Source organism: Aeromonas sp. HMWF016 (assembly GCF_963878195.1).
Taxonomy (GTDB): domain Bacteria; phylum Pseudomonadota; class Gammaproteobacteria; order Enterobacterales; family Aeromonadaceae; genus Aeromonas; species Aeromonas lacus.
The window spans coordinates 17800-75244 of record NZ_CAWNWX010000100.1 but is presented as its reverse complement, the minus strand read 5'-3'; the positions used below and the strand labels follow the sequence as shown (position 1 = coordinate 75244).

At 61.2% G+C, this 57445-nt stretch carries 50 protein-coding genes and 1 tRNA gene (1 of these 51 cut by a window edge); 30 read left to right on the top strand and 21 right to left on the bottom strand.

Features of this window, described 5'->3' with window-relative positions:
- The 3 genes in view from mglA to AACS24_RS16585 are tightly spaced (at most 51 nt apart) and all read left to right on the top strand, a layout consistent with a single transcriptional unit that may run on beyond the window.
- Positions 1–1126 carry the 3' portion of a galactose/methyl galactoside ABC transporter ATP-binding protein MglA gene (mglA, locus tag AACS24_RS16595; RefSeq protein ID WP_108571385.1) on the top strand. Its footprint begins 395 nt before the window's first position, so only the last 1126 of its 1521 coding nucleotides appear in the window; its start codon lies off the left edge, out of view; it ends in the stop codon at positions 1124–1126.
- 16 nt (positions 1127–1142) lie between these two features.
- Positions 1143–2153 carry a galactose/methyl galactoside ABC transporter permease MglC gene (gene mglC, locus AACS24_RS16590; RefSeq protein ID WP_108571369.1) on the top strand — a complete coding sequence of 337 codons (1011 nt, stop codon included), beginning with the start codon at positions 1143–1145 and terminating at the stop codon, positions 2151–2153.
- Between the two features lie 51 nt (positions 2154–2204).
- On the top strand, positions 2205–3938 hold the full coding sequence (locus AACS24_RS16585) for a methyl-accepting chemotaxis protein (protein ID WP_108571368.1): 1734 nt from the start codon (positions 2205–2207) through the stop codon (positions 3936–3938).
- A 59-nt stretch (positions 3939–3997) separates the two neighbouring features.
- Here the strand turns inward: AACS24_RS16585 and trmA are convergent, their stop codons facing one another.
- Positions 3998–5131 carry a tRNA (uridine(54)-C5)-methyltransferase TrmA gene (gene trmA / locus AACS24_RS16580; protein WP_108571367.1) on the bottom strand — a complete coding sequence of 378 codons (1134 nt, stop codon included), beginning with the start codon at positions 5129–5131 and terminating at the stop codon, positions 3998–4000.
- Positions 5132–5301: 170 nt separating this feature from the next.
- Here trmA and AACS24_RS16575 point away from each other — a divergent pair, with 170 nt between their 5' ends.
- Both AACS24_RS16575 and AACS24_RS16570 read left to right on the top strand, forming a co-directional pair.
- Complete coding sequence (locus AACS24_RS16575; RefSeq protein ID WP_108571366.1) at positions 5302–6444, top strand: DUF5610 domain-containing protein; 1143 nt, start codon at positions 5302–5304, stop codon at positions 6442–6444.
- A gap of 90 nt (positions 6445–6534) precedes the next feature.
- The gene (locus tag AACS24_RS16570) at positions 6535–7068 is read left to right on the top strand and encodes an ATP--cob(I)alamin adenosyltransferase (protein WP_108571365.1); all 534 of its coding nucleotides are present in this window, start codon (positions 6535–6537) and stop codon (positions 7066–7068) included.
- 111 nt (positions 7069–7179) lie between these two features.
- Here the strand turns inward: AACS24_RS16570 and malZ are convergent, their stop codons facing one another.
- From malZ to AACS24_RS16525, 9 genes are all read right to left on the bottom strand, one after another.
- Complete coding sequence (malZ, locus tag AACS24_RS16565) at positions 7180–9009, bottom strand: maltodextrin glucosidase (RefSeq protein WP_108571364.1); 1830 nt, start codon at positions 9007–9009, stop codon at positions 7180–7182.
- Positions 9010–9014: 5 nt separating this feature from the next.
- Positions 9015–9863 (bottom strand): HDOD domain-containing protein, encoded by an 849-nt coding sequence (locus AACS24_RS16560; protein ID WP_040069699.1) that lies wholly within the window; start codon positions 9861–9863, stop codon positions 9015–9017.
- A 70-nt stretch (positions 9864–9933) separates the two neighbouring features.
- Entirely contained in the window at positions 9934–10350 is a 417-nt protein-coding gene (locus tag AACS24_RS16555) for an META domain-containing protein (protein WP_108571384.1), read from the bottom strand.
- A gap of 146 nt (positions 10351–10496) precedes the next feature.
- Positions 10497–11864, bottom strand: a complete 1368-nt coding sequence (gene yegD, locus AACS24_RS16550; protein ID WP_108571363.1) for a molecular chaperone — start codon at positions 11862–11864, stop codon at positions 10497–10499.
- A gap of 104 nt (positions 11865–11968) precedes the next feature.
- Positions 11969–12958, bottom strand: a complete 990-nt coding sequence (locus tag AACS24_RS16545; RefSeq protein WP_108571362.1) for a 2-hydroxyacid dehydrogenase — start codon at positions 12956–12958, stop codon at positions 11969–11971.
- Positions 12959–13032: 74 nt separating this feature from the next.
- Positions 13033–13527 (bottom strand): CreA family protein, encoded by a 495-nt coding sequence (locus AACS24_RS16540; RefSeq protein ID WP_041209750.1) that lies wholly within the window; start codon positions 13525–13527, stop codon positions 13033–13035.
- Positions 13528–13553: 26 nt separating this feature from the next.
- Positions 13554–14000: an Mpo1 family 2-hydroxy fatty acid dioxygenase gene (locus tag AACS24_RS16535; protein ID WP_108571361.1), complete on the bottom strand. Its 447-nt coding sequence runs from the start codon at positions 13998–14000 to the stop codon at positions 13554–13556.
- A 433-nt stretch (positions 14001–14433) separates the two neighbouring features.
- Positions 14434–15291, bottom strand: coding sequence for a hypothetical protein (locus AACS24_RS16530; RefSeq protein ID WP_108571360.1), 858 nt, complete (start codon positions 15289–15291; stop codon positions 14434–14436).
- A 149-nt stretch (positions 15292–15440) separates the two neighbouring features.
- The gene (locus AACS24_RS16525) at positions 15441–15827 is read right to left on the bottom strand and encodes a TraR/DksA family transcriptional regulator (RefSeq protein ID WP_033115635.1); all 387 of its coding nucleotides are present in this window, start codon (positions 15825–15827) and stop codon (positions 15441–15443) included.
- Positions 15828–16294: 467 nt separating this feature from the next.
- On the opposite strand from AACS24_RS16525, the gene AACS24_RS16520 reads away from it, so the two are divergent.
- The 9 genes from AACS24_RS16520 to AACS24_RS16480 all read left to right on the top strand — a co-directional run bounded on the left by AACS24_RS16520 (position 16295) and on the right by AACS24_RS16480 (position 25607).
- A complete protein-coding gene (locus AACS24_RS16520) occupies positions 16295–17626 on the top strand; it encodes a glutamine synthetase family protein (protein ID WP_033115634.1) in 1332 nt (443 codons plus the stop codon).
- Positions 17627–17928: 302 nt separating this feature from the next.
- Positions 17929–19290 (top strand): aspartate aminotransferase family protein, encoded by a 1362-nt coding sequence (locus tag AACS24_RS16515; RefSeq protein WP_108571359.1) that lies wholly within the window; start codon positions 17929–17931, stop codon positions 19288–19290.
- Between the two features lie 54 nt (positions 19291–19344).
- Positions 19345–20442, top strand: coding sequence for a polyamine ABC transporter substrate-binding protein (locus tag AACS24_RS16510; protein WP_082044092.1), 1098 nt, complete (start codon positions 19345–19347; stop codon positions 20440–20442).
- Between the two features lie 120 nt (positions 20443–20562).
- Entirely contained in the window at positions 20563–21648 is a 1086-nt protein-coding gene (locus AACS24_RS16505; RefSeq protein ID WP_108571358.1) for a polyamine ABC transporter substrate-binding protein, read from the top strand.
- A 78-nt stretch (positions 21649–21726) separates the two neighbouring features.
- Complete coding sequence (gene potA / locus AACS24_RS16500; RefSeq protein ID WP_033115630.1) at positions 21727–22881, top strand: polyamine ABC transporter ATP-binding protein; 1155 nt, start codon at positions 21727–21729, stop codon at positions 22879–22881.
- Positions 22878–23783 carry an ABC transporter permease subunit gene (locus AACS24_RS16495; RefSeq protein WP_033115629.1) on the top strand — a complete coding sequence of 302 codons (906 nt, stop codon included), beginning with the start codon at positions 22878–22880 and terminating at the stop codon, positions 23781–23783. Before potA ends, AACS24_RS16495 begins: the two co-directional genes overlap by 4 nt.
- Positions 23780–24625, top strand: a complete 846-nt coding sequence (locus AACS24_RS16490) for an ABC transporter permease subunit (RefSeq protein ID WP_375124223.1) — start codon at positions 23780–23782, stop codon at positions 24623–24625. Before AACS24_RS16495 ends, AACS24_RS16490 begins: the two co-directional genes overlap by 4 nt.
- A 45-nt stretch (positions 24626–24670) precedes the next feature.
- Positions 24671–25375, top strand: coding sequence for an MOSC domain-containing protein (locus AACS24_RS16485; RefSeq protein WP_108571357.1), 705 nt, complete (start codon positions 24671–24673; stop codon positions 25373–25375).
- A 155-nt stretch (positions 25376–25530) separates the two neighbouring features.
- Positions 25531–25607, top strand: a tRNA-Pro gene (locus AACS24_RS16480).
- 283 nt (positions 25608–25890) lie between these two features.
- On the opposite strand, the gene AACS24_RS16475 is transcribed toward AACS24_RS16480, so the two are convergent.
- Both AACS24_RS16475 and AACS24_RS16470 read right to left on the bottom strand, forming a co-directional pair.
- Positions 25891–26418, bottom strand: a complete 528-nt coding sequence (locus AACS24_RS16475; protein ID WP_033115627.1) for an AbiTii domain-containing protein — start codon at positions 26416–26418, stop codon at positions 25891–25893.
- A gap of 124 nt (positions 26419–26542) precedes the next feature.
- Positions 26543–27007 carry a thioesterase family protein gene (locus AACS24_RS16470; protein ID WP_041209740.1) on the bottom strand — a complete coding sequence of 155 codons (465 nt, stop codon included), beginning with the start codon at positions 27005–27007 and terminating at the stop codon, positions 26543–26545.
- Positions 27008–27140: 133 nt separating this feature from the next.
- Between AACS24_RS16470 and recQ the strand changes: the two genes are divergently transcribed.
- Positions 27141–28976, top strand: coding sequence for an ATP-dependent DNA helicase RecQ (recQ, locus tag AACS24_RS16465; RefSeq protein WP_108571355.1), 1836 nt, complete (start codon positions 27141–27143; stop codon positions 28974–28976).
- A gap of 67 nt (positions 28977–29043) precedes the next feature.
- Here recQ and AACS24_RS16460 read toward each other — a convergent pair whose 3' ends face one another.
- Positions 29044–29346 (bottom strand): c-type cytochrome, encoded by a 303-nt coding sequence (locus tag AACS24_RS16460; protein ID WP_108571354.1) that lies wholly within the window; start codon positions 29344–29346, stop codon positions 29044–29046.
- A gap of 106 nt (positions 29347–29452) precedes the next feature.
- Between AACS24_RS16460 and AACS24_RS16455 the strand changes: the two genes are divergently transcribed.
- The 3 genes from AACS24_RS16455 (at position 29453) to AACS24_RS16445 (ending at position 31947) form a co-directional block, all read left to right on the top strand.
- Positions 29453–30880, top strand: a complete 1428-nt coding sequence (locus tag AACS24_RS16455) for a protein adenylyltransferase SelO (protein WP_108571382.1) — start codon at positions 29453–29455, stop codon at positions 30878–30880.
- 10 nt (positions 30881–30890) lie between these two features.
- Entirely contained in the window at positions 30891–31178 is a 288-nt protein-coding gene (locus tag AACS24_RS16450; protein ID WP_108571353.1) for a DUF3630 family protein, read from the top strand.
- Positions 31179–31272: 94 nt separating this feature from the next.
- Positions 31273–31947: a 7-cyano-7-deazaguanine/7-aminomethyl-7-deazaguanine transporter gene (locus AACS24_RS16445; RefSeq protein WP_108571352.1), complete on the top strand. Its 675-nt coding sequence runs from the start codon at positions 31273–31275 to the stop codon at positions 31945–31947.
- 269 nt (positions 31948–32216) lie between these two features.
- Here the strand turns inward: AACS24_RS16445 and rraA are convergent, their stop codons facing one another.
- Positions 32217–32702: a ribonuclease E activity regulator RraA gene (gene rraA / locus AACS24_RS16440; RefSeq protein ID WP_021138460.1), complete on the bottom strand. Its 486-nt coding sequence runs from the start codon at positions 32700–32702 to the stop codon at positions 32217–32219.
- A 144-nt stretch (positions 32703–32846) separates the two neighbouring features.
- On the opposite strand from rraA, the gene AACS24_RS16435 reads away from it, so the two are divergent.
- Positions 32847–34700: a methyl-accepting chemotaxis protein gene (locus tag AACS24_RS16435; RefSeq protein ID WP_108571381.1), complete on the top strand. Its 1854-nt coding sequence runs from the start codon at positions 32847–32849 to the stop codon at positions 34698–34700.
- A gap of 122 nt (positions 34701–34822) precedes the next feature.
- Positions 34823–35467 carry a chromophore lyase CpcT/CpeT gene (locus tag AACS24_RS16430; RefSeq protein ID WP_108571351.1) on the top strand — a complete coding sequence of 215 codons (645 nt, stop codon included), beginning with the start codon at positions 34823–34825 and terminating at the stop codon, positions 35465–35467.
- A gap of 93 nt (positions 35468–35560) precedes the next feature.
- Here AACS24_RS16430 and rpmE read toward each other — a convergent pair whose 3' ends face one another.
- Positions 35561–35776, bottom strand: coding sequence for a 50S ribosomal protein L31 (gene rpmE / locus AACS24_RS16425; RefSeq protein ID WP_005340673.1), 216 nt, complete (start codon positions 35774–35776; stop codon positions 35561–35563).
- Between the two features lie 148 nt (positions 35777–35924).
- Here rpmE and priA point away from each other — a divergent pair, with 148 nt between their 5' ends.
- On the top strand, positions 35925–38132 hold the full coding sequence (gene priA, locus AACS24_RS16420; protein ID WP_108571350.1) for a primosomal protein N': 2208 nt from the start codon (positions 35925–35927) through the stop codon (positions 38130–38132).
- Positions 38133–38211: 79 nt separating this feature from the next.
- On the opposite strand, the gene AACS24_RS16415 is transcribed toward priA, so the two are convergent.
- On the bottom strand, positions 38212–39303 hold the full coding sequence (locus tag AACS24_RS16415) for a hypothetical protein (protein WP_181364212.1): 1092 nt from the start codon (positions 39301–39303) through the stop codon (positions 38212–38214).
- A gap of 158 nt (positions 39304–39461) precedes the next feature.
- Here AACS24_RS16415 and AACS24_RS16410 point away from each other — a divergent pair, with 158 nt between their 5' ends.
- The 5 genes from AACS24_RS16410 to dtd all read left to right on the top strand — a co-directional run bounded on the left by AACS24_RS16410 (position 39462) and on the right by dtd (position 45331).
- Positions 39462–40895, top strand: a complete 1434-nt coding sequence (locus AACS24_RS16410; RefSeq protein WP_108571349.1) for a DUF2867 domain-containing protein — start codon at positions 39462–39464, stop codon at positions 40893–40895.
- Between the two features lie 147 nt (positions 40896–41042).
- A complete protein-coding gene (locus AACS24_RS16405; protein ID WP_108571348.1) occupies positions 41043–42269 on the top strand; it encodes an aromatic amino acid transporter in 1227 nt (408 codons plus the stop codon).
- A gap of 240 nt (positions 42270–42509) precedes the next feature.
- Positions 42510–43751 carry a malic enzyme-like NAD(P)-binding protein gene (locus AACS24_RS16400; protein WP_108571347.1) on the top strand — a complete coding sequence of 414 codons (1242 nt, stop codon included), beginning with the start codon at positions 42510–42512 and terminating at the stop codon, positions 43749–43751.
- Positions 43752–43928: 177 nt separating this feature from the next.
- The gene (locus AACS24_RS16395) at positions 43929–44801 is read left to right on the top strand and encodes a virulence factor BrkB family protein (RefSeq protein WP_108571346.1); all 873 of its coding nucleotides are present in this window, start codon (positions 43929–43931) and stop codon (positions 44799–44801) included.
- Positions 44802–44893: 92 nt separating this feature from the next.
- Positions 44894–45331, top strand: a complete 438-nt coding sequence (gene dtd / locus AACS24_RS16390) for a D-aminoacyl-tRNA deacylase (RefSeq protein WP_033138812.1) — start codon at positions 44894–44896, stop codon at positions 45329–45331.
- On the opposite strand, the gene AACS24_RS16385 is transcribed toward dtd, so the two are convergent.
- Positions 45320–46000 carry a spermidine synthase gene (locus tag AACS24_RS16385; protein WP_181364213.1) on the bottom strand — a complete coding sequence of 227 codons (681 nt, stop codon included), beginning with the start codon at positions 45998–46000 and terminating at the stop codon, positions 45320–45322. The two genes, dtd and AACS24_RS16385, sit on opposite strands and share 12 nt — an antisense overlap.
- A gap of 170 nt (positions 46001–46170) precedes the next feature.
- Between AACS24_RS16385 and AACS24_RS16380 the strand changes: the two genes are divergently transcribed.
- A complete protein-coding gene (locus tag AACS24_RS16380) occupies positions 46171–47079 on the top strand; it encodes a bifunctional GNAT family N-acetyltransferase/hotdog fold thioesterase (RefSeq protein ID WP_033115611.1) in 909 nt (302 codons plus the stop codon).
- Positions 47080–47135: 56 nt separating this feature from the next.
- Here the strand turns inward: AACS24_RS16380 and AACS24_RS16375 are convergent, their stop codons facing one another.
- From AACS24_RS16375 to gntU, 4 genes are all read right to left on the bottom strand, one after another.
- Entirely contained in the window at positions 47136–49235 is a 2100-nt protein-coding gene (locus tag AACS24_RS16375; RefSeq protein ID WP_108571344.1) for an AsmA family protein, read from the bottom strand.
- Positions 49236–49378: 143 nt separating this feature from the next.
- Positions 49379–51448, bottom strand: coding sequence for an ATP-dependent DNA helicase RecG (gene recG / locus AACS24_RS16370; RefSeq protein ID WP_181364211.1), 2070 nt, complete (start codon positions 51446–51448; stop codon positions 49379–49381).
- A 188-nt stretch (positions 51449–51636) separates the two neighbouring features.
- Complete coding sequence (pssA, locus tag AACS24_RS16365; protein WP_033115608.1) at positions 51637–52986, bottom strand: CDP-diacylglycerol--serine O-phosphatidyltransferase; 1350 nt, start codon at positions 52984–52986, stop codon at positions 51637–51639.
- Positions 52987–53136: 150 nt separating this feature from the next.
- A complete protein-coding gene (gene gntU / locus AACS24_RS16360; RefSeq protein ID WP_108571341.1) occupies positions 53137–54477 on the bottom strand; it encodes a gluconate transporter in 1341 nt (446 codons plus the stop codon).
- A 245-nt stretch (positions 54478–54722) separates the two neighbouring features.
- On the opposite strand from gntU, the gene AACS24_RS16355 reads away from it, so the two are divergent.
- The 3 genes from AACS24_RS16355 to eda form a co-directional block, all read left to right on the top strand.
- Complete coding sequence (locus tag AACS24_RS16355) at positions 54723–55232, top strand: gluconokinase (RefSeq protein ID WP_033115607.1); 510 nt, start codon at positions 54723–54725, stop codon at positions 55230–55232.
- Entirely contained in the window at positions 55229–57025 is a 1797-nt protein-coding gene (edd, locus tag AACS24_RS16350; protein ID WP_108571340.1) for a phosphogluconate dehydratase, read from the top strand. Before AACS24_RS16355 ends, edd begins: the two co-directional genes overlap by 4 nt.
- Before the next feature lie 9 nt (positions 57026–57034).
- A partial coding sequence (gene eda, locus AACS24_RS16345) for a bifunctional 4-hydroxy-2-oxoglutarate aldolase/2-dehydro-3-deoxy-phosphogluconate aldolase (RefSeq protein WP_258222964.1) occupies positions 57035–57445 on the top strand: 411 nt, incomplete at its 3' end.

The following is a 57445-nucleotide window of genomic DNA, read 5'->3' as shown; positions in this document are numbered from 1 at the left end:
CATCTTCGAGGAGCTGGATATCGACATCGACCCGCGGGTCAAGGTGGCGACCCTCTCCGTCTCCCAGATGCAGATGATCGAGATTGCCAAGGCGTTCTCCTACGATGCCAAGATCGTCATCATGGATGAACCCACCTCCTCGCTGACCGAGAAAGAGGTGAGCCACCTCTTCAAGATCATCAACAAGCTGAAGGACAAGGGGTGCGGCATTGTCTACATCTCTCACAAGATGGAGGAGATCTTCCAGCTCTGTGACGAGATCACCATATTGCGGGATGGCCAGTGGGTGGCGACCCAGCCGCTCAAGGGGATGACCATGGATCAGATCATCGGCATGATGGTCGGCCGTGAACTGACCCAGCGCTTCCCGGAAAAAACCAACCAGCCGAAAGAGGTGATCCTCGAGATCGAACATCTGACGGCGAAGAACCAGCCCTCCATTCAGGATGTGACCTTCAACCTGCACAAGGGGGAGATCCTCGGCATCGCCGGACTGGTGGGGGCCAAGCGCACCGATATCGTCGAGACTTTGTTCGGTATTCGCGATCGCAGTCAGGGCAGCATCAAGCTGCACGGCAAAGAGGTGGCCAACCACAACGCCCACGACGCGATCCGCAACGGCTTTGCGCTGGTGACTGAGGAGCGCCGCTCCACCGGTATCTACTCCCGGCTCGATATCGCCTTCAACTCCCTGATCGCCAACATGGACAACTACAAGGGTTCTATGGGGTTGCTCAGCGACAACAAGATGAAGAGCGATACCCAGTGGGTCATCGATTCCATGCGGGTCAAGACGCCGACCCAGCAGACCCAGATCGGCTCCCTCTCCGGGGGCAACCAGCAGAAGGTGATCATCGGCCGCTGGCTGCTGACCCAGCCGGAGATCCTGATGCTCGACGAGCCGACCCGCGGCATCGACGTAGGGGCCAAGTTCGAGATCTATCAGCTCATTCTGGAGCTGGCGAAGAAGGAGAAGGGGATCATCATCATCTCCTCCGAAATGCCCGAACTGCTGGGGATCACCGACCGCATCATGGTGATGAGCAATGGTCGGGTCGCCGGGATCGTCAACACCAAAGAAACTGACCAGAGCGAGATACTGCGCCTGGCATCTCTGTACCTCTAGAGACAGGAAGACATTTATGGAGTCGGCTAAAAATTTCAATCTGATGCAGGCGCTCAAGGAAAACGCCATCTATTTGGTGCTGCTGGTGCTGCTCATGATCATCGTGATCCAGGAGCCATCCTTCCTGAGCCTCACCAACTTCAGCAACATCCTGACCCAGTCCTCGGTGCGGGTCATCATCGCGCTGGGGGTGGCGGGCATCATCATCACCCAGGGGACGGATCTCTCGGCCGGTCGTCAGGTCGGTCTGGCGGCGCTCATCGCGGCGACCATGTTGCAAGCGCTGACCAACGTCAACAAGGTGTTTCCCAGCTTGGGTGAGGTGCCCATTCCTGCGGTGATCCTGCTGGTGTGCGTGGTGGGTGCCCTGATCGGGCTGGTTAACGGTCTCATCGTGGCTTACCTGAACGTCACCCCGTTCATTACCACCCTGGGCACCATGATCATCGTCTACGGCATTAACTCCCTCTACTTCGACTCGGTGGGTGCCTCGCCGGTAGCCGGTTTTGACCCCCGCTTCTCCAGCTTCGCTCAGGGCTTTATCCGGATCGGCGGCTTCAAGCTCTCGTACCTCACCTTCTACGCGGCCATCGCCAGCGTCTTTGTCTGGGTGCTGTGGAACAAGACCCGCTTTGGCAAGAACATCTTTGCCATCGGCGGCAACCCCGAGGCGGCCAAGGTCTCCGGCGTCAACGTGGCGGTCAATCTGGTGATGATCTATGCGCTGGCTGGGGTCTTCTACGCCTTCGGCGGCATGCTGGAAGCGGGCCGTATCGGTAGCGCCACCAACAACCTCGGCTTCATGTACGAGCTGGATGCCATCGCGGCGTGCGTGGTGGGCGGCGTGTCATTTGCCGGCGGGGTGGGAACGGTCGCGGGTGTGATCACCGGCGTACTTATCTTCACCCTGATCAACTATGGTTTGACCTACATCGGCGTCAGCCCTTACTGGCAGTTCATCATCAAGGGCGGCATCATCATTCTGGCGGTGGCACTGGACTCCATGAAGTACGCCAAGAAGAAATAACGATTGGCAGAGAGGGTTGGCAGTGCCAGCCCTCTCTTCTGGAGGGATCCCATGCCATTCAAGGTCAAGATTTACGTCCTGTTGCTGTTGGCCATTTTGGTCACCATCGGTACCGCCTGGTTCAGCGTCAATCACTTCATCAGCGCCTACATCCGCACCCAGGCGACCAAGAACATCAACGAACAGATCACCCTGGTCAAAGAGAAGCTGGCCAGCGACATCAATCAGAAAATCCTGCTGGCCGCCAACCTCAACTTCGGGGTGACCAACGTCAAGAAGACCCTGCAAGAGACCGGTTTTCACAACATCGTCAAGGTGATCGGCGACATGGCGTTCGACGTGAGCGGCGTCATCAACGACAGCGCAAAGGTCGATGCGCTGCGCAAGCTCATCCCTGCCGCCAACAACCAGATTACCGTCAGTCCGCTGCAACAGGTGGATGGCAAGCCGGTCATTACCATACTGGTACCGCGCGGTGCCGATTCTGCCTATCTCTACTACCTCGACATGAGCGAGTTCAAAGGCCTGCTGGAGAAGATGAGCGGCGAGGGGCGCTACTTCTCGCTGGCCGACGGGCAGGGCAATGAGCTCTACAGCAGCAAACCGCAGGGGGAGAGCGAAGCGCGCCCCAACCAACTGGATATTCGCGACAACAGCTGGACCCTGACCGGCTACATCGACCTCGACTACATCCAGGCGATGACCCGGGCACTCAACGGCCAGATCATCATGGCGCTGCTTGGTGTCGCCGTGGTGGTGATGGTGCTCGCCATACTGGCGCTCAACGTGGCTTATCGCCCTATCCTCTCGCTGCGGGATCTGGTGCTGGAGCTCTCTCGCGGCAGTGGCGATCTCACCCGTCGGCTGGCGGTGACCAGTACCGATGATCTGGGCCAGATTTCAGCCGGCATCAACCGCTTTATCGAGCGGCTGCAGGAGATGATGGGCGAGGTGCAGGAGGCGAGCGGCCAGCTCAACAGCGGCATTGCCGGATTGGCCAGCCAGACCGGCGCCGCCCAGTCATTGTTGGCGGATCATATACGGGAAACCGAGCAGGTGGTGACCGCCATCAACGAGATGAGCCGCACCGCGGTCTCCGTCTCCGAGAGTGCGGCCAGCACCGCCCAGCTCACCGGCCAGAGCCAGCAGCTGGCGAGTCAGTCCCGGCAGGTGGTGGATCAGGCGATGGCCAGCGTGATGGCGCTGGTGGACGAGGTGGAGGAGACCGCCCGCTCCATCGAAGCGATGCAGCAGGATGTGCAGCAGATTGGCTCCGTGCTGGGGGTGATCGGCAGCATTGCCGAACAGACCAACCTGCTGGCCCTCAACGCCGCCATCGAGGCGGCCCGTGCCGGTGAACAGGGCCGTGGCTTTGCGGTGGTGGCAGATGAGGTGCGCTCCCTTGCCGCCCGCACCCAGCAGAGCACGGCGGAGATCCAGACCATGCTGGCCAGCCTGCAACGGGGCAGCCGTACCGTGGTGGAGGCGATGGAGAACACCAAGCAGAGTTGTCAGGGGGCGGCCGAGAACACCACCCGGGTCAACGAGTCGCTGGATCTGATGGCGGGGGAGGTGGTGGAGATCAACGATCTCATCAGCCATATCGCTACGGCGGCCGAACAGCAGAGCGCGGTAGCCGAGGAGATCAACCGCAACATGAGCGCTATCGCCGAGGTGATCCGCCAGCTGACTCACAACGGGGAGGAGACGGTTGCCAGCGCCGGTTCGATGCAGCAGACCTACGACCGGCTCAGAGAGATAGTGAGCCACTTCCGGCTGCGGTAATGGCCGGATGCGCCATAAAAAAACAGGGCCAAGCGGCCCTGTTTTTTTATCCCTTAGAATCAACCGGCCTTACGGCGCAGATAGACCCCGGCTTCCATGTGATGGGTCCACGGGAACTGGTCGAACAGGGCGAAACGGGCGATCTCGTGGGTCTCGCCCAGCGCGGCCATGTTGGCCTGCAGGGTCTCCGGGTTGCAGGAGATGTAGAGGATGTTGTCGTACTCCTGCACCAGCTTGACGGTGGCATCGTCGAGACCGGCGCGGGGCGGGTCGACGAAGATGGTGTTGCACTGGTAAGCGCCAAGGTCGACCCCCTTGAGGCGGTTGAACTCCCGTTCGCCACGCATCGCCATGGTGAACTCCTCGGCCGACATGCGCAGGATGATCAGGTTGTCGACACCGTTGGCGGCGATGTTGAACTGGGCGGAGTCGACGCTCGGCTTGGCGATCTCGGTGGCCAGCACCTTGCGGAAGTTCTGCGCCAGCGCGATGGAGAAGTTGCCGTTGCCGCAATAGAGCTCCAGCAGGTCCCCTTCGCTCCCCTTGGTCACATCCAGCGCCCAGGCCAGCATCTGCTCGTTGATGGCGGCGTTGGGCTGGGTGAAGCTGTTCTCCACCTGCTTGTAGGTGAGCTGGCGACCCGCCACGTTGAGCTGCTCGATGACGAAGTCATCCCCCAGACAGATCTTCTGCTTGTGGGCGCGGCCAATCAGCTGCAATTCGAACCCTTTGGCGCGCAGGTCGGCCTGCAGCGCTTCGGCGGCCTGTTGCCACTCGGCTTCCAGCTTGCGGTGATAGAGCAGGCTGACAATGATCTGGCCGGACTGGGTAGAGAGGTAGTCGATCTGGAACAGCTTGCGGCGCAGCACCGGGTGCGGGCGCAACCCCTCCAGCAGCAGCGGCATCAACCGGTTGATGAGGCGGCTGGCGGTAGGGAAGTGGTCTATCTTGATGATCTCTTTGGTCGCCGGGGCATACATGCAGTGGAAGAGGTCGTCCCCTTCGTGCCAGATGCGAAATTCGGCGCGCATCCGGTAGTACTCCGCCGGTGAGCTGTGCACTTCCAGTGCCGGGAGGGTGAATCCGGCAAACAGCTCGGTGAGACGAGCGCTCTTTTCGTCGAGTTGAGCCTGATAATCGGCAGGGGTTCGAGGCGCCGGAGCGTTCGCGGAAGGCTGTTGGGACTGGGTCATAAATACCTCACATGCACACCGGCCGGGCCGGGTCGAAATCGGGGGAAGGCAACAGGCCACCCAAAGGGGCCCGATTTTAAAAGCCAGCCGCAGATTGTCCAGTATTTTGTGGTCAAGAAGTGTTCAGTCAGGCCGATAGCTGATCTACAGGCATGGTGGGAGGACACATTATGCAGATCGAAGGCGTGGGCGCAGCCCAACCCAAGGGAGTGGGTGTTTCTCCCAAATCGCCGCAACAGGCAGAGTCAAAACCGGTGAGCCGCGAGGAGGAGGTCTCCTTGCACAAGCCGCCAAAATGGGCGCAGGTGCTGATCCAGCAGGCGTTGCAGTTCTCGCTGGAGATCAACGGCCAGGGCTATCAGGCCCCGAAGGTGAAGGAGCCCGAGGAGATCACGCCGGAGACTCTGTTCGACTTCCAGTCGGTGGCGGACAACGTGCTGCAGTTCGTCACCGGACGGCTCGGCGCCGCGCGGGCTGATGGCAAATCCGACGACGACCTGACAGGCATGATGGAGCAGGCCCGCAAGGGGGTCGACAAGGGCTTTGGTGATGCCCGCAAGCAACTGGGGGACTGGGCGACCGACAATGAGGATATCAAGACCGGCATCGATCAGAGCTATAAGCTGATCCAGAAGGGGCTCGACGAGTTCGAGAAGGAGTTCTTCGGCAAGGTCTCTCCCACCGACATGGGGGCGGCCGAGATGGCCAGCCGCCAGCAGGGCTATCTGGAGATCCAGACCAAGGATGGCGACAAGGTGGTGCTGCGCTTCAACGACAACTGGCAGACCAAGTCCCAGAAGGATGACAGTGGCAGCCAGTTCAGCCTCAAATCGAGCCAGAGTTTCAGCTTCTCGCTGGAGGGCGACCTTAACAGTGAGGAGATGGACTCCATCGGCAAACTGGTGAAGGGGATCGACGATCTGGCCGGAAATTTCTTCTCTGGCAACTTCGATGATCTGCTGAAAAAGGCGGGCGATCTGAAGCTGGATGATAGCCAACTGGCTTCCTATTCACTCAAGCTCAAGCAGAGCGTCAAGCTGAGTCAAACCTATCAGGGGGCGCACTCCCTGCAGGAACTGCTCAAACCGTTTGCCGACTATCTGCCCAAGCTGGATCAGGTACAGAAACAGGCCGATGCAGTGCTGCCGGATTCCCAGCAGCAGGCGTTGACCCCTGCGGTACTGGCTGCTCGTGGTCAGGGCGATCCGGCGCAGGTGAGCAGCTTTACCAGCTTCAACCAGCGGATGCTGGAGGCGCTGCGGATGATCAACCAGTTCCAGCCGTCTACTGAGCCCGCTGGCAAGAGCGTCTGAGCCGCCAGCACGCAACCCAAGCCATAACCTGCCGTTTGCCAGCCCCTCCCGGGGCTGGCAAACTGGCCTTTTCTCCAATCCGGTTGCCCCATGAACCCCAAGAAGCCAAGAGACAAGCGCGAGCTCTGCTACCCCTTTATCTTCGAAACCTCGCTCAAATGTGATTTTGAGATCGCCACTGACGAGCTCTGCTGTCAGGTCGGGGCCGTGCTGTCACACCTTGCACCGGATGCCGATACCGAGCCCATGCTGGCGGATCTCGCGGCGTTGCAGCGCCTTATCTACAACCTCAACGGCTCGGTGCGCGGCAAGCTGGGGATCTTCGACGCAGACCTTGAGTGGCTCAAGGCCCGTTACGATCACTACAACGAGGCGAGCCGGGGCCGGGTCACCGGTTTTGTACTGCCGCAAGGGCCGCAGCCGATCCCGACCCTTCATCTATGCCGCTGTGGCAGCAAGAAGGTGGTGCGACTGCTGGTGCGCCTCGAGGAGAGTGGTGTCAGCTTCGACCCCATCCTCTACCGCTTCGCCAACCTGCTGGCCAACTTCTTCTTCGTGCTCACCGTCTATCTCAAACAGCTGTGGCAGGTACCGGAAGTGCCCTACGTCAGCATCAACTACTGACGCTCAGCCCGGCTCGCTGGTGGCCTGCACAAGGCTACGGCTGGCCAGCTGTGGCGTATAAAAAAACCGGAGCCCACAGGCTCCGGTTTTTTATTGGCGAGATAACGCCCCTCAACTGGAGAGCAGCACCCGGGCCGAGTTGGCCGGGATGGTCAGCTGCAGCTCCCCCTGCACCACCTCGAACTTCTCGCCGTTGAAGGCGTCAGTGAAGCGGCTGGCAGGGCTGGCGGTTTGCCACAGGGGCAGGCTGATAGTGCGCGGCTCGCTCGGATGGCGGTTGCAGGCCACCACCACCTGATCGCTTTGCAGGGTACGGGCGAACACATAGCTGTGGGGCCCGGCGTAGAGGGTCTGGATATCGCCACGGCGCAGGGAGGGGCGCTGGCGGCGGATCTGGATTAGCCGACGATAGTGGTCGTGCAGCACATGATCCCAGTCTGTGGTATCCCACGGGAAGCAGCGGCGGCAGTCCGGGTCGTTGCCGCCGGAGAGCCCCACTTCATCGCCGTAGTAGATGGAGGGCACGCCGATATAGGTGAGCAGCAGGGTGGCGGCCAGCTGCATCCGCTGTTTGTCCTCTCCCAGCAGATGGAGGAAGCGAGCGGTGTCGTGGCTGTCCAGCAGGTTGAACTGGGCCAGCTGGTTCTTGAACGGGATATGGGCCCGCGCCAGCTTGAGCCAGCGATCCAGCTCTTCGGCGCTGATCTTGATGGGGTGGTAGGCGATATCCTGCCCCGCCAGGAAGGCGCGGACCGGGTGGGCGAAGCCGTAGTAGTTCATGGCGCCATCCTCCTGATCCCCTTGCAGCCACTGGCTCGCCTCGAAGAAGTGTTCGCCGAGCACATAGGCGTCCGGGTTCTCCTGCTTCACCGCGCCGCGAATGGCGCGTACGTGACTGCGATTGCCCTCGGCGGTGCCGCGCTCGCCCAGCATGTGGATGACGTCAAAGCGCCAGCCATCGATCTGGTAGGGGGCGCGCATCCAGTAACGGAGGATGGCGTCGTCGGCCCGATAGACGGCGTCCTGTACCTTCTCGCAGGAGAAGTCGAGCTTGGGCAGGCTGCGAATGCCCTTCCAGCTGACGTAATCCCCTTCTTTATCAAAGGTGTAGAAGTTGCGCCACGGGGAGTCCGGGTTGCTCTGGGCGCCCAGTGGCGGGCAGAACCAGGGGTGCTCGGTAGAGGTGTGGTTGACCACCGCATCGAGGATGATCTTCATGCCGCGCTGGTGCAGGTTGCGGGTCAGCTCGGCGAACTGCTCGTTGCTGCCGAGGTGGGCGTCCACCTTGAAGTAGTCCTGAGTGTCGTACTTGTGGTTGCTCGGTGAATCGAAGATGGGGTTGAGGTAGAGCGCCGTCACCCCGAGAGATTGCAGGTAGTGCAGCTTGGCATCGATGCCTGCCAGATCGCCGCCGTAAAATTCGCAGGCGCCGTGGCCCTCTTCGTGGTGACTGACCGGCTCGCCCCACGCCTTGCTGATCACCGCCTTGCCACGGTACTCGTACTCGTGATGCTTGACGCTGAGCGACGGATCGCCGTTGCAGAAACGGTCGGGGAAGATCTGGTAGAACACCTGATCCTGCACCCAGGCCGGTGGCTGGTGCAGGCTGTTGAAGCGAAAATGTTGCTCCCGTGGCGGCATGGACGCGCTGACGCCCGCCCCGTGCAGCCACCACTGCTCCTCGTCGGTGAGGCACTTGAAGCTGTAGAGGTGGATATCCTGCCCCTTGCCAAGCGGCAGGTTCACCTGCCATACCTGCAGCCTGTCGCGGGTCGAGAGCGCCGTCATCGGGATCAGGTACTCCTCGTTGTCCGGCTCGTGGCGCAGCCACACCTCGCGGATGGGGGCATCCAGCTCGCTGAACAGGGTCAGTTGCAGGGCATCGGCGCTCTCTTTGAGCCAGGGCGCCACCTGGGGATGAAACAGAAACGGATGGGTCATGATGCTTATTGAGTCAGAAGATCGGCGAGGGCATTACCCTGTTCATGCAGTGTTTCGAGCTGGCCGGCTAGCGACTTGGGATCCAGCCCCAGCTGATCGGCGAGCGGTTTGGGGAAGCGGGCGATGATGGCCTGAGCAGGCACCCCGGCGTTCCAGGCGAAGGAGATGAAGACCGCCAGACGGATCAGTACCGCCTCCTTGCTGACCGGATCGTGGGAGAGGGGATCCAGCTGCTGGGAGATGGCGTCGACGAAGCTCTCCGACAGGTTCCAGCGCCGCGCCAGCTCGGCACCGAGCTGGGCATAGTCATAGCCCAGCATTTCACGCTGGGCCTCGACCCGGCTGCTCCCCTTCTGGATCGCCAGATTGATGAGCTCCGCCTCTTCCGGCAAGGTGCTCTGGATCAGCAGTTCGCCGATGTTGTGGATGAGGGCGCAGGTGAAGGCGGTCTCGGGGTCGAGCACCCTGGCCTCCTGCGCCAGCGTCTTGGCGATGGTGGCGACCTGAAAGGTCTCGGTCCAGAACTTGTTCTTGTCGAAGCTGGGGGGCGCCTTGAAGCTGCCGATGATGCCGGAGGCGACCACGATGGAGCGCAACCGGTTGAAGCCGAGGCGGATCACCGCCTGATCGATGGAGGTCACTTCGTTGCCACGGCGCAGGGCGGCCGAGTTGGCCATCCGCAGCACCTTGACGCTGATCACCTGATCCATGGCGATCTTGGCCGCAATCTCGTCGATGCGGGCATTTTCGTCGTTGAAGCTCTGCATCAACTCGTGCAGCAGCTTGGGAATGGTGGGGAGTTGTTTGATCTTGTCAAACAGACGATCCATCGACATGGCTGAGGCAGCCTCCATTGCGAACACTGCCTCATATTGTGCCACAGCCGGGCAACATGTTCCTGTTTGTAATGCCGGTTTGTGAGCCCTAGAGCACCCAGTCGCGCAGGGTGTATTCCAAACGGTGCTGTTTGCCCTGCAGAACCAGGTTTTGGCTGGAGCCGCTCAGGGTCGCCCCCTCGGTCAGAGTGGTCAACACGGCCTGCTCTATGGTGTCGAGTGGGGGCATGCAGGCCATCTCGGTGCTGCCCAGACTGGTGACCCAGAACCTGTCCCCTTTCATATGACCCTGACCGAAGTAGCGGTTGCAGCCGGCGATACCGTTGACGGTGAAGTGCTCGCCGATCTCGAAGTCGGGCGGATTGTCGCGCAAGGCGGCAACCGGTTCGCCATCCAGCTTGCTCAATATCCAGTGGTGATGTTGCAGATCCTGCCGGACAAAGCTGGCTGAACTGCAGCCGACGAGCAGGAAGAGGGGGATGAGCAGGAGTGACAATCTGGACATGGCGGGGCTCCGGTTGATGGGAGCCGCAAGCATAGCCTGTTTGCTTGCCCTGTAGCAGGGCGGAAGCTGGGGCGACCGACCGCTTCTGTCGCCCCTCTGCCGCCAGAGTGTCGTTAAATGGCAACACTCTGGCGATTTAGTCCCATTCAGGGCTTGGCTGCGAAGATCCGCTCGGCATAACGGGCCAGCCCGGCAGCTACCGAGCCGAAGTCATCGCCACCCTCGAGCGGGATGGTCGGCAGCTTCTGGCGGATAAAGCTGGCGATCAGCGGCGAGCGGGCGCTACCGCCGGTGACGAAGATGCGGTCGGGTTGCACGCCAGCGGCGGCGATCGCCTCATCCATCAGCTCGCCAATCTTCTCCAGCAGCAGGGCGGAGGCGCCGGCCAGCTGCTCGCGGGTCAGCTCTGCCTCCAGCCCTTTTTCCAGCTCGCTCAGGGAGTGGCGGCTGCTCTCCTGCTCCGAGAGGGCGATCTTGCCCTGCTCGGCGCGCCAGACCAGCTGGTGGCTCAGCTTGTGGGCCCGCAGGTTGGCAAGCCGCCCCAGCTTGCTGCCGGGCTGGCTGTCCAGCTGCAGATCCTGCAGCTGGCGGGCGGTATCGAGACTGTAAAAACGGCTCTGGGCGCTGACGTCGTTGATGGCGGCTGCATCCCAGAACAGCGGGTGGGGCAGCGGCTTGCCGGTTTTGAGCACCTCATGCATGCCGAGCAGCGGCATCATCCCCTCCACCGTCAGGCGGATGTCGAAGTCGTTGCCGCCGATCCGCTGGCCGCTGTGGCCGAGCAGATCGTCGGTGCGATCGAGCCGGTCACGGTAGCTCGGGCCCATCCGCAGCATGGAGCAGTCTGTGGTACCGCCGCCAATATCCACCACCAGCACCACGGCGTCTTCGGTGAGGCGCGCTTCGAATTCAAAACCGGCCGCCACCGGTTCGTAGAGAAACTCCACCTGCTCGAAGCCGGCGATGCGGGCTGCCTCGCTCAGAATGGCGATGGCCTGACGGTTGCTCTCTTCCCCAGCTAGCCCCTGAAAGTTGACCGGACGACCGATCACCGCCTGACGGATCGGGGTGCCGAGCTGTTGTTCCGCCTGCTGGCGGACGTGGAGCATCATGGCGCAGACGATATCTTCGAACAGGGCGATCTGGGGGGCCTTGAGGCCGTAGGCGCCGAGGAAGGATTTCGGCGACTTGATGTAGTAGCCCTCGTCCGGCTCCTCCAGATAGCGCTCCAGCGCCGCGGAGCCAAAGCTGAGCTCGTCGATCAGCCCCTCTTCGCGCATCTGGCGTCGCACCGCCTGGGCCCGGGTCACCACGGGGCCGCGCAGCTTGAGATAGGCCGCCTGCTGGCTGTCGGTCAGCCCTTCGGCCAGCAGGCCGGCGATGGCGTCCCGGTGCGGCGCGTGCAGGGTGGAGGGGAGGTAGCGGGATGGGCCGAGATTGAGCAGCCGCGGGCTGCCCTGTTCCATCACGGCCACGGCACAGTTGGAGGTACCGTAATCAAATCCGATAAACATGGGCAGTCAGCTCCTTGGAAAAAAGGGGAGCTAGCCTACCCGATGGCGCCGGGTCTCACAACCCGGCGTGCAGAGATGAGGCGCTGCAATAGCGCGCGGGGGGGTTACTCGACCTCGTTGTCGCTGCGGCCCTGACTCTCGATAGCCTGAATGTTGCCGAGGGTGGTGTCGGCGATGGCGTGCAGCGCCTCGCGGGTCAGGAAGGCCTGATGACCGGTGAACAGCACGTTGTGGCAGGCTGACAAACGGCGGAACACATCATCGGTGATCACCTCGTTGGACTTGTCGGAGAAGAAGAGATCCTCTTCTTCTTCGTAGACGTCCAGCCCCAGTGCGCCGATGCGGGAGGTCTTGAGCGCCTCGATGGCGGCGTTGGAGTCGAGCAGGCCGCCGCGGCTGGTGTTGATGATCATCACCCCGTCCTTCATCTTGGCGAACGCCTCCTGATTGAGCAGGTGGTAGTTCTCTTTGAACAGCGGGCAGTGCAGGCTGATGATGTCGGACTGGCGGAACAGGGTGTCGAGATCCACATACTCGGCCCCCAGCTCGATGGCAGCTGGGTTCTGGTAAGGGTCGTTCACCAGCAGGCGAACCCCGAAGCCCTTGAGGATGCGCAGGGCGGCCAGGCCGATCTTGCCGGTGCCGATGACGCCGACCGTCTTGCCATACATGTTGAAGCCGACCAGCCCTTCCAGCGAGAAGTTGGCGTCGCGGGTGCGCTGATAGGCTTTGTGGATGCGGCGGTTGAGGCACATCATCATGCCGACCGCATGCTCGGCGGTCGCCTCGGGGGAGTAGGCGGGCACTCGCACCACCTTCAGCCCCAGCTCCTTGGCGGCGGCCAGATCCACGTTGTTGTAACCGGCGCAGCGCAGGGCGATGACTCTGGTGCCGTTGGCTGCCAGCTCGGTCAGCACCTCGCGGTCGGCGTCGTCGTTGACGAACAGACACACCACGGGGAAGCCGTGGGCCAGTCGGGCTGTCTTGGCCTCCAGCCGCACATCGAAGAACTCCAGTTCAAAGCCAAAGCGGCTGTTGGCCTGGTTGAAATGCTCTTTGTCATAGCTCTTGGTGCTGAATACGGCGACTTTCATGGTGTGCTCTCCGCAGATGATTTGTAGTTAAATTACAACAAAGCGAGTCAACTATCACCGGACAAACCGGCTGGTTATTGCCCCCACGGCATGATGGGGACGGCGCTGACTGCACTCTTGTACGAACCATCCACCAGCTTGGTGCTGTAGGTCAGATAGACCAGTGCATTGCGCTTCTGGTCGTAAAAGCGCACCACCTTCTGCTCCTTGAACACCAGCGAGGTGCTGACGTCGAACACCTCTTCCCCCGCTTTCAGCTTGGCGGGCAGAGTGATGGGGCCAATCTGGTGGCATGAGAGGGAGGCGTGGGAGGGATCTTCCGCCAGCCCGAGCCCGCCCTTGACGCCGCCGGTCTTGGGGCGCGCCAGATAGCAGGCGACGCCGTCGATGCGGGGATCGTCGAACGCCTCGACCAAGATCTTGTGGTTGGGGCCGAACAGCTTGAAGGCGGTGCTCACCTCGCCGACGGTATCAGCCTTGTCGGCCAGCGCCGGACCGGCAAACAGGGCGCCCAGCAGCAGGGGCAGGGCGCGGCGCAGAGGTGAATTAAGTGTGTGGCGGTATGACATGGTCTCTCCTGTTGGCCCGGCATCCCTCAATAGGGAATGCCCAGGCGACGATAGAGGCTGGCAAGCACCCAGGCGGGGCCTATCAGCAGAAATTGCAGGTCGGCGAGGAAGGAGGGGCGTTTGCCCTCGATCCTGTGGCCGACAAACTGGGCTATCCAGAGCAGCACGAAGATCAACAGCGCGGGCCACAGTAGCGACCCCTGCCACTGGTGGCAGAAGGCCAGCCCGAGCGCGGTCAGCCCCGCCATCCCGACGAACAGGGCAAACGACAGCTGCAGGTAGAAGGCCAGCACCGGAATGGCGGCCACCGCCGCCCAGTTGAGCCCCGCTGGCAGCGGCCCGGCGGGCAGACTCCAGAGCAGCCCCAGCGAGCAGAGATAGATGCCCGGCACTGCCAGCTTGTGGATGGCGACGTTGACCGGATGGCGATGGCTCTGGCCGTACTCCTCAAACCACTCTTCGATTCCCTTCATGGCACCTCCCTGGCACGCACTCTGCTTCGCTGCTCTGGCCGCCCCCGGTAAACGGGCGCGGCATCGCAAGCATGATGGCGGAAGCGCGCGACCAATGCCAGATGGCAACCCCGGCTCATGCAGCGTTCTGATCAGATAGCGGCAGATGGTAATGCAAGAGGGTGTGTGTGGATCGGCTGATGGCCTTTGTGGGCCTGTGCACCGTGCTGACCGCCTGCCCGGCGGGCTTTCGCATCGCTATAAATTTAATTTATGGATTTTCCCTTTATGGCCCAATTTTAACTTATAGCTAGCCGGATCCCGCCATAGGCGCAGCTCTGCGCCCGTCAGCGGCTGTCACAGGTGGTTGTCCGATCCGGGGAAGGGGGGCGCAGTTACATCAGGATTGGCGGGAGGTGGCGACAGTACCGCCCCTGACGGGGCGGCTGGCATCTTATCCCTGCGGGGGATACTCCCAATATTGCGCCGGAATGCTCTTGAGCAAAGGGGTCATATCGGGGTTGGGCAGCTGGATGGTGACCCGCTGGTCGAGATTGGCGCTGGCCAGCGCTTCGCGGATCTTCGGGTTTTCACGGAAGAACTGCATGAAGCTGCCGTCGGCATAGGCCCGCTCCATGCCGGTCTGGAGCGCCTTGGCCAGCTCGGGGTACTCGGGGCTGACGAAGAAGAACTGGGCGAAAGGGTAGCGGATCAGCAGATGCTGCTCGATGGCGAGGTTGGGATATTGGGCCACCAGCTCGCTGCGCTCGGCGAAGATCTCCACCAGTGCGCGCGGAAAGAAATCGACCTTGTCGCCGTCGTTGATCAGGCGAAACAGGCTGCTGAAGCGACCGGAGTAGGTCGGGATGCCGGCGCTTTCCAGAATCTTGTTGTCGGCCCAACCGACCCCTTGCGCCGCTTTCATCTGCCTCAAATCAGCCAGGGTATTGATCTGGTTGAACTTCTCCTGGGCATCAGCGTGGATGAAGGAGAGGCGCAGCCCTTCCAGACCGCGAAACAGCGGAATAGGGACGGCAAGCAGGGAGGATTCGAGCGCGCTGGAGGTGCCCATCCAGAAGACATTGATGGTTTTGCCCTTGCTCAGCTGCTGCTGCAGGGTGAACTGGTTGAGATCGAGCTCGACGGGCTGGATGCGAAAGGGGGTGCCGGAGTGGGTCAGGGCCAGTTCCAGCAGCTTGTACTGGTACTCCTGATCGAGATTGTTGACGGGGCGACTGGGCACTTTGACCGTCAGAACCTGTGCTTGCGCCAGCAGCGGCAGGCACAAGCACAGTTTGATGAGCCATTTCACTCTCTGTTCTCCTGTAGAGTCCGGGACGTGCCCGGAGTCTAACAGAACTTTTCACCCTCTTGCTGCGGCGCGGTGTGCAAGATTCGGGCGTTGGCCCTCGCTTGCCGACCGCCTATTGCTGCCAGAGGAGAGTGGTTTCCCGGATAGGATCAGGCGACGCGGCGGAACACGTGGGTATCGTTGAATTCCTTGGTGCTCTGGCACTCGACGCAGAAACGGGACTCCGGACGGGCATGCAGACGCTTGAGAGAGATCTCGTCGCCGCAAGATTCGCAGTAACCGAAATCCCCTTCGCTGATGCGCTTCAGGGCACCGCGCAGTTTGCGCAGGTGCAGCTTGTCGTGCTCGATGCGGTTCAGCTCCAGACGGCGGGCTTCCTCGATGCTGGCACGGTCAATTTCATCGGCCATCTCGTTGGTGTCGGTGGCGATGGCCTGGCTGGCCTGGGAGTTGAGGCGATCTTCGAGTTCGAGGATCTGGCGCTCGATCTGTCCCTTGTAAAAGGCCAGTTGGTCTTCAGTCATGAAATCACACATACGATTTACTACCAGTCAGTTTACTAACCCAATTATCCCTGTTTATGGGGGCTGTCTGCCTGCAGACCAAGCCCTTGTATCCCGATTTGCACCGTTTTCATGCAAGAGAGTGCAAATCAGGGCGGGCCTTGTACCAAAAAAAAGCAGCCAAGCAAAGCAAATAGGATACGGATTGTGCGCCTTTGCAAAAAAATGGCCTCTTTAGCGGCTGATCTGACGGGATCTGACATCTGGTTCTGGCCGGTTGGCACCGGCTTTGCAATGGCGAGAGGCGAGGCCACGAGTGTTTAGTATTTGGTGCCGAATTGGTCATTATATGCGCCGTTATTTATAGTTTTTTAAACACACACCCTTGACATTGCCCTTGATGGCGGGCTTTTATGGTGGTGTTGATTACAATTTTATAACAAGGGTGTTCCATATATTAGACACCCTTGCCAATGGCAACCGTAGAGTCGGGGTTTAACATGGACAGTATCAAGGGCTGGATGGAGAGCAATCGCATCACGGAAGTGGAGTGTCTGTTCCCGGATTTCACCGGCAATGCCCGGGGAAAGATCATTCCAGCCAACAAGTTTTTGCGCGAAGGGGGCATGCGACTGCCAGAGGTGATCTTCACCCAGACAGTGACAGGTGAGTATCCGGATGACGACAGCATGATCGACCCGCTGGAGCGGGACATGCAGCTCTATCCCGACCCCAATACCATCCGCTTTGTCCCCTGGGCGCTGGAGCCGACTGCCCAGGTGATCCACGACTGTTTCGACGTCAACGGCAAGCTGATCGACATAGCGCCGCGCTCCGTGCTGCGTCGCGTTTTGTCATTTTACGAGAAGCAGGGGTGGAAACCGGTCGTGGCGCCCGAGCTGGAGTTCTATCTGGTCACCCGCAACGAAGACCCCGACTATCCGCTGATGCCGCCGGTCGGCCGCAATGGTCGCCCGGAGACCGCCCGCCAGTCGTTCAGTATCGATGCGGTCAACGAATTCGACCCCATCTTCGAAGACATGTATGACTACTGCGAGGCGCAGGAGCTGGAGGTGGATACCCTGATCCACGAGTCCGGCGCCGCCCAGATGGAGATAAACTTCCTGCACGGGGATGCCATCGATCTGGCCGATCAGGTGTTCCTGTTCAAGCGCACCATGCGGGAAGCGGCCCACCGCCACGGCATCTACGCCACCTTCATGGCCAAGCCGATGAGCAACGAGCCGGGCTCCGCCATGCACATCCACCAGAGTCTGGAGGATATGAACGGCCGCAACCTGTTCGGTACCCCGGATGGCGGCAACTCCGAGCTGTTCATGCACTTCATCGCCGGTCTGCAGAAATACACCCCGGCGGTGACCGCCCTGCTGGCCCCCAACGTCAACTCCTACCGCCGCCTCACCTTCGGCGAGAGCGCGCCGCGCAACGTCCAGTGGGGCGTGGAAAACCGTACCTGCGGCCTGCGGGTGCCCTTCTCCGACCCCAGTGCCCGCCGGGTGGAGAACCGCTTCGCCGGGGCTGATGCCAACCCCTATCTGGCGCTGGCCGCCACTCTGGCGTGCGGCTATCTCGGCATGATGGAGAAGCTGGAGCCGCTGCCGGAGATGAAATCGAGCGCTTACGAGCTGCCCTACAGCTTGCCCCGTTCGCTGGAGGAGGCGCTCAGCCATCTGGAGCAGTGCGAGCCCATCAAGGAGATGCTGGGCGAGCGCTTCACCCGTGCCTTTGTGGCGGTCAAACGCAAAGAGTACGAGACCTACTTCGGGGTGATCAGCCGCTGGGAGCGCGAGTTCCTGCTGCTGAACGTCTGACCCTGATGCGTGCCGGCCACGCATCGTCCGATCCGGGGAGGCAGGCTGCCTCCCCTGCCTGTAACCGGTAATACGGGATGGAGGTGTGCCTCCGCCCGCGGATGGTTGTGAGCGAAAAGTGGCTCGCCACCGCTCTGGTTGTGCATGGTTGATAACAGTTTTTGGCTCGAATTAAGAACGCGAGGAGCAAGCCGCGCTGCAGCCGCAGGCCGTCCGAAAGTGGCCGTGACTGCGGGAGTGCCAGCCCTCCTGATTATGTGACGAACAGATCCAGCTAAATCGAAGGAACCGAGGAGCTAACAATGCAACAGACTACTCGTGAGTGGCAGCAACAGGATGCCAGCCACCACCTGCACCCCTTTACCGACTTTCAGGCCCTGAACAAGAAGGGCAGCCGTATCATCACCAAGGCCAGTGGCGTCTATCTGGAAGACTCCGAAGGCAAGCGCATTCTGGACGGCATGGCGGGACTCTGGTGCGTCAACATGGGTTATGGTCGGCAGGAGCTGGTGGATGCCGCGACCAGACAGATGGAGCAGCTCCCCTACTACAACCTCTTTTTCCAGACCGCGCACCCGCCGGTGATCGAGCTGGCCACCCTGCTGGCCGAAGTGACGCCATCCCATCTCAACCACGTCTTCTTTACCGGCTCCGGCTCCGAGTGCAACGACACCGTGCTGCGGATGGTGCGCCACTACTGGGCCAGCAAGGGGCAGCCGGAGAAGCAGGTGATCATCAGCCGCCACAACGCCTATCACGGCTCCACCGTGGCGGGGGCGAGTCTGGGCGGCATGAAGGGGATGCATCAGCAGGGCAATCTGCCCATTCCCGGCATAGTCCATATCGACCAGCCCTATCACTTCGGTGAAGGGCAGGGAATGAGTGCCCACGAATTCGGACTGGAGCGGGCTCGCCAGCTGGAGCAGAAGATTCTGGAGCTGGGGGTGGACAAGGTGGCCGCCTTTATCGGCGAGCCGATCCAGGGCGCTGGCGGCGTCATCATTCCGCCTGACAGCTACTGGCCCGAGATCCAGCGTATCTGCGATCACTACGGCATTCTGCTCATCGCCGACGAGGTGATCTGCGGCTTTGGCCGTACCGGTCACTGGTTTGCCAGCGAAGGGTTTGGCATCAAGCCGGATCTGATGTGTCTGGCCAAGGGGATCACCTCGGGCTACCTGCCGCTCGGTGCCGTCATGGTGAGCGACCGGGTTGCCAGGGTGCTGGTGGAGGAGGGGGGGGAGTTCAACCACGGCTTCACCTATTCGGGTCACCCGGTCTCCTGTGCGGTGGCGGTTGCCAATATCCAGCTTATGCAAAAGGAGAGCATAGTTAAGCGCGTCCATGATACCATCGGCCCCTATTTGCAGCGCCGCTGGGCGGAGCTGGCCGACCATCCGCTGGTAGGGGAAACCCGTGGCCGCGGACTGGTTGCCGCACTGGAAATAGTGCAGGACAAACAGACCAACCAGCGTTTTCCGGCGCACGCAAATGCGGGGATGACCTGCCGGGAGTTCTGCTTTAACAATGGCTTGGTGATGAGGGCGGTAGGCGATACCATGATCATATCGCCCCCCTTGGTCATCACCGAGGAACAGGTTGATGAATTGGTCAAGCTCGCCAGGCTCAGTCTGGATCTGACAGCCGCCAAGCTGAAGGGTTGAGGTGCGGCCGGGCAGGTTGGCATGCGCATACAATTTGCTTAGGAGACAAGGATGATGTCTTTCAAAACGGGAGTGATCGCTGCCTCTGTGGCTCTGGTCATGGCAAGTGCCGGAGCAATGGCCGACGAGAAGGTGCTGCACGTCTACAACTGGAGCGACTATATCGCGCCGGATACGCTGGATAACTTCCAGAAAGAGACGGGCATCAAGGTGGTGTATGACGTGTTTGACAGCAACGAGGTGCTGGAGGCCAAGTTGCTGGCCGGCAAATCGGGCTATGACATCGTCGTGCCGTCCAACCCCTTCCTGGCCAAGCAGATCAAGGCTGGCGTGTTCCAGAAACTGGACAAGTCCAAGCTTCCCAACTGGCAAAACATGGATCCTGCCCTGCTCAAGGCGCTCGAGCCGAGTGATCCGGGCAACCAGTACTCCATCCCCTACATGTGGGGCACCATCGGCTATGCCTACAACCCCGAGAAGGTGAAGGCGGTGCTGGGGGCCGATGCGCCGGTCAACTCCTGGGATCTGGTGTTCAAGCCGGAAAACATGGCCAAGCTGAAGGAGTGCGGTGTCTCCTTCCTCGACTCGCCGACCGAAATGCTGCCGGCCGCCCTGCAATATCTGGGCTTCAAGCCGGATAGCCAGAAACCGGATGAGCTGAAGAAGGCCGAGGCGCTGTTCCTCTCCATCCGTCCCTATACCGCCTATTTCCACTCCTCCAAGTACATCTCGGATCTGGCCAACGGCAACCTCTGCGTGGCGGTTGGTTACTCCGGTGACTTGCAGCAGTCGAAGGCGCGGGCGGCGGAGGCCAACAACGGCGTGTCGCTGACCTACACCATCCCGAAAGAGGGGGCGGGCAGCTTCTTTGACATGATCGCCATCCCGGCCGATGCCCAGAACGTCGAATCCGCCCACGTCTTTATCAACTACCTGATGAAGCCCGAGGTGATCGCCAACATCACCAACATGGTGAAATTCCCGAACGGCAACAAGGCGGCGACCCCGCTGGTCAATGCGGAGATCCGCAACGACCCAGGTATCTATCCGAGTGAAGAGACCATGCAGAAGATTTACACCTTCCCGGATCTGCCGGCCAAGGTGCAGCGTGTGATGACACGCAGCTGGACCAAGATCAAGTCCGGCAAGTAAGTGACGAGTGCCCCTCCCGGTCCGCAGTTCGGCCGGGAGGGTAGTGATGCCATCTTTCGGGATGGGCCGCGCGAGAGGATGCGCAGACGGTCAACCACTAAACACAGGAGAACTGAAACCGTGCATACAACCAGATTGGCAACCATTGCCCTGACCATGGGGTTGGCAAGTGGCGTTCAGGCAGCAACTGAACTCCATTTCTACAACTGGTCTGATTATATCGGCGAGACCACCCTCAGCGATTTCCAGCAGGTGACCGGGATCAAGACCGTCTATGACGTATTTGACTCCAACGAGACCCTGGAGGGGAAATTGCTGACGGGGCGTACCGGTTATGATCTGGTGGTGCCCTCCAACAACTTTCTGGCCAAACAGATCAAGGCGGGAGCGTTCCAGAAGCTGGACAAATCCCTGCTGCCCAATATGGCCAACCTGGATCCGGTGCTGCTCAGCCAGCTCGACAAGGTGGATCCGGGCCACCAATACGCCGTGCCCTATCTCTGGGGTACCAACGGCATCGGCTACAACGTCGACAAGATCAAGGCCGTGCTGGGGGTCGACAAGATCGACTCCTGGGCGGTGATTTTCGAACCGGAAAACATGGAGAAGCTCTCCCGTTGCGGCGTCGCCTTCCTCGACTCTGCCGACGAGATGATCCCTGCCGCCCTCAACTATCTGGGGCTCGACCCCAACAGCCATGAGCCGGCGGATATCAAGCGTGCCGAAGAGCAGCTGCTCAAGGTGCGCCCCTATGTCGCCTATTTCCACTCCTCCAAGTACATCGGTGATCTCGCCAACGGCGACATCTGCGTGGCGGCGGGCTTCTCCGGCGACATTTTGCAGGCCGCCGCGCGGGCCAACGAGGCCGGCAAAGGGGTGAAGATTGCCTACAGCATCCCGAAGGAGGGGGGCAATCTCTGGTTCGACATGATGGCGATCCCGGCCGATGCCACCAATGTCAAAGAGGCGCACGCCCTCATCAACTACGTCCTCCAGCCCGAGGTGATCGCCAAGGTCAGCAACTATGTGGGCTATGCGAATCCCAATGCCAAGGCGGCGGCGTTCATGGATGAGAAGGTGCGCGATGATCAATCTGTTTATCCACCTCAGCCGGTGCTGGCACGACTCTATGTCTCTCAGGAACATCCTCGTGCAATCCAGCGGCTGATGACCCGGAGTTGGAGCAAGGTCAAGTCCGGAACCTAACCTTGGTGCCCGTTCGGGGGCGCCAAATTGCTTTTATGGATCGGCCGCGAGGTCGATATCACGTTGGGGAGTTTGGTAATGGCGATAGCCTCCAGTGCCTACAAGAAAGCCCTCGAGGGCAGCCAGCAGCGTAAAGAAGTGCTGGTCAAGATTGATCGGGTAAGCAAGCAGTTCGATGAAACGCTGGCTGTCGATAACGTATCGCTCAACATCAACAAAGGGGAGATCTTCGCCCTGCTCGGTGGCTCCGGCTCCGGCAAGTCGACCCTGTTGCGGATGCTGGCCGGTTTCGAACGTCCGACCGAGGGACGGCTCTATCTCGATGGTGTCGATATCACCGACATGCCGCCCTACGAGCGTCCCATCAACATGATGTTCCAGTCCTACGCTCTGTTCCCCCATATGACGGTGGCGCAAAACATCGCCTTCGGCCTCAAGCAGGATGGCCTGCCCAAGGCGGAGATCGATGCCCGGGTGGAGGAGATGCTCAAGCTGGTACAGATGACCCAGTATGCCCGTCGTAAACCGCATCAGCTCTCCGGTGGCCAGCGCCAGCGGGTGGCACTGGCCCGTTCGCTGGCCAAGCGTCCCAAATTGCTGCTGCTCGATGAACCTATGGGGGCGCTCGACAAGAAGTTGCGCTCCAAGATGCAGTTGGAGCTGGTGGAGATCATCGAGCGGGTTGGGGTGACCTGTGTCATGGTGACCCACGATCAGGAAGAGGCGATGACCATGGCAGAGCGGATCGCCATCATGCACCTCGGCTGCATCGAGCAGATCGGCAGCCCGATGGATATCTACGAGACCCCGGCCAGCCGGCTGGTGTGCGAGTTCATCGGCAACGTCAACCTGTTCGACGGCCTGCTGGTGGAGGATGAGCAGGACCACGCCATCATCGCTTGCGCCGATCTGGAGCAGCCCATCTATGTGGGCCACGGCATCAGCTCCCGCGCCGAGAACAAGAAGGTGACCTACGCCCTGCGGCCTGAAAAACTGCTGATGAGTTTGCAAAAGCCGGAGGAGATCGAGCATCCGGACTTCAACTGGACCAAGGGTGAGGTTTATGACATCGCCTATCTGGGCGGTCACTCGGTTTATCACATCCAGCTGCCCTCGGGCAAAATCGTTCAGGCTTTCATCGCCAATGCCGAACGCCACGGCAAGCGGCCAACCTGGGATGACCAGGTGTTCCTCTACTGGGAAGATGACAGCGGCGTGGTGCTGCAATCATGAAGTTCTTGCGACGACTGAAGCGGGTCGGGGGGCGTCGGCTGGTGATCGGCATCCCCTTCTTTTGGCTGTTCCTCTTCTTCCTGCTGCCCTTCATCATCGTGTTGAAGATCAGCTTTGCCGAAGCGGATGTGGCGATCCCGCCCTACACCGACGTGGTGAGCTGGGCCGACAATCAGCTCACCATCCTGCTCAACATGGGCAACTACCTGCTGCTGCAGGAGGATGAACTCTATATTGCAGCTTATCTTGGCTCTCTCAAGATGGCGTTCATCAGCACCCTGCTCTGCCTGCTGATTGGCTATCCGATGGCTTACTCCATCGCGCGGGCCAACAAGGAGACCCAGACCGTACTGCTGCTGCTGATCATGATGCCGACCTGGACCGCTATTCTGATCCGGGTCTATGCGTGGATGGGGATCCTCAGCAACAACGGTCTGCTCAACAGCTTCTTGCTGAGCATTGGTCTCATCAACGAGCCGCTGCAGATCCTCAACACCAACCTGGCGGTCTATATCGGCATCGTTTACTCCTACCTGCCGTTCATGGTGCTGCCGCTCTACGCCAATCTGGTCAAGCATGACCAGAGCCTGCTGGAGGCCGCCTCCGACCTTGGTGCCCGCAACCTGACCCGCTTCTGGCAGATCACCGTGCCCCTTTCGAAGAACGGCATTATCGCTGGCTGCATGCTGGTGTTTATTCCGGTGGTAGGGGAGTTCGTTATCCCGGAAATGCTGGGTGGCCCGGAGACCCTGATGATCGGTAAGGTGCTGTGGCAGGAGTTCTTCAACAACCGCGACTGGCCGGTAGCGTCTGCGCTGGCGGTGGTGATGCTGGCGGTGCTGATCATCCCGATCATCCTCTTCAACCGTAACCAGGCCAAAGAGCTGGAGGGCAAGGCATGATGAGACGTTTCGGTTTTGCCAAACTGATGCTCTGGCTGGGGCTGTTGTTTATCTACCTGCCCATGGTCATCATGGTGATCTACTCCTTCAACGCCTCCAAGCTGGTGACGGTGTGGGGTGGCTGGTCGCTTAAGTGGTACTTCGGTCTGCTCGACAACAAACAGCTGATTGGGTCGGTGTTCCGTTCGCTGGAGATCGCCTTCTACACCGCGATCGCGGCGGTGGCGCTGGGGACGGTGGCGGCCTTTGTGCTGACCCGTATTCCCCACTTCCGTGGCCGTACTCTGTTCGGTGGCATGGTGACGGCACCGCTGGTGATGCCGGAGGTGATCACTGGTCTGTCGCTGCTGCTGTTGTTTGTGGCGATGGCTCAGCTGGTGGGCTGGCCCGCCGAGCGGGGCATGCTGACCATCTGGATCGCCCACACCACCTTCTGTACCGCCTACGTGGCGATCGTGGTGTCGGCGCGGTTGCGGGAGCTGGATCTCTCCATCGAGGAGGCGGCGATGGATCTTGGCGCCAAGCCGTGGAAGGTGTTCTTCCTGATCACCATTCCGATGATTGCCCCCTCGCTGGCGGCAGGCGGCATGATGTCGTTCGCTCTGTCGCTCGATGATCTGGTGCTGGCGAGCTTCGTCTCTGGCCCGGGCTCCACCACCTTGCCGATGGAGGTCTTCTCGGCGGTGCGACTCGGGGTGAAACCCGAGATCAACGCGGTGGCCAGCCTGATCCTGCTGTCGGTGTCGCTGTTTACCTTCGGTAGCTGGTATCTGATGGCCAGGGCGGAGAAGCGCCGCCGTGCCGAGATCGCCATGACCACCCAGATGCAGGCTGTCGCCTGACCTCGTGTTAAGATCCGCACTCTCTCGTCAACCCGGAGGATGAGAATGCGGATCTCCCTTTTTAGCGGTCGTGGCACCGAGCTGGTGCCCGGCCTCACCAGCGCCATTAACAAACAACCGATCTCTGCGCCAGTTCGCTGTACCTTTGCCGGTCTGGAGGGGGATGAACAGTGTGACCAGCGCCACCACGGTGGCCCGGATCGGGCGCTCCACTACTATCCGGCCGATCACTATCTCTGGTGGCAGACTTGGCAAACCGCGCTGGGTCTTCCTGTTCCCCGCACTCCCTGGCAACCCGCCGCTTTTGGCGAGAATCTCTCCGGTATCGGGCTGACCGAGGCGCAGGCCTGTATTGGCGATGTCTATCGACTCGGCGAGGCGCTTATCCAGATAAGTCAGCCGAGATCGCCCTGCTTCAAGCTCAATCAGCGTTTCGGCTATGGCCAGATGTCGCAGGTGATGCAGCTGAGTGGCCGCTGTGGCTGGTTGCTGGGGGTGCTGGAGGAGGGGATGGTGTCGCCGGAGCCGACCATGGAGCTGGTGGACAGGCCTTACCCAGAGCTGACGGTGAAGCGCACCGCCGATATCCTGTTCAATCAGGTGCGCAATGAATCGGATCTGCTGATGCTGCTGGAAAACCCTGCTCTTTCCCCCAATTGGCGCCAGCATGCGGCGGATTGGCTGGAGCACGGCACAGTCGCGGACTGGCAACGTCGTCTGCTGGGGCCCGAGTCGCAGCGCCTGCCTTGAGGCAGAGTTAGCGGAATGTCACCATCCGGCTGCATTTCGGTAAACGGGGACAAGGAGTGCTGAATAGTTGAGCGAACGGCACTTTTTTTCCCTTTTAATGCAAAAAAGGCTTGTGTCGGGTCGGGCCTTTCGGTAAATTCCCGTCCCGCAGACATCGGTGTGTAGCGCAGCTTGGTAGCGCACTTCGTTCGGGACGAAGGGGTCGGAGGTTCGAATCCTCTCACACCGACCAAATTTGAAAAGGCCGCTCAATAGAGCGGCCTTTTTGCATTTCGCTTTCCTGTTTTCTCGCTTCACTTTGCCTGCCGACCTGCCGACCTGCCGACCTGCCGACCTGCCAATTGGCCAAGTGATTTCACTTGCTGTATGCGGGGCCGAAGCAAAACCACAGATATTAAAAGGGCCACCGCTTGGTGGCCCGTTGGTGGAGTCTATTCTGACTCCGGCACTCTAGATTGTGGCAATCTCGTTATGGTTCTTGTCTATGGTGCCCTCCTTGCGCGCCAGGCGCTTGTTCAGATATGCCAGTGCTGATGCCGCAAAGCCTTTAAACTGTGTTGGGGCAGCAAGGCCGCGTGTTTGGGGTACTCACAAATAAAATGTTCGATTCCCTCCATCAGTTGTTCACGTAATGAAATCACGGGCTCATGCCAGGCTTGCAGGCATAGGTGGCCGGGGATCAACTGCTCCTGATAATCTTCCAGCAGCTGTTCTGGCCAGGGCTCAATACCGGAATTGCGTTGCAGCAAATAGTGGGCGGCGGGTTCACGGGCATAAATGAACTGAATTTGGGCCAGATCTCGTTGGCTTAGCGTTTGACTGTTGATGTGACAGGTCAAATATTTTCCCGTCTTCAGGTCCAGAAAGTGACCGCGTTGCCGGCAGGGGACGATGCGATACCAAGGCAGGGGTGAGGAGAGAGAATACCCCTCAAGCTCCTGTTCCAACCAGTGGCGACACTCGGGTGTCTGCACCTCGTCGAGCATGGACTCGAGCTGTGTCAACAAGGCTCTGGATGGTTTGATGGCCAGTTTCGCACTCATCACCTGCAATCCTCCCTCTGCACACAATCCCGACTATGAGTATGGACCTGCTTTAACCAGAGGAGGTAGGGAATCTAATGATTAAAAGTGGATTAGCAGAGTGCTTTTTATGCATTAATGGCGTTTAGCCCACCAGATAGGTGCCGGTCCCAAAGGCGATGTGGGTCCCCTCTTCGTTGTGCAGCTCCATCCGGGCCACCGCGACCTTGCTGCCAGCCCGGATGATGTGGGCGGTGGCAATAAACTCGTTGCCGCGCCCCGGTCGCAGGTAGTCCACCCGCAGATCTATGGTGCCGAGGCGGGAGAAGCGCTCCTTGAGATAACTGGGGGAGAAATCCTCCAGATCGTCGATGCAGGAGGCCGCGACTATCATGCCGCCCGCCACGTCCAGCAGACTGGCGGTGACGCCACCGTGCAGGATGTTGTGGAAAGGGTTGCCGATCAGCTTCTCCTCCATCTTGATACGCAGTTCCACTCGGTCGAAGTCGTAGTGGGTCACCTGCATGCCGATCAGCTTGTTGAAGGGCATCTTTTCGGCGAACAGGTTGGCAATGCCACTGAGCGCCATCTTCTTGAGCATCTGTTTCATTCCTTGAATCCGATCCCTGTTTGCAAAGCCGAGTAAAAGCTCCAGCCAGTCTGCAACAGTTCTTTAACAGTCGCAATGGCAGGTTTATTGTGGGCGGCGGCTGCTTTAGAATGGCGACCCCAAAGGAGGGCCCATGACCGCGATTGCCGAAACCCTGCCAGATCCTCAGCCAGAGAGTCCGCTTGCCCTGCTGCAGGCGGTCTTCGGCTATCAGCAGTTCCGGCCGGGTCAGCTCGAGATTATCGAGCAGATCGTGGCGGGGCGCGATGCGCTGGTGCTCAAACCCACCGGCGGCGGCAAGTCGCTCTGCTATCAGATCCCGGCGCTGCTGCGGCCCGGACTCGGGGTGGTGGTCTCTCCCCTCATTTCGCTGATGAAGGATCAGGTCGACAGCCTGCGCGCCAACGGCGTGGCGGCGGTCTACATCAACTCGGCCCTGAGCCGGGAGGAGATGATTCAGAACTTTGCCGCCATGCGTCGCGGCGAGATCAAGCTGGTCTATGTTTCCCCCGAGCGACTGTTGCAGCATGAGTTTATGGACCGGCTGGCGGAGCTGCCACTCGGGCTGTTCGCCATCGACGAGGCACACTGTGTCTCCCAGTGGGGCCACGATTTCCGGCCTGAGTATGCGGCGCTGGGGCGACTAAAACAGTGGTTCCCGCAGGTGCCGGTGGTGGCGTTGACCGCCACCGCCGACGAGGCGACCCGCAGCGATATGCTGCACCGGTTGGAACTGAGCGATCCCTTTATCCACACTGCCAGCTTCGATCGCCCCAATATCCGCTACAGCCTGGTGGAGAAGTTCAAGGCGGCCGAGCAGCTGTTGCGTTACGTGCAGAGCCAGAAGGGCAACTGCGGCATCGTCTACTGCTCCAGCCGCAATCGGGTGGAGGAGGTAGCCGAGCGGCTATCCCGCCACGGCTGCAAGGCGGCGCCCTATCATGCCGGGCTGCCGCTCGAGCAGCGCCAGCAGACCCAGGATGCCTTCCTCAAGGATGACGTCGAGATCGTGGTGGCGACGGTGGCGTTCGGCATGGGCATCGACAAGCCCAACGTGCGCTTCGTGGTGCACTACGACATTCCGAAGAACATCGAATCCTACTATCAGGAGACCGGTCGCGCTGGCCGTGATGGCACCCCAGCCGAGGCGTTGCTGCTCTACGATCCCGCCGATATCGGCCGGGTGCGCCGCCTGCTCGACAACATCGAGAATCCCCAGCAGTTGCAAGTGGAGCAGTACAAGCTCAACGTGATGGCGGCCTTTGCCGAGGCGCAGACCTGCCGCCGTCAGGTGCTGCTCAACTACTTCGGCGAGTACAACGACAAGCCGTGCGGCAACTGCGATATCTGTCTCGATCCGCCCAAGAGCTACGATGGCACTGAAGATGCTCAGAAGGCGCTCTCCTGCGTCTGGCGGGTGGGGCAGAGCTTCGGGGTAGGCTATGTGGTGGAGGTGCTGCGTGGCTCGCTTAACCAGCGCATCAAGGATCATGGCCACGACAAGCTCTCTACCTATGGCATCGGCAAGGATCAGAGCCACGAATACTGGATGAGCGTGATCCGCCAGTTGATCCACAAGGGGCTGCTGACCCAGAACATCACCCGCAATCTGGTGCTGCAGCTGACCGAAGCGGCCCGCCCCGTGCTGCGCGGCGAGACCAAACTTGAACTGGCGGTGCCCCGCTTGCAGCCTATCTCCAGCCGCAAGGAGAAGCGCAACGGTCTGCTCGACAATGCCAACTACGACAAGCGGCTGTTCAAGGAGCTGCGCGGCCTGCGCAAGCAGATTGCCGAGGACGAAGAGGTGCCGCCCTACGTGGTATTCAACGATGCGACCCTGGTAGAGATGGCTCAGCTGATGCCGATGACCGAAGACGAGATGCTGGCTATCAACGGCGTCGGCCACCGCAAGCTGGAACGCTTCGGCGAAGCCTTTATGGACCTTATCATCGGCTACTGCCGTCGTTAGGGTCGATTAGGTAGCCTAATCGACCACAGCAGACGCGGCTCTGGATGAGTGCGAATCAGGCGCGAGGTTATTTCAGGCTGGCGTAGAAGGCCGCCAGATTGTCGATATCCGCATCGGTCAGCGGCGCCATAAAGGGAACCATCAGGGGCTCTTTGCGGCTGCCATCCTTGAACGCTTTCAGCTGTTTCACCAGATAGGCGGCATTCTGCCCAGCCAGATGTGGGTAGTTGGGTATTAACGCCTTGCCCTCCACCCCATGACAGGCGGCACAGACGGCCGCTTTGGTCTTGCCCGCTTCGATATCGGCCGCCTTGACCTGATGAACCCAGGCCAGAGCCAGCAGGGGCAGGGCATATAGCCACTTTTGCATCTTCTTCTCCTTGAATTGAACAAATGAGGATTGCCGGTTGGCGGACAGCCTGCTGACGGCAGTATAAAGAGTGACACGAGCATACTCAGGGATGAATGGCACAACCATGAAGCTGATCAACACTTTTGCAAGCGAACTGCCCTGGGCCTGTGAACCTGTGGCGCCCCAGCCGCTGCAACAACCCCGGCTACTCCACCTCAACCGCGCTTTGCTGGCAGAGCTGGGGTTGGGAGGGGTCAGCGAGCCTGACTGGATCGCCTGCTGTGGCGAGGGAAAATTGTTGCCCGGTATGCAGCCCGTGGCGCAGGTCTATGCCGGCCATCAGTTCGGTGGCTACAGCCCCCAGCTCGGTGATGGCAGGGCGCTGCTGCTGGGTGAGCAGTTGGCGCCGGATGGCCAGCGCTGGGATCTGCACCTGAAGGGGGCGGGTAAAACCCCCTTCTCCCGTTTTGGTGACGGCCGCGCCGTATTACGCTCGAGCATTCGCGAATATCTCGCCTCCGAAGCGCTCCATGCCCTCGGCATTCCTACCACCCGGGCGCTGGTGCTGGTGGGCAGCCAGGAGCCCGTTTACCGCGAACAGGTGGAGACCGGCGCGACTGTGCTGCGCACCGCCCCCAGCCATCTGCGCTTCGGTCATATCGAGTATTTCGCCTGGAGCGGGCAGGGGGAGAAGATCCCGCTGCTTATCGATTATCTGCTGCGCCACCACTTCCCCGAGCTGGAGAATGGCGCCGAACTGTTTGCCGAGGTAGTACGTCGCACCGCGCGACTGATTGCCAAATGGCAGGCGGCGGGCTTCTGTCACGGGGTGATGAACACCGACAACATGTCGCTGCTCGGCCTGACGCTGGATTACGGCCCCTATGGTTTCATCGATGCCTACGTGCCGGACTTTGTCTGCAACCACTCGGATCCGGGTGGTCGCTATGCGCTGGATCAGCAGCCGGCGGTCGGTTACTGGAATCTGCAAAAGCTGGCGCAGGCGCTGGCGGGGCATGTCGACGGTGATGCGCTGGCAGCGGCGTTGGCCCAGTACGAGCAGCAGCTGATGCTGCACTACTCCGAACTGATGCGGGCCAAGCTCGGGCTGGCGGTGTGGGAGGAGGATGACCCGGCGCTGTTCCGCGAGCTGTTCCGGTTGCTGGCGGCTAACAAAGTAGATTACCACCTGTTCCTGCGCCGTCTCGGTGAGGCGACGGGAGAGGGGGCATGGCCGGTATCCTTGCTGGTGTTATTACCCGAACCTGCTGCGTGGCAGGGGTGGTTGACGCGTTACCGGGAGCGGCTGGTTCGGGAAGGGAGTAAAGATGGTGCGCGCAAGGCGCGGATGGATGCTATCAATCCCAAGTATGTGCTGCGCAATGTGCTGGCCCAGCAGGTGATCGAGGCTGCCGAGGTGGGCGATATGCAGCCGTTCGAGCGCTTGTTTGCCGTTTTGCAGCGCCCCTATGATGAGCAACCCGAATATGAGGATCTCGCTACCCCGCACCCGGCATGGTATTGCGGTGGCGAGCTCTCCTGCAGCAGCTGAGAGATTTGGAATGAGATGGCAGATCAAGCAGATAGATAGCGATGCCGGAGTTGTAATGCTGGCGTGCCCCGCTCTCGACTGGGACACTTTTCCTGCCTTGGCCGGGGCGCTGCTGCAGGCGTGGGAGCTGCATCCACTGGGGCGGGATGTCGGTGCCGATCGCCATAGCTGGTTGCTGGAGTTCGAGGGGAGCCAGTTCAGACTGGAGTTTGAGCACTACAGCGGCTGCTGGTTGGAGGCGGTGCGTCCTGAAGATCGGGAGGCGCTGTTCTGGCTTGCCAGACAGCATAAAGATTGAACTATCGCGTGCGGGGCGTATAATCCCGCGCTTCGCTTATCGCCAATGGTGGCGATATGGGTTCCCTAACCCCATTAACCAAAAAGGTCACAAGATGAATCTGACCCCTGAGCAGTACCAAACGGCGCTCGTTCGCCTGTCGTTGTTCCATATCCTCGTTATTGCCAGCAGCAACTATCTGGTTCAGCTGCCCATCACCGTCTTCGGTTTTCACACCACCTGGGGTGCGTTCAGCTTCCCGTTTATCTTTCTGGCGACCGACCTGACGGTGCGGATCTTCGGTGCCGGTCTGGCGCGCAAGATTATCCAGACCGTGATGCTGCCAGCTTTGGCCATCTCCTATGCGCTCTCCGTACTCTTCTTTGAAGGGAGCTTTCAGGGAGTGGGCCATCTTGCCGAGTTTAACCTCTTTGTGGCGCGTATCGCGCTGGCCAGCTTTATGGCCTATCTGGTGGGCCAATTCATGGATGTGGTGGTATTCAACCGCCTGCGTCTGCTCAAGCACTGGTGGATTGCGCCAGCTGCTTCCACCCTGTTTGGCAACATGGTCGATACCATCGCCTTCTTCAGCGTGGCCTTCTGGCGCACGACAGACCCCTTCATGGCAGAGCACTGGGTCGAGATCGCGACCGTGGACTATGTGTTCAAGCTGCTGATTAGCCTTGGTTTGTTCGTGCCGCTCTATGGCGTGCTGCTGCGCTATCTCAGTCGCAAGCTGGTTGGAGAGGAAGGATTGCCCGGGTTGCAATCCGCGGCCCGACAAGCCTGATGCAATTGGCCACCCTTCAGCGGTGGCCAATTTTTTTGCCTGATTGGCAAATAAAGCTTGCTCAAATAAATGAGAATGATTATCGTTAACTTGTTTTCCGGGAAAGGCCTCATCCGTTCCAACGTGATGGACTTCTTGTGAAGGCACGACATTGCTCACATTGCTTCCAGTTAAGGGCCAGTTTATCTGGCCCTCTTTTTTTGTCCCGGTTTCGGCAAATTGCGGGCATAAAAAACGGGAGCAGTTGCTCCCGTCATCATGCTGTTGGCTTACTCGATGTCGAGTGCCTCGGGGGAGAGGATCACCCCTGTGGTATCGGCGTAGAGATGGTCATCAGGCAGGAAGGTGACTCCGCCAAAATTGACCGGCAGATCCGTTTCCCCCACATCCTTGCTGTCGGCGCCGACCGGAATGGCCGCCAGCGCCTGAATGCCGATGTCGAGATCTTCGAGGATATCGACTTCGCGGACGCAGCCGTAGCAGACAATCCCTTCCCACTCGTTTTCAGCGGCAGTGGTGGCTATCTCGCTGTCGATCAGGGCACGGCGCATGGAGCCACCGCCATCGATCAGCAGCACCCGGCCAACGCCGTTCTCTTTGACGAGCTCACGGATGAGACCGTTCGATTCGAAGCACTTGACGGTGGTGATGACGCCGCCGAAAGAGGCACGGCCGCCGAAGGAGCAAAGCATGGGTTCGAGCACATCCACCATGTCCTGATAGATGTCGCACAGTTCTGAAGTGTTGTATTCCATAGTGTCAAATCCACGGCTGGAAACAGGTTGATCCAGTATAAGGAGTGAGACCGGCATTTCAATGAATATTCCTTGAACAGCCACAGGGATAACGTTTTCCGCATAAGCTCAATGCAGTTCATCCGTACTGGTGAGAGGTGCATCGTGCTGATCCGTCATAAGTTGATTCTGAATACCGTACTGGTTGCCATTGCCATGATGGTACTGAGCGGCCTCTTTATCTATTCGAGCCAGGTCACCCGCAGCCTGACACAAGCCCAGCGGAATGTGGACGGGCTGGAGATCGCCATGCTGAATCTGCGGCGGGCCGAGAAGGATTTCCTGCTGCGCAAGGATCTGAGCTTCGTTAACCATTTCAATGAGGTCATGACGCAGTTCCACCAGTTGGACGAGACCCTGGGCCGTGACGACAACCTGGCTGCAGTGCATGCCGACCTGGCCAGGCTGGATCAGCAGATGGCGGCTTACGGCAAGGCGTTTCTGGAGCTGGTTGCCCAGCAGCAGAAGATTGGTCTGGGGCCTGAGGATGGGCTCTATGGCAAGCTGCGGACTGCCGTGCATGAAGTGGAAGATGGCCTCAAAAAGCTGGATCAGCAGGGGTTGCTCATCACCATGCTGCAGCTGAGACGGGCGGAGAAAGACTTCATGCTGCGATCCGATGTCCAGTATCTCGACCGTTTCCAGACTCTGCACAAGAGTTTTCAGCAGAGTCTGGCCGCCTTGCCGGAGGCCGACCGCGGCAAGCTGGAGCAGGCGAGTGAACAGTACCGGCAGGACTTTGTCGCGTTGGTGCAGGGGATGCAGGTGCTGGGGCTGAATGAGGATGAAGGGCTGCGCAACCAGATGCGGGGTCTGGTTCATCAGACTGAGCAGGTGTTCTCTGCCGTCGACCAGCATATTGCCGGTGAGCTGGATCAGCAGACTGCTCGCCTCAATACCCTGATGTTGATGTGTGGCGGGGTGATCATCGTACTGATAGGTATCATGAGCGTGCTGCTGGGTCGTAGCATCGATCGTCCCATTAGCCGAGTAAATGATACCGTCAATCGCATTCGCCAGGATAATGACCTGCGCCTCAAGATCGAGCTGCAGGGAGCCGATGAAATGGCTCAACTGGCGGGTAACCTCGATGTGATGCTGGGCGGCTTCCGTAACCTGATCGGCGATGTGAAGCAGAGCGTGCATACCCTGACGGAGGCGGCAGATCACCTCTCGGACAACGTTAAACGTACCAGCGAGGGGGCGGCTCGTCAGCTGCAGGAGACCGACATGGTGGCCACCGCCTCCACCGAGATGGGGTCCACCATAGAGGAGATCGCCCGCAACACTGAGCAGGCCGCCAACAATGCCCAGGCGACCAACAACAAGGCGATGGAGGGGCGCAGTGCGGTGGAGAACACCGTCGACCAGATCCGTCTGCTGGCTGACAATCTCGAGCACTCATCCCGCGAGGTTGGTCAGCTGCAAAGGGAGAGCGAGACCATCGGCTCGGTGCTGGACGTGATCCGCGGTATTGCCGAGCAGACCAACCTGTTGGCCCTCAACGCGGCGATCGAGGCGGCGCGGGCAGGGGATCAGGGACGCGGTTTTGCGGTGGTGGCGGACGAGGTGCGCAGCCTTGCCATCCGCACCCAGAAATCGACTCAGGAGATTGCCGGCATCATCAGCTCGCTGCAGAAGCAGACCGGCAGCATTGTCGAGGTGATGGCGACCTGTCGCGAGCAGGGGAGTCGCAGTTCGGATCAGGCCAATGTGGCGGGGGCGCTGCTGGAGCAGATCACCCAGGATGTTACCCACATCATGGATATGAGCACCCAGATTGCGGCAGCGATCGAGGAGCAGAGCCTGGTCGCCAACGAGGTGAACCGCAACGTCAACAACATCCGCGACATTGCGCAGGAGTCGAGCGCCATGGCGGCGGAGAATGCCAGATCCAGTCAGGGGCTGAACGAGCAGGCCAAGCTGCTGAATCAGGCGGTTGCGAAATATCGGGTTTAGTGATCGGGCGGGCATCCTTGCGAGGTTTTTTCACCAGAGTGGCAATGATTTGATCGTAATGGCTGTTATTGAGCTGCTTCGCTCATATAATCGCCGCCACTATGATGATTCGGAAGGATTCGATGACAAAGTTGCTGGTGGCCGTATTCGGGCTATTTTGCTCCTGTCTGGTATCGGCAGGCGTATCATCCCGGGCCACTGTTTCCGGCATGGAGCCGCTGCTCAGCTGGTTCAGCGGTGATTTTTCGAGCCAGGAGCAGGCGCGATACGACGACCGCTTCACCAGTGCTGAACTGCGTCTGGTGGAGATCTGGCGTGGCTATCAGGGTTATCGCTGGGTGTATGCCGAGCAGTACCTGACCCTGCGGGCCGTTCGCCCCTTCCGCCAGCGCATCTACCGTTTCTCCCCCAGTCCTGACGGACTCATTCTGATGGCCGAGCTGACCATGCCGCGGGCCACCGACTTTGCCGGCGCCTGGCACAATCCGGAATTGCTCGATAGTCTCACCCCCCAACAACTATCGCTACGCCGTGGCTGCGAGATCTGGTTGAGCCGCACGCCATCCGGTGAATATGCCGGTCATACCCGGGTTGGCCACTGCGCTACCGATTTCGGTGGTGCTAGCACGCTGGTGCAGCATGTCTGGATTGGCCCCAATAGCGTCAGACTTCTGGATCGGGCTTATGATCTGGCGGGCAAGGCGCGCTGGGGTAGTCCGGGAGAGGGATATGTCTATCTACGCAGGGTGCGCGAGCGCGGGCACTGAGCGTGACGGGCGGAAAACGTGAATTATGGGAAGACCATAGAAACAAAAAAGGCGCCCGATGGGCGCCTTTTTCAGAATTCTTCAGAAGTAAAATTACTTCTTGGTGGTCATCGCACCGAAACGCTTGTTGAACTTGTCTACGCGGCCGCCGCTAGAAACTTCTTTCTGCTTGCCGGTGTAGAACGGGTGGCACTCGGAGCACACGTCCAGGTTCAGATCTTTACCGATGGTAGAGAAAGTGTTGATGACGTTACCGCAAGAGCACTTGGCGGTGATGGCTACGTAGTCAGGATGGATACCAGCTTTCATGGACAACCTCAAAGTAATAGGCCGTGTCGCCATCCGATCTCTTGTCGGACACCACACGATTGTTGAACACAGTTTCAAAGGCTGCGAATAATATAGGAAATGCCTGAGATCAGGCAAGTGGCTTCGCAGAAAAAATAGGCAACCTCTGGTGAATTCTTCCCAAACGCTGGATCTGGTTCGTGTGGCTGTACCGGTGCCGCTACGCCGTCATTTCGACTACCTCTCCCCCCTGCCGTTACCTGCTCCCGGTTGTCGGGTCGAGATCCCTTTCGGCCCGCAGACATTGGTCGGGCTGGTGGTGGATCACCCAGCCGACAGCCAGGTGCCGCGCAACAAGCTCAAACCCATCAAGCGGGTGCTGGATAGCGCCCCCGTGCTGGGGCCTGACATTCTCGCGCTGATGAACTGGAGCGCCAGTTACTACCAGCATCCTCTAGGGGAGGTGCTGCCGCACGCCCTGCCGGTGCTGGTGCGCAAGGGGGAACCCGCCGCCTATCGCGAGCTGGAGTTCTGGTTCGCCACCGAGGCCGGTATGGCCATCGATCTCAACGAACTCAAGCGGGCGGCCAAGCAGCAGCAGGCGCTCGCCCTGCTGCGCAAGGGGCCGCAGACGCCATCAGCCCTCAAGCAGGAGGAGATCCAGAGCGCAGCCCTCACTGCGCTGGAGAAGAAGGGGCTGCTGGAGAAGCGTTCGCTGGAGCCGAGCCACGATGGCGATTGGGCTACCCGTTTTGAACCGGGGGAGGGGCTGCGCCTCAACGGCGAGCAGGCGCTGGCCGTCTCTGCCGTCACCAGCCAGAGCGACAAGTTCGGTGCCTTCCTGCTGGATGGCATCACCGGTTCCGGCAAGACCGAGGTTTACCTGAGCATCCTCGAGCCGTTGCTCAAGGCGGGCAAGCAGGCGCTGGTGATGGTGCCGGAGATCGGCCTCACCCCGCAGACCATCAACCGTTTCCGCCGCCGCTTCAACGTGCCGGTGGTGGCGATGAACTCCGCCATGAACGATCGGGAACGGCTCGATGCCTGGCTCGCCTGCCGTGACGGCGGCGCCGCCATCCTGATCGGTACCCGCTCCGCGGTGTTCACCCCGTTTCACAACCTCGGCATCATCATCATCGACGAGGAGCACGACGGCTCCTTCAAGCAGCAGGACGGTTTTCGCTACCACGCGCGGGATCTGGCGGTGATGCGGGCCCATCGTGCCGGTATTCCCATTTTGCTTGGCTCGGCCACCCCGTCGCTGGAGACGCTGCACAACGCCCGCACCGGCAAGTATCACCACCTCACCTTGACTCGCCGCGCCGGTAACGCCCAGACCGCACGTCAGGTGATCCTGGACATCAAGAACGTGCGGCTGCAGGCCGGACTCTCTCCCCAGCTGGAGCAGTTGATGGCGGAGCATCTGGCGGTCGGCAATCAGGTGATGCTGTTTCTCAACCGCCGTGGCTATGCCCCGGCCCTGATCTGTCACCAGTGCGGCTGGAGCGCCGCCTGTGAGCGCTGCGATGCCTGGTACACCTGGCATCAGGCCGGGCGACGGCTGCACTGCCACCACTGCGACAGCGTGCGTCCACTGCCCCACCACTGCCCGGAGTGTGGCAGCAACGAGCTGATCGGCTCGGGGGTGGGCACCGAACAGCTGGAGCAGTTGCTCGGCACCGTTTTCCCGCAATATCCGGTGGTGCGCATCGATCGGGACAACACCCGCCGCAAGGGGGAGCTGGAGACCCACCTCGGCGACATCAAGGCGGGCAAGTACAAGATCCTGATCGGTACCCAGATGCTGGCCAAGGGCCACCACTTTCCTGATGTGACGTTAGTGGGGCTGCTGGATGTGGATGGCGCTCTGTTCAGCGCTGATTTTCGCGCCGCAGAGAAGCTGGCCCAGCTCTACACCCAGGTGGCGGGCCGTGCCGGTCGCGCCAGCAAGCCCGGGTTGGTGGTGCTGCAGAGCCACCATCCCGAACACGCTCTGCTGCAGGATCTGACCCAGAACGGCTATGGCCATTTCGCCGATACGGCGCTGAAAGAGCGTCGCCTGCTGGGGCTGCCGCCCTTCAGCTATCAGGGGCTGTTTCGGGCCGAGGCCAACGGTCGTGACGAGGTGCAGCTGTTCCTCACCCGCCTCGCCGATACCCTGCGCAGCGCCTGCTATCCCCATGTTCAGGTGCTTGGGCCCATCAGCGGCTTTATGGAGCGCAAGGCGGGCAAGTTCCGGATGCAGTTGCTGGTGCAGGGGCCGAATCGGGCACCGCTGGCCCAGCTGCTGGATTGGGCGGTGAAGGAGCTGGAGGGCTGGCCCGAGACCAAGCGGGTGCGCTGGAGCCTCGACATAGACCCCACCGAGCTGAACTGAGTCAGGTTCTGGTCGCTGATGGTGAAGCGGTCGCTGGCGTGCGTCGTCAGCGACCTGGCTTGCCATGCGGGTGCAGGGTTCAGACCCGCAGGTCGACCTGCTGCACCCAGCCGCCCTTGCCCTGCTCGGTCACATAGAGGCCGGACTGGCGCAGCACCCCCTGATTGCCGCTCTCCCCCAGATGGTTGAAGGGGGTGTCGAGGGGATGCAGCAGGATGGCGCCGACTCCCAGCTCCACCAGAGCGATGGGGGACTGCTCCGGCTGCCAGAACTGCAGCGCCGAGAACTGGCTGTCCCGCTCGTCCAGCACCCCGTTACCATCCTCATCCAACGTCGTCAGCTCGCCAAAACCGTTGCTGGAGCGGGCCCCGAACAGCTCGCCACCGTCATCTATGGTGCCGTTGCCGTTACGATCCAGCGCCACAAAGCCGCTCCCTTCGCGCAGGCCCGGCAGGCTGTCCTCTTTGCCATCCTGATCGATGTCGAACCTGACCCGGGCGTCGGTCAGGCCGGCGATCTTGCCATCCAGACTGAGCACCAGCGGATCCTTGAGGGCATTGAGGGTAGTGCGGCGCTGGCTGATATCGAGCTGGCGCCAGTCGAGGACAAAGCCGAGATCGAGTTGCAGGCTCTGGCCATCCTGAGTCTCTATACTGGCCGAGGCGACCACGTTGAGCTGCTCTTTTTGCAGCAGGCTGTCGGTTACTTCCACCAGTTGATCCGGCTCGGCGGCCTGAGCGGCGGCGTCTCCTTGCATTACCCCTTCGCCCCCCTCTTCGGCGGCTTTGATCGGCTTGGGTAGCTCGATTTCGTGGCCCAGCATCGCCTCGATCATCAGCTTGATCAGCCGCTGACGGTTATCCAGCCCATCGTCGGGAATGCCATCCTGCTCTTTGCCGGTTTCCGCTACGGGCGGGGTGGGGGGCGTTGCCGCTTGTTGGCTTGCGGCCGATTGCCTCGCGGTTTGCAGCGTCAGGGCGCTGGCGAGGGTCAGGGTGCTGCTGCGTTCGCCAGCCGCTGCCGTTCTGTTGCCTTCCGGTGGATTGACGGCGGGTGGCACAGGTCCGAGGTTGCGCACCTTGCGGGCCTGCGCCTGTTGCTGCCGGTATTGCACCTCCCCCTGGAGGTCGTAGTGATCGATGCGCATATCTTCGCCCTCGGCGCTATACATCTGGTCAGTTATCGACCAGTCAATGAACCGGGATTAACACCAAATCGGACTAACAGGCAGAATTGTTAGTTCCATGTTGCAAAGTGACGGCGAGGCTGGATGATGAGCATTCAGGTTGCCAGCCCGGTGGCCGGGACGACAAGGGAAGGGGAGAGAGGATGAGAAACTGTCTGGTGATGGGGGCGGCGGGCTATATAGGCTCCTATCTGGTGCCTCACCTGCAAACGCTGGGCTACAGGGTGATTGCAGGGGCGCGCCGTCCCTGCCGCTTGCCGGAAGGGGTGCAGTTTCGCCTCGCCGACAGCCTCAAGCCCATCACCCTGCTGCCTGCGCTGGCGGGCATCGATACCGTTTTCTATCTGGTGCATGCCATGGGGGCGGGGGCCGATTTTCACCGGCTGGAGCAGCAGGGGGTGAAGAACTTTGCTGCCGCCGCCCGCGCCGCCGGGGTGCGCCGCATCATCTATCTCGGGGCAATCCAGCCAGAGCAGTGCAACAGTCGCCATCTCAACTCCCGCCGCCACTGTGGCGAGCTGTTTCGCGAATCAGGCGTACCGACGGTGGAGCTGCGTGCCGGCATCATTGTCGGGCCCGGCTCGGCGGCGTTCGAGGTGATGCGGGATCTGGTGTTCAACCTGCCGCTGATGGTGACGCCGAAGTGGGTGCGCTCGCGCACGCCGCCGATTGCGCTGTCCAACCTGCTGCACTATCTGGGCGGGCTGGTGGAAGCCGACGAGGTGGATGGCCGCATCTTCAATGCGGTCGGCCCAGAACTGCTCAGCTATCAACAGCAGTTGCAGAAGTTCGCCGCCCATATCGGCAAGCGCTGTCCCATCATTCCCATCCCGTTTTTGAGTCCGCGTCTCTCCGCCTGGTGGTTGCAGTTTGTCACTTCGGTGCCGCAGCCGGTGGCCAAGGCGCTGGTGGGCGGTCTCAAGCACGATATTCCGGCCGATGATGGCCCGCTGCGTGCCCTGCTGCCGCAGACCCTGCTCAGTTTTGACGAGGCGCTGGCCGAGAGTCTGGCGCTGGAGCAGAAACTGGGTGCCGAACAGCAGGGGCAGGAGACGCCGCTCGGCCTGCGCTGGCGCCATCCCGAATATGGCTTCTATGACCGTACCGCCAGCGGCGATGCCATCTGTCTCGCCTCCCCCGAGGTGGTGTGGCAGGTGTTGCAGCAGCTGGGGGGCGAGCAGCGCTACTTCTACATGAACCAGCTGTGGGTGGTGCGCGAATGGATGGATCACCTGATCGGCGGTCCGGCTCGCACCCGGGGTCGCAGCAATCCCGATCGCTTCGTGAAGGGTGACATGCTCGACTCCTGGGAGATCCTCGGAGTCGATGAGGGGCGCAGGCTCGATCTGCTGTTCAACATGAAGGCCCCTGGCGTGGGTCGGCTGGAGTTCAATATCCTGCCGGAGGAGTCCGGGTTGACCCGCATCCGGGTCACCGCTCACTGGCATCCGCAGGGCGCCTGGGGGCTGACTTACTGGCTCGCCATGCTGCCGTTCCACCTATTCATCTTTCAGGGGATGACCGAGGCTATCGCCAGAGAGGCGGAGGCGAAAGCCGGGATCCCCGTAATGGATTGAGCCTCCTTTCTTCGCTCGGATGGCGCTGGCTGTACACGTCAGGCCCTCCCTTTGGCCCATATTGAGGTGCTTCCCCGGGCAAAGGCTGGCATCATGCCGCGGTCTTGTTTACCGCGGATAGATAACCAGTCAGAAAAAGAAGGGATTATGAAGAAAAAACCATCAATTTTGGGGGGCGCCTGCATTATCGCCAGCGTCTGCGTGGGGGCTGGCATGCTCGGTCTGCCGAGTTCGGGGGCGGGGGCCTGGACCCTCTGGTCTGTGCTGGCACTGACCGTCACCATGGTGATGATGACCCTCTCCGGCTGGATGCTGCTGGAAGCCTTCCAGCACCACGACATGCGCGTCTCCTTCAATACCGTGACCCGCGAACTGCTGGGGGAGCGGCTCAACTTCTTCAACAATCTCTCGGTCTACTTTGTCGGCGGCATTCTGCTCTACGCCTACATCACCTCCTCCGGCGCCATCCTGCAGGGGATTCTGGGGATCGACAGCAAGCTCGCTTCCGTGCTGTTCGTGGCAGTTTTTTCGCTGGTGGTCTGGCACTCGACCCGCGCCGTTGACCGCATCTCTGTGGTGCTGATCGCCTTCATGATCATCAGCTTCGCCCTCGGCGTGACCGGTCTGCTCGGCCATATCAAGCTGCCGACCCTGCTCGATCTGGCTGGTGGCGAGAGTCACTACGCCCCCTATGCCATGGCGATGCTGCCGGTGGCGCTCACCTCATTTGGCTATCACCACTCGGTCGCCTCCCTGCGCGCCTACTACCAGAACGAACGGCAGGCAAAGTGGGCGATTCTGGGGGGAACCCTGATCGCGCTGGCGCTCTATGTGCTCTGGCTGCTGGGGATCTTCGGCAACCTGCCCCGCCAGGAGTTCGCCCCCGTGATTGCCCAGGGCGGCGATGTGAACGTGCTGCTGAAGGCGCTCTCCGGTGTCATCGAGTCGGAGCAGGTGGCCAGCGCTATCAACGGCTTCTCCATGGCGGCCATTCTTTCCTCCTTTATCGGGGTGGGGCTCGGGGTGTTCGACTATCTGGCGGATCTGTTCAAGTTCGACAACAGTCGTGCCGGTCGCTGCAAGAGCTGGGCTGTTACCTTCCTGCCACCGCTGCTGCTCTCGCTGCTTTTCCCGTTCGGCTTCCTGCTGGCCATCGGTTATGCCGGCGCAGTGGCCACAGTGTGGACCTGTCTTATTCCGGCGCTGCTGGTGCTGAAGTTCCGCGCCCGGGCTGCCAGTGGCAGCGCAACCCCCCATTTCGTCACCCCGGGTGGCAAGCTGGTGGCCTGGCTGCTGATCCTGTTCGGATTGGCGACCGCACTGTTCCACTTCCTCGCGATGGCGAACCTGCTGCCGGTCTACTCGGGTCAGTAATCGTCACGCAGGGTCACATGATGGCGGCAAGGCAACTTGCCGCCATTTTTTGCACCTGTAGTGCAGGATCTATAACTAAAGTGGTATCTGTGGCTGGGGGATGGTGCTAAACAAACTGGTCTGATCTGGCTAATGGCAGCATGATCTGCTGGGCATGCCCACCGCTTTCTTTTATGATCCCCGCCCTTCTGCGTGCCCCCTGCCGGCACCTCATTTGCACCAACCACATCGGGGTCCCCCATGTCCGATCTGCGTCAAGAAGCACTCGATTACCATGCCCAGCCCGTACCGGGTAAAATTGCCATCGCCCTGACCAAACCCGCCGAAACCGCCCGCGATCTGGCGCTGGCCTACAGCCCGGGGGTCGCCGAGCCGGTGCGCGAGATCGCTGCCAACCCGGCCGATGCCTACCGCTATACCGGCAAGGGCAATCTGGTGGCCGTCATCTCCAACGGCACCGCCATTCTGGGTCTGGGCAATCTGGGGCCGCTCGCTTCCAAGCCGGTGATGGAAGGCAAGGCCCTGCTGTTCAAGCGCTTCGCCGGCATCGACGCTATCGACATCGAGGTGAAGCACGAGACCAGCCAACAGTTCATCGACACGGTGGCGGCTATCGCCGATACCTTCGGCGGCATCAATCTGGAAGATATCAAGGCACCTGAGTGCTTCGAGATCGAGCAGGCGCTGATCGAGCGCTGCGATATTCCGGTGTTCCATGATGACCAGCACGGTACCGCCATCGTCACCGCCGCCGGTCTGCTCAATGCGCTGGAGATCCAGGGCAAGCTCATCAGTGACAGCCGCATCGTCTGCATGGGGGCGGGGGCTGCCGCGACTGCCTGTATGGACCTGCTGATCAAGTGTGGCGCCAGAGCGCACAACATCTTCATGCTGGATCGTCAGGGTGTTATCCACACCGGCCGCAGCGATCTCAACAAGTACAAGCAGCGCTTCGCCAACGAGACCCCGCTGCGCACCCTGATGGATGTCATCGAAGGGGCGGATGTGTTTGTCGGTGTTTCCGGCCCCGATGTGCTGCCCGCCGAAGCGGTCGCCCTGATGGCGCCCAACCCGGTGATCTTCGCCTGCTCCAACCCGGATCCGGAGATCAAGCCGGCGCTGGCCCACTCGGTGCGCAGCGACCTCATCATGGGTACCGGTCGCTCTGATTACCCGAACCAGATCAACAACGTGCTCTGCTTCCCCTTCATCTTCCGCGGTGCCCTCGATGCCCGTGCCAGCCGCATCAACGATGCCATGAAGATTGCCGCGGTCGAGGCGATCCGTGCACTTGCCAAGGAGCCGGTGCCGGCCGAGGTGCTGACCGCCGCCGGGGTGAGCGAGCTCGCCTTCGGCAAGGATTACGTTATTCCCAAGCCGATGGATGCCCGTCTGCTGCCGCGCGTAGCCCGCGCCGTAGCGCTGGCGGCGGTGGCCTCCGGCGTCGCCCGCATTGAGCTGCCTGCGGACTACATGCTGTAATCCGGCGTTGCAAACGGCCCCATAGCGGGGCCGTTTTTATCTCTGCTTCTGGCGACAGCCGGAGGCGTAACCCGGGTGACCGGTTGGGGGGGGATGGGGGCAAATCGGGTTCAAAGGTGGTCAAACAGCGCTCTCCTCTGACACAATATTGCCACTATGACGCTAACGAGAATCAAGATGCAGCAGCCTGTCAGCGGCCGTTTGGCCCACGCCCTCTCCTTCTTGCGCCATGATGGTCGCCACTTTGCCCAGTTTGTCTGGGGCCGTTTCCAGCAGGACAGATTGACGGTTACCGCCGGCTATCTGGCCTATGTCACCCTGCTTTCGCTGGTGCCGATGATCGCCGTGGTCTTTGGCATGATGTCCGCCTTCCCGGTGTTCCAGAGCCTCAAGCAGGCGATGGAGCAGTTCGTCTACCACAACTTCGTACCGACGGCGGGAGAGGTGCTCAAGGAGTACATCGACGGTTTCGTCGCCAATGCCACCAACACCACGGCGGTGGGGATCGGGGCGCTGGTGGTGGTGGCGCTGATGCTGATCTCCGCCATCGACAAGAACCTCAACTACATCTGGCGTTCGACCCAGGGCCGCCCGCTGGCGCAGGCGTTTGCCATGTACTGGATGATCCTCACCCTGGGGCCCGTGCTTATCGGGGCCAGTATCGCCATCTCCTCCTACATCTTCTCGCTGCGGCTGTTTGGCGCCGAGAGCCTGTTCGGCATCGGCTATCTGCTGCTACGCGGCTTGCCGTTTCTCTTCTCGGTGCTCACCTTCCTGCTGGTCTATACCGTGGTACCGAACTGCAAGGTGCGGCTGGCCCACGCCTTTATCGGCGCGCTGGTGGCGGCGACCCTGTTCGAGCTGGCCAAGCGCGGCTTTGCCATCTACATCACCAGCTTCCCCTCCTATCAGGCCATCTACGGCGCGCTGGCCACCATCCCGATCCTGTTTGTCTGGGTCTATCTCAGCTGGCTGGTGGTGCTGCTTGGTGCGGAGACCACCGCCTGCCTCGGCGAGTACGAGAAGCCGTCGAGCGAGGAGCTTGGCTAAGCCATCGCCTTGGCCACCGGTTTATTGGTAGCATCGACGACCGCCCCTGCAATCGAGCCGGGGCGGTCGTTCTGTTTTGAGAGGAGAGGGATGTGATTGCACTGATTCAGCGGGTCTCCGAGGCCAGCGTGACTGTCGAGGGGGAGGTGACCGGCGCCATCGGTCAGGGGTTGTTGGTGCTGCTCGGGGTGGAGCAGGGGGATGATGAGGCCAAGGCCGACAAGCTGCTGCACAAGGTGAGCGGCTATCGGGTCTTCAGTGACGAGAACGGCAAGATGAACCTCAATGTCAGCCAGATCGGTGGCAGCCTGCTGGTGGTCTCCCAGTTTACCCTGGCGGCCGATACCAAGAGCGGGATGCGCCCCAGCTTCTCCTGCGGTGCCCACCCGAGCGAGGCCGAACGCCTCTATGACTACTTCGTGGCGAAGGCTGCTGCCAGCGGCATCCCGACCGCAACCGGGCGTTTTGCCGCCGACATGAAGGTGGCGCTGGTCAACGACGGCCCGGTTACCTTCTGGCTACAGGTCTGAGGATGCCTGATCCCGCGGTATGACGTGGACGATCACGTTGATGAGCCCTGCGACCGGATAGGGGGTAGCCGGGCCAATCCACTGTTCTATCAGCGTCAGGGCGTGGGTTAGCTCCAGTTCGGTGCGCGGCAACAGGTTGATGACCAGAGTGCCGCAGAGGCGGGGTGCCAGCGCCCGGTAGAGCCGCTCCTGAAACAGCAGCAGCGGGTTGCCATCCTGACTGAAGAGATCGAGCAGGATGAGGTCGTACTGCTGCTCGCTCTGCTCCAGAAAGGTGAGGGCATCGGCTTGATGGAGTGCTGGAGCTGCGCGTTCATCGCTCTCCTGATGCTGGAAAAACTGCTGATAAACGGTCAGCACCTCTTCGTCGAGGTCAACGCACTCGTGGCGGGCATCGGGCCAACGCTGACTCAGATGGCGGGTGAGATCACCGCCACCCAGCCCGAGTTCGAGGATCTGCCCGGCCTGTTCAGGCAGCAGGCAGGCGATGACCCGCTGATGGGGCAGACAGAGGGCAGCGGGGTCGGCGAGCGACATGGCGGATTGCACCACGCCGTCTATCTCCAGCCAGCGGTGCTGGTTGTTTTCCTGCACGGTCAGGCGGCGCTGGGGTTTGACGCTGAGGTGCAACAAGTGATCGGCTTGGTACGCTTGCAGATTGAAGTCCATGAATTTGCACGGCAAGATGGTTTCCGACCAGTGTAACTCAAGGATCGATCTATGTACCGGGTGGTCACCCCCCAAACGGCAGCCGAGCCGGGTACTTACTGCAAGCTGCGCTGGAAACGTCTGTGTAAGCCCTTCCATCTGCCAGTCGGCGCAAACTCAAGGATGAAACTATGTATCGGGTAGTCACCCCTCAGACAGCCGCCGAGCTGGATGCCTATTACCAGTTGCGCTGGGAGCTTCTGCGTAAACCCTTCAATCTGCCCGTTGGTTCCGAGCGGGACGAATACGACACCGTTGCCATTCACCGGCTGATGTTAGCACCCGATGGCACCCCCATCGCGGTGGGGCGCCTCTTTATCGGCGGCGACGAGGCGCAGATCCGCTTTATGGCGCTGCGTCCCGAATATCGCGGCCAGGGGCTGGGCGCCAAAATGGTGGAGGATCTCGAGCAGCTGGCCCGCAGCGAGAAGGTGAAACGGCTGGTGATGAACGCCCGTCAGGAGGCGGTGGAGTTCTATCGCAAGTGCGGTTTTCTCGAAGTGGGGGGCGGCCCCGTCTCCTTTGGCCGCATTCCCCATCGCCAGATGATCAAATCCCTGAGCCCGTTGCAGACCATCCAGTATCGCCCGGAGTGGTGTCAGGATCTCACCACCCGCTGGTCGCGCGGGGTGCCCATCAGCGAGAAGATGGGAATGCACATCAGCCACTACGATGGCCAGACCTTCCACCTCAAGGCCAATCTGGCGGCCAACCTCAACGTGCACGGCAGCATGTTTGCCGGCAGTGTCTACAGCCAGTGCGTGCTGGCGGGCTGGGGGCTGATCTGGCTGCAACTTAAAGAGGAGGGGCTGGTGGGCGAACCTGTGCTGGCCGAGAGCTCCATCAAATATCATGGCCCGGTCGATGAGGAGCCGGAGGCGCGGGTGGCTCGCGAGGGGATGCCCGCCGTGCTGCAGCCGCTCAAACGGGGCGAGCCTGCCACCTTCAGCCTCAAGATCCAGCTGTTCAGCGGCAGCAAGCTGGCGGCGGAGTTCCTCGGTCACTACGTGGTGCAGCCGGTCAAGCGGCCGGGCCATTAACGGCAGCGCGCTCCGCCACAAAACAGACAAGGCCTCATTATGAGGCCTTGTTTGTTTTACCCTTGCTGACTGTTGGTTGCCTGCTCGGTTTGGGTTTGGGTTTGGGTTTGGGCTTTTGGCGCCGGAGCCGGTCGCCAGAGCGGCGCACTGTTGCCCTGCGGCGGATAGCGTACTCCCACTTCCCAGCCGCAGCCATCCGGCTTCTGCTTGAAATCCCAGCTCAGAGTGGGCGCGGTGAGCGGGCCGCGCCACTGGCCGATAAGCTCGGCGCAGCGGTTGCCGTTGAGCACTCCCAGATCGAGTTGCCACTGCTCCTTGACCAGATCGATACCGCCCAGCGCCCCCAGCAGGTGAGTGATGGTGGAGGCGCCAGCCTGTTCGAGCTGCAGCTGCCCCTTGTCGATCTTGCCCTGCACCCTGACGCGGTAGAAGGGGGTATCGCCACCCTGCATCGCCTGCCACAGCTGATCCGGATTGAGCGCCGGCGCCGTTGCCTGCTTGAACCACTGATCCAGCAGCGGGTCTATCTTCACCTTGTCCCAGAAGGGTTCGTTGGCATCGAGAGCGAAACTGCCCTGCAGGGTGCTGTGCCACTCACCCGGTGCGCTGCCGTGCTCCGCCTGCAGGTCGGCACTCAAATCTGCCTTGCCGGAGAAGGAGACAGGAGAGCCGAACATCTTGCCCCACTGCTCCAGATCGAGCTTGGTCGCCTTCAACTGCAGGGTGCTGCTCTGGCCCGGCTCGCGTGCCCACTGGCCGCTCATGCTGAGGCTGCCCTCATCCGGCAGCGAGCTGGTGAGCTTGCCCAGTTGCCAGGAGCTGGGGGTCAGCTCCCCATCCAGTTCGCCGTTGCGGGCGCTGAGGCCATCCCACACCAGCTCGAACCACTTGCTCTCTATGCGGGCACGGCCAAGCAGCGGGCCGGGCTGATTGCCACGCAGGGCGAGATCGCTCAGGTAGAGCTGCCAGCCGGTCAGCGACAGAGGGATGGCATCGTCGAAGGAGAGCACCTTGAGCTTGTCGAACGCCAGCTTGCGGATATCCACCTGCTGCGGGCGCCAGCCCTGCCAATCCTGCCACCAACCTTGCGGCAGGCTGATATCCATGCCGCTCAGCGCCACGTCTTTCAGGGTCAGCTTCTGCTGCTGGGTATCGAGGGAGAGCTCGACATTGAACTCCCCTTCATAGGCTTTGCCCTGCAGTTCGCCGTCGAGCTGCTGGGGTGAGAAGGCGAGCTTGCCCTTGATCCCCTCCAGCTGGAACAGGCCGCGCCCCATGTCGCCCAGCGTGCCCGCCAGATAGCCGCTCGGCTGGCTGCCTGCCTGCCAGTTGAAGGCGGTGAGCTGGCCACTGAAGTTGTTGAAGGAGAGCTCCTGCTCGATGGAGTTGATGCTCACCTGATCGAACTGGCCGCGATCCAGCGACACCTGCCGCAGCGGGAATTGGTGCTGTGCCAGATCCCCCAGCTCGACCCGCATGCCACGAGCCTTGAGATCGTGCAGTTCGAGGGTTCGAGCCGGCCAGTCGAGCACCATGCCGCTCTCCAGCAGGCCGTCAAACAGGTTGGTCACCAGCTTGTCGCTGCGCAGTACCTCTCCCTCCAGCCGCCCTTTCAGGCTGAGACGGGCGAAGGTGAACTGTGGTGTCTCCAGCTGGCCGATGTTGAGGGTCAGGTTGGCTTGTGGCTGGCGTTTCGGATCGATCAGATCCCAGTCGCTCAGGGTGGCGTTGAGGCCGCGCAGGGTCAGCCCGTCGCTCTCAAGGCTCAGCCTGTCTATGGTGCTGTCACCGATGGAGAGGGAGTGCACCGGCAGGCTGGGCAGCTGGTTGGGCAGCGGCAGCTTGATGGCGGGGCGAATGAGGTCGAGATGGGCGATCCGCACATCGCGGTTCAGCCAGTCGATGCTCTCGATCTCCAGATAGATCTTGTCGAGAGAAACCGCATCGCCGTAGCGCACCTGCTCCGCCAGCAGGGTGTAGGGGTGGAGCGGGTTGAATACCAGCCGCCCTATGGTGACCGGTACGCCGGTCTGCTGGCTGATCCAGCTGGCGATGGGGCCTTTGGCGCGCTCGGCGTCGAACAGGCCGAGGGCAACCCAGACAAACAGCAGCAGGAAGGCGAAGGTGTAGAGCAGGCCGCGTAGCCAGGAATTCATGGATGCTTTCCTCCTGTTTTGGGGTGTGTTGTCAGGCGTTTGAGTAGTGGTCCCGCAGACCGAGCCAGCGCCGTATCAAGGGTTCGACATGGCTCGGGTGTCTATCCATAAGGACATGTGACCATCTTCTGCATCTACCTCGATCAGGCATTGGAATAGTGATCCCGTAAGCCAAGCCAGCGCCGTATCAAGGGGTCGACATGGCTCGGGTGCCTATCCATAAGGAAGCGTGCCATCTTTTGTACCTGCGGAATAAGTGGCTGATCCCGCACCAGATCGGCGATCTTGAGATCGGCCAGACCGGTCTGGCGGGTGCCGAGCAGTTCCCCCGGACCGCGCAGTTCCAGATCGCGCTGGGCGATGAGGAAGCCATCGTTGGTCTCACGCAGCACCCCGAGCCGGCTCTGGGCTGTTTTGGACAAGGGGGCATGATAGAGCAGCACGCAGTGAGAGGCTACCGCTCCGCGTCCGACCCGACCGCGCAGCTGGTGCAGCTGCGCCAGCCCGAGCCGTTCCGGGTTCTCGATGATCATCAGGCTGGCGTTGGGCACATCCACCCCCACCTCGATGACGGTGGTGGCGACCAGCAGTTGCAGTATGCCTGCCTTGAACTCCTCCATCACCCGCTGTTTCTCGACCGGCCGCATCCGGCCGTGTACCAGCCCGATATGCAGCCCCGGCAGCAGGTTCTGCAGCTCGGCGGCGGTATCCTCGGCGGCCTGACACTCCAGCACCTCCGACTCCTCGATCAGGGTGCAGACCCAGTAGGCCTGCTTGCCCTCGGTGCAGGCGAGCTTGACCCGCTCGATCACGTCGCCGCGACGGCTGTCGGGCAGCGCCACCGTGGTGATGGGGGTTCGGCCCGGCGGCAGTTCGTCGATGACCGAGGTATCGAGGTCGGCATAGGCGGTCATCGCCAGGGTGCGGGGGATGGGGGTGGCGGTCATGATGAGCTGATGGGGATGCACCCCTTCACGTTCCCCTTTCTCACGCAGGGCGAGGCGCTGATGCACCCCGAATCTGTGCTGTTCATCGATGATGACCAGCGCCAGACGCTGGAACACCACCTGCTCCTGAAAGATGGCGTGGGTGCCCACCACCATTTGGACGCTGCCATCGGCGATGGCAGCCAGTGCCTCCTCCCGCGCCTTGCCTTTCTGCTTGCCAGCCAACCAGCCGACACCGATGCCGAGCGGCTCCAGCCACTTGGCGAAGTTGATAGCGTGCTGTTCCGCCAGCAGCTCGGTCGGTGCCATCAAACCCACCTGACAGCCGTTGCCGATGGCCTGCAGGGCGGCCAGCGCCGCGACCAGGGTCTTGCCGGATCCCACATCCCCCTGCACCAGCCGCATCATGGGGTGGCTCTGTTGCAGATCCTTACTTATCTCGGCCACCACCCGGCTCTGGGCACCGGTCGGCTTGAACGGCAGGGCGCCGAGCAGCTGTTCGACCAGCGCAGGCGCCGGTTTGAGGGCGCGGGCCAGCTGGGTTTGTGCCTGAGCGCGCACCTTGAGTACCGAGAGGTTGTGAGCCAGCAGCTCCTCCAGAACCAGTCGCTGCTGGGCCGGATGTTGGCCGCTTTCGAGCAGCGGCAGCGCCACCGAGGGGGGCGGACGGTGCAGCAATTTCAGGGCGGCGGCCAGTTCAATCTGGTGGGGATAGAGGCCGGCGGGCAGCAGCTCCTCAACGCCATAGAGGTCGAGCTGGGCCAGCGCCTGATCGGTGAGGTTGCGCAGGGTGAGCTGGCGCAGTCCCTCGGTAGTCGGGTAGACGGGGGTGAGCGCCTCCTCGGTCTGACCGGCCTGCTCCTCGCCGAGCAGCTTGTACTCGGGGTGGGCCATCTCCAGCCCGTATTTGCCGGGGCGCACCTCGCCAAAGCAGCGGATCAGGCGGCCTGTCGCCAGACTGTTCTTCTGGGCGGCGGTGAAGTTGAAGAAGCGCAGGGTGAGGGTGCCGGTGCCGTCGCTGATACGGCAGACCAGCATGCGACGACGCCCCATCACCAGCTGAGTGTCCTGGATCTCCCCCTCGACGGCGCCGTGCAGGCCGGGCGGCAGATCGCCGATGGGCCACACCTGGGTGCGGTCCTCGTAGCGCAGGGGGAGGTGGAACAGCAGGTCCTGTACCGTGGCCAGTCCCAGCCGCTCGAGCTTCTCCTGCATCTTGCTGCCGACACCCTTGAGGCTATCGAGAGGAATTTTATCCAATTTCATCAATTAGATGCCCGAAAACACTGTAAATATGTCCAGATGATAGGGGTTGTTGAGGGGCCGATGCAAGCCGAGTTGCTGCTGGCAGGGCAGCCAAAGTGTGGGAAACGGAGGATATAACAAAGGCCTGCCGAAAACGGGAGGCCTTGGTCTGATTGTCGTTGGGCAGGGGGGCGCGGTGCGCCCCGGGGTCAGATGATCCGCTTGAGTAGCAGATGGGCCTTGACCCGGTGGATCCGTCCCAGCAGCTTGCGCACCTGCTCCGGGTAGTCGTGGATCTGCTCTACCTGATCGAAGTGGCTGATGCGCTTGGTGTTGGCCAGAATGTTCTCCCGCTCGGCATTGAACTGGGGACGCAGGTGGTGGCGACGATCATGCACCAGCAGGCCGTTCTCCAGATCCAGCGCCCAGGCGCGCGGGTTGAGGTTGTTGCCGGTGAGCAGGGCCCACTCGTCATCCACGAAGATCCCCTTGAGATGGTAGGAGTTGCGCTCGCAGCACCAGAGCATCAGGTTGAGGCGACCATCATCGATGTGATGCTGGTTGCGCTCGGCAAACTTGCGCAGGTTGGTCTCGTAGAGATAGGGCAGGCCGCCGATGGTGGAGAACTTCTCCTCCGGCGGGATGAAGAAGTCGTTGGCGGTCTTGTCGCCCACCACGATCGTTACCTTGCAGCCACGCTGCAGCAGATCCTCGATATCCTTGCTCAACTCCTTGGGGGGGTTGAAATAAGGGGTACAGATGAAGATCTCCCGCTCGGTGGAGCGCACCAGATTGCGGATCATCTGGTTGAGCTGGTTGTTGCGCTTGCCCAGACCCGCCATCGGGGTGATGGCCACCTCCTGGGTGTTGACCGGCATGGTGGCGAAGCGGTACTGCCCCTGACGCAGGCTCAGCTTGAAGCGGCGGATCGGCCCCTTCAGCTGTTTGGCGCTGGGCACGTCGCTGCGATCCAGCCGCTGCACGGCATCGCTCTTCACGAACAGGTCATCCACGTAGTTGACCATGCTGCGGGCCAGCTCCGGGCTGGTGATCTGGTGATAGCGGTCGAAGCGGTAGCGCTCCTGCTGGTGCAGGTAGATATCGTTGAGGCTGGCACCGGAGTAGAGTACCACATCGTCAAAGATGAAGCCCTTGAGGTGCAACACGCCGAGCAGCTCGCGCCCCTTCACCGGCACGCCGTAGATTTCGATCTTGTGCTCGTAGCGGGCGGCCATCTCCTGATACATCAGGTGGTTGCCGCCTTGCTTGCCCTTGCCGATCAGGCCGCGCTGGGCACGGTGGAAGTCGACGAACAGCTTGACGTCGAGAGCCGGATTGCGCTGCTTGGCCTCGTAGAGGGCGGTGAGGATCTCGCGACCCGCGTCATCATCCTGCAGATAGAGCGCGACCAGATAGATGCGCTGGGTAGCACTGGCAATGAGTGCAAGAATGCGGCGCTTGAAATCTTTGGCGCTGTAGAGCACTTCAAACTGGTCTGCCGCGACGGCGATCTGGGGCAGGCGTGTCAGCAGTTGTCGATAATGGGCCGATGAATGCATAGAGAGACCTGAAATCACGGGGTTAAGCGTTCCACTCGGAGCGATGAATAGGCGATTCTAGCAATCTCGCCCTCTCAGCCAAAGAAAGAATCGTCAGAAAGATGAAAAAGGCCTCACAAGTGAGGCCTTTTTTGTGCGTATCGGCAGTGATCAGAGGAAGCTGTAAATGATCATCGCCATCACGCCGCCGGTGGTGCCGATGATGGTCTCCATCACGGTCCAGGTCTGCAGGGTCTGCTTCTCGGAGAGGCCGAGGTAGCGGTTGGCCAGCCAGAAACCGGAGTCGTTGACGTGAGAGAGCACGATGGCACCGCCGCCGATGGCGATGGTAACGGCAGCCAGCTGGGCACCGTTGAGGCCGAGCGGCTCCAGCATCGGCAGCACCAGACCACAGGCGGTCAGCATGGCGACGGTGGCAGAGCCCTGAATCACCCGCACCGCGGCGGCCAGAATGAAGGCCAGCGCGACGATGGGCAGACCGGAGTCGGCCAGCATGTTGCCAAGGGCTGCGCCCACGCCGGAATCAACCAGCACCTGCTTGAAGACGCCACCGGCACCGGTAACCAGAATAATGACGCCGGCCGGCTGGATGGCGCTGTTGCAGACGCTCATCACCTCGTCACGGGACATGCCGCGGCGAATACCCAGCAGATAGAAGGCGGCCAGACAGGCGACCATGATGGCGGTGAAGGGGTGGCCGATGAACTCCAGCCAGTTGTGCAGGGTAGAGCCCGCCTCGACGAAGCGGCCGACGATGGTCTTGAGGCCGATCATCAGCAGCGGCAGGCCGATCAGACCCATCGCCAGCCCGAAGGAGGGCAGGGATTTGCTGTCATCGTGAACGCTGTTCTGGGCATCGGCAGGCAGCGGCACATCGACGATCTTGCTGATGAAGTCACCGAACAGCGGGCCTGCCAGGATCAGGGCCGGTACGGCGGCGATCAGGCCGAACAGGATCATGTAGCCGAAGTCGGCTCCCAGCTGGGAAGCGACCAGGATCGGGCCCGGAGCCGGAATAAGGAACGCCTGACAGGTGGCGATACCGGCCAGCAGGGCGATACCGATCTTCACCACGCTGCCGCCGCCGCGACGGACGATGGCGAAGGCGACACCGATCAGCAGCACCACAGCCACATCGAAGAAGAGCGGCAGGGCGCAGACAAAGCCGGTCAGGGCCATGGCCCAGTTGGCGCGCTTGACGCCGAACTTGCCGAGCAGGGTGTGAGCTACCCGGTCGAGGGCACCGGTCACTTCCATCACCTTGCCAAACATGGCACCCAGCGCCACCACCACGGCAACGAAGCCGAGGGTGCCGCCCATCCCTTTCTGGATGGTGTTGGCGATGTCGGCCGGGTTCATGCCGGCGGCAAGACCGGCCACCATGGAGACCAGAATGAGGGAGACGACGGCGTGCAGACGAGCCTTCATCACCAGGAAGAGCAGCAGCACGATCGAGCCGGCGGCCGTCATGATCAGGGAGAGGTCAGACATTGTTATGCGTTCCTTAATCCAAGTTCGGTAGTGACACCCTGTCGATCCGTCGACAAACCATATCTTTATGATTTATTTAGATTTATGGCAAGGGCTCAACATCATATGCCCAGGTGACTATGGGTTTGCTCAGTCTGTGGCAGACTTCACATTTTTAATGGTTACCGGTAACATGTTACCGGTAACGTGCTAGATTAGAACCCATCAACAGCTGGTTTTTTGAAAAGTGGGACAGAGGTCAAATTATGGCGGGTAAGTGCATTATCGTGATGGGTGTATGTGGCAGCGGTAAATCCAGCGTGGGCCTCAAAGTGGCAGAAGCGTTGGGCGCCAAGTTCATCGATGGTGATGATCTCCACCCCAAGGCCAACATCCAGAAGATGGCTGGCGGCAACCCCCTCAACGATGAGGATCGCGCCCCCTGGCTGGAGCGGATCCGCGACGCCGCCTACAGTCTCGAGCAGAAGAACGAGACCGGCATCATTGTCTGTTCCGCCCTCAAAAAGCAGTACCGCGACCAGATCCGCGAAGGCAACGAGTCGGTCAGCTTCATCTTCCTCGATGGCAGCCAGCCGCTGATCCTCGAGCGGATGCGTGCCCGCAAGGGCCACTTCATGCGCGAAAGCATGGTACAAAGTCAGTTCGATACTCTGGAGCGCCCGGATGGCGAAGCCGGTGTATTCCACATCGATATCGACGGCACCTTCGAACAGGTGGTTGACCGCGCCGTCACAGCATTGGAGCAAGCCCAATGATTCATAAGGTAATTTCCGACGTCACTGCCCGCATCCGCGAGCGCAGTGCCGCCCGTCGTCAGGCCTTTATGGCCCGCATCCAGCGTCAGGCCGAGCAGGGCAAGACCCGCGCCGCACTGGCCTGCGGCAACCTGGCCCACGCCGTGGCCGCCTGCAGCAGTGACGAGAAGGGTCGCATCCTCGACATGACCCGTGCCAACGTCGGCATCGTCACCGCCTACAACGACATGCTGAGCGCCCATCAGCCCTATCAGGGTTATCCGGACATCATCAAGGGCGCGCTGGCCGAACTGGGCCACAGTGCTCAGGTTGCCGGTGGCGTTCCCGCCATGTGCGACGGCGTGACTCAGGGTCAGCCGGGGATGGACATGTCCCTCTTCTCCCGCGATCTCATCGCTCAGGCGACTGCGCTGTCGCTCTCTCACAACACTTTTGATGCCACCCTGCTGCTCGGCATCTGCGACAAGATCGCTCCGGGCCAGATTATGGGGGCGCTCTCCCACGCCCACCTGCCGACGGCATTTGTTCCTGCCGGCCCGATGGCGAGCGGTATCAGCAACGACGAGAAGGTGAAGGTTCGCCAGCAGTACGCCGCCGGTGAAGTGGGCCGCGACGCCCTGCTGGAGATGGAGTGCGGCGCCTACCATGCGGCGGGCACCTGCACCTTCTACGGCACCGCCAACACCAACCAGCTGGTGTTCGAGGCCATGGGCCTGATGCTGCCGGGCTCCGCCTTCGTCCACCCGCACAGCGAGCTGCGCCATGCCCTGACCGTTGAAGCGGCACGTCGCATCAGCGCCATGATCCCGGGTTCCCCCGCCTATCGTCCCCTGAGCGAGGTGCTGGATGAGCGCTCGCTGGTCAATGGTCTGGTGGCTCTGCTCGCCTCCGGCGGCAGCACCAACCACAGCATCCACATGGTGGCGCTGGCCCGCGCGGCCGGTCTGGTACTGACCTGGGATGACATCAGCGATCTCTCCGACGTGGTGCCGCTGTTGGTTCGCATTTACCCGAACGGCCCGGCCGACGTCAACGCCTTCGAACAGGCGGGCGGTGTGCCCGGTCTGATGCGCCGTCTGGCCGAAGAGGGGCTGATCCACATGGATGCCACTCCGGTCTTTGGCGAGATGCAGGATTACCTCAGCCGTCCGGCTCTGGTCGACGGCCAGCTGGTATGGCAGCCGGTGGGTGAGAGCGGCGATGCGAGCGTGCTGTCGCCTTCCGGCAGCGTATTCCAGGCCACCGGGGGCACCAAGCTGCTGGCGGGCAATCTGGGCCGCGCCGTGGTCAAGGTCTCCGCCGTGGCTCCCGAGTATCGGGTGATTGAAGCGCCGGCGCGGGTTTTCTCCTCCCAGCATGCGGTGGAAGCAGCCTACAAGGCGGGCGATCTCAATCAGGACGCCGTGATCGTGGTGCGCCACAATGGCCCGGCCGCCAACGGCATGCCGGAGCTGCACAAGCTGATGCCGGTGCTCGGCAACTTGCAGAAGGCGGGTTACAAGGTAGCGCTGGTCACCGATGGCCGTCTCTCCGGCGCCTCCGGCAAGATCCCGGCCGCTATCCACGTCACCCCGGAAGCGCTGCACGGCGGGGCCATCGGCCTGCTTGCCGACGGCGACCTGCTGCGGGTTGACGCGGTAAACGGTAGCCTCGACTGCCTGACCGATTTGAGTGGCCGTACCCAGGCCGAGATTGACCTCACTCCGGAACAAGAGGGGTGGGGCCGTGAACTGTTCAGCGTGATGCGTCGCGCGGTATCGAGCGCCGAGTGTGGCGCCACCATCTTTGACTAAGGAAGAGCTATGCAGAACTGGAAAGTGACCCCGGCCGAGGTGTTTGCCGCCTCCCCGCTGGTACCCGTGATGGTTATCAACGAGCTGGATCAGGCCCTGCCGATGGCCAAGGCGCTGCTTGACGGCGGCATCTCTGTCTTCGAAATCACCCTGCGCACTCCGGTGGCGCTCGATGCCATCGCCCTCATCGCCAAGGCGATGCCGGATGCCATGGTCGGTGCCGGTACCGTGCTCAACTGCGCGCAGTTTGACGCTGCCGTTGCAGCCGGTGCCCGCTTCGTCATCTCCCCGGGGATGACGCCGGCCCTGCTGGCCCATGCGGCCAAGAGCACTGCGCCGCTGATCCCGGGTGTGGCTACTCCGTCTGAAGTGATGCAGGCGCTGGAAGCGGGCTACGACCACCTGAAGTTCTTCCCGGCC

Coding starts and splice junctions, on each gene's coding strand:
- AACS24_RS16520 (WP_033115634.1), top strand. CDS start 16,295: ATGGACAGTATCAAGGGCTGGATGGAGAGCAATCGCATCACGGAAGTG.
- AACS24_RS16510 (WP_082044092.1), top strand. CDS start 19,345: ATGTCTTTCAAAACGGGAGTGATCGCTGCCTCTGTGGCTCTGGTCATG.
- rraA (WP_021138460.1), bottom strand. CDS start 32,702: ATGGAATACAACACTTCAGAACTGTGCGACATCTATCAGGACATGGTG.
- potA (WP_033115630.1), top strand. CDS start 21,727: ATGGCGATAGCCTCCAGTGCCTACAAGAAAGCCCTCGAGGGCAGCCAG.
- AACS24_RS16455 (WP_108571382.1), top strand. CDS start 29,453: ATGAAGCTGATCAACACTTTTGCAAGCGAACTGCCCTGGGCCTGTGAA.
- pssA (WP_033115608.1), bottom strand. CDS start 52,986: ATGCATTCATCGGCCCATTATCGACAACTGCTGACACGCCTGCCCCAG.
- AACS24_RS16450 (WP_108571353.1), top strand. CDS start 30,891: ATGAGATGGCAGATCAAGCAGATAGATAGCGATGCCGGAGTTGTAATG.
- AACS24_RS16575 (WP_108571366.1), top strand. CDS start 5,302: ATGCAGATCGAAGGCGTGGGCGCAGCCCAACCCAAGGGAGTGGGTGTT.
- rpmE (WP_005340673.1), bottom strand. CDS start 35,776: ATGAAAGCTGGTATCCATCCTGACTACGTAGCCATCACCGCCAAGTGC.
- AACS24_RS16570 (WP_108571365.1), top strand. CDS start 6,535: ATGAACCCCAAGAAGCCAAGAGACAAGCGCGAGCTCTGCTACCCCTTT.
- AACS24_RS16405 (WP_108571348.1), top strand. CDS start 41,043: ATGAAGAAAAAACCATCAATTTTGGGGGGCGCCTGCATTATCGCCAGC.
- yegD (WP_108571363.1), bottom strand. CDS start 11,864: ATGTTTATCGGATTTGATTACGGTACCTCCAACTGTGCCGTGGCCGTG.
- recG (WP_181364211.1), bottom strand. CDS start 51,448: ATGAAATTGGATAAAATTCCTCTCGATAGCCTCAAGGGTGTCGGCAGC.
- AACS24_RS16380 (WP_033115611.1), top strand. CDS start 46,171: ATGTATCGGGTAGTCACCCCTCAGACAGCCGCCGAGCTGGATGCCTAT.
- AACS24_RS16410 (WP_108571349.1), top strand. CDS start 39,462: ATGAGAAACTGTCTGGTGATGGGGGCGGCGGGCTATATAGGCTCCTAT.
- AACS24_RS16445 (WP_108571352.1), top strand. CDS start 31,273: ATGAATCTGACCCCTGAGCAGTACCAAACGGCGCTCGTTCGCCTGTCG.
- edd (WP_108571340.1), top strand. CDS start 55,229: ATGATTCATAAGGTAATTTCCGACGTCACTGCCCGCATCCGCGAGCGC.
- AACS24_RS16525 (WP_033115635.1), bottom strand. CDS start 15,827: ATGTGTGATTTCATGACTGAAGACCAACTGGCCTTTTACAAGGGACAG.
- AACS24_RS16470 (WP_041209740.1), bottom strand. CDS start 27,007: ATGAAACAGATGCTCAAGAAGATGGCGCTCAGTGGCATTGCCAACCTG.
- AACS24_RS16545 (WP_108571362.1), bottom strand. CDS start 12,958: ATGAAAGTCGCCGTATTCAGCACCAAGAGCTATGACAAAGAGCATTTC.
- AACS24_RS16415 (WP_181364212.1), bottom strand. CDS start 39,303: ATGTATAGCGCCGAGGGCGAAGATATGCGCATCGATCACTACGACCTC.
- AACS24_RS16535 (WP_108571361.1), bottom strand. CDS start 14,000: ATGAAGGGAATCGAAGAGTGGTTTGAGGAGTACGGCCAGAGCCATCGC.
- malZ (WP_108571364.1), bottom strand. CDS start 9,009: ATGACCCATCCGTTTCTGTTTCATCCCCAGGTGGCGCCCTGGCTCAAA.
- gntU (WP_108571341.1), bottom strand. CDS start 54,477: ATGTCTGACCTCTCCCTGATCATGACGGCCGCCGGCTCGATCGTGCTG.
- AACS24_RS16490 (WP_375124223.1), top strand. CDS start 23,780: ATGATGAGACGTTTCGGTTTTGCCAAACTGATGCTCTGGCTGGGGCTG.
- AACS24_RS16485 (WP_108571357.1), top strand. CDS start 24,671: ATGCGGATCTCCCTTTTTAGCGGTCGTGGCACCGAGCTGGTGCCCGGC.
- AACS24_RS16460 (WP_108571354.1), bottom strand. CDS start 29,346: ATGCAAAAGTGGCTATATGCCCTGCCCCTGCTGGCTCTGGCCTGGGTT.
- recQ (WP_108571355.1), top strand. CDS start 27,141: ATGACCGCGATTGCCGAAACCCTGCCAGATCCTCAGCCAGAGAGTCCG.
- AACS24_RS16540 (WP_041209750.1), bottom strand. CDS start 13,527: ATGTCATACCGCCACACACTTAATTCACCTCTGCGCCGCGCCCTGCCC.
- mglC (WP_108571369.1), top strand. CDS start 1,143: ATGGAGTCGGCTAAAAATTTCAATCTGATGCAGGCGCTCAAGGAAAAC.
- AACS24_RS16515 (WP_108571359.1), top strand. CDS start 17,929: ATGCAACAGACTACTCGTGAGTGGCAGCAACAGGATGCCAGCCACCAC.
- AACS24_RS16400 (WP_108571347.1), top strand. CDS start 42,510: ATGTCCGATCTGCGTCAAGAAGCACTCGATTACCATGCCCAGCCCGTA.
- AACS24_RS16585 (WP_108571368.1), top strand. CDS start 2,205: ATGCCATTCAAGGTCAAGATTTACGTCCTGTTGCTGTTGGCCATTTTG.
- AACS24_RS16395 (WP_108571346.1), top strand. CDS start 43,929: ATGCAGCAGCCTGTCAGCGGCCGTTTGGCCCACGCCCTCTCCTTCTTG.
- AACS24_RS16430 (WP_108571351.1), top strand. CDS start 34,823: ATGACAAAGTTGCTGGTGGCCGTATTCGGGCTATTTTGCTCCTGTCTG.
- AACS24_RS16475 (WP_033115627.1), bottom strand. CDS start 26,418: ATGAGTGCGAAACTGGCCATCAAACCATCCAGAGCCTTGTTGACACAG.
- AACS24_RS16385 (WP_181364213.1), bottom strand. CDS start 46,000: ATGGACTTCAATCTGCAAGCGTACCAAGCCGATCACTTGTTGCACCTC.
- AACS24_RS16560 (WP_040069699.1), bottom strand. CDS start 9,863: ATGGAGGCTGCCTCAGCCATGTCGATGGATCGTCTGTTTGACAAGATC.
- AACS24_RS16375 (WP_108571344.1), bottom strand. CDS start 49,235: ATGAATTCCTGGCTACGCGGCCTGCTCTACACCTTCGCCTTCCTGCTG.
- AACS24_RS16355 (WP_033115607.1), top strand. CDS start 54,723: ATGGCGGGTAAGTGCATTATCGTGATGGGTGTATGTGGCAGCGGTAAA.
- AACS24_RS16555 (WP_108571384.1), bottom strand. CDS start 10,350: ATGTCCAGATTGTCACTCCTGCTCATCCCCCTCTTCCTGCTCGTCGGC.
- trmA (WP_108571367.1), bottom strand. CDS start 5,131: ATGACCCAGTCCCAACAGCCTTCCGCGAACGCTCCGGCGCCTCGAACC.
- AACS24_RS16495 (WP_033115629.1), top strand. CDS start 22,878: ATGAAGTTCTTGCGACGACTGAAGCGGGTCGGGGGGCGTCGGCTGGTG.